This is a genomic window from Streptomyces sp. NPDC020875 (assembly GCF_040641415.1).
Classification (GTDB): Bacteria; Actinomycetota; Actinomycetes; order Streptomycetales; family Streptomycetaceae; genus Streptomyces.
This window is the reverse complement of the sequence record NZ_JBFADP010000005.1, coordinates 1-55,870: the sequence shown is the minus strand read 5'-3', so window position 1 is coordinate 55,870 and position 55,870 is coordinate 1. Positions and strand designations below refer to the sequence as shown.

General features: G+C 72.2%; 54 protein-coding genes and 1 riboswitch (1 of these 55 cut by a window edge). Of the genes, 25 read left to right on the top strand and 29 right to left on the bottom strand.

The features are described 5' to 3' along the window. On the bottom strand, window positions 1-1,306 hold the 5' portion of the coding sequence (locus AB0G74_RS04420) for a transcriptional regulator (protein ID WP_361140596.1). The gene continues 59 nt to the left of window position 1, outside the view; the window shows 1,306 of its 1,365 coding nt (coding positions 1-1,306); its start codon is at window positions 1,304-1,306; its stop codon lies beyond the left edge, outside the window. 211 nt (window positions 1,307-1,517) lie between these two features. On the opposite strand from AB0G74_RS04420, the gene AB0G74_RS04415 reads away from it, so the two are divergent. The 4 genes from AB0G74_RS04415 (at window position 1,518) to AB0G74_RS04400 (ending at window position 3,671) form a co-directional block, all read left to right on the top strand. Next, on the top strand, window positions 1,518-1,733 hold the full coding sequence (locus AB0G74_RS04415; protein WP_361140593.1) for a hypothetical protein: 216 nt from the start codon (window positions 1,518-1,520) through the stop codon (window positions 1,731-1,733). A 109-nt stretch (window positions 1,734-1,842) separates the two neighbouring features. After that, a complete protein-coding gene (locus AB0G74_RS04410; protein ID WP_361140590.1) occupies window positions 1,843-2,292 on the top strand; it encodes an NUDIX hydrolase in 450 nt (149 codons plus the stop codon). Window positions 2,293-2,398: 106 nt separating this feature from the next. Continuing rightward, entirely contained in the window at window positions 2,399-3,307 is a 909-nt protein-coding gene (locus AB0G74_RS04405) for a radical SAM protein (RefSeq protein WP_361140587.1), read from the top strand. A 22-nt stretch (window positions 3,308-3,329) separates the two neighbouring features. Further along, window positions 3,330-3,671 carry a hypothetical protein gene (locus AB0G74_RS04400; RefSeq protein ID WP_361140584.1) on the top strand — a complete coding sequence of 114 codons (342 nt, stop codon included), beginning with the start codon at window positions 3,330-3,332 and terminating at the stop codon, window positions 3,669-3,671. Window positions 3,672-3,732: 61 nt separating this feature from the next. Here AB0G74_RS04400 and AB0G74_RS04395 read toward each other — a convergent pair whose 3' ends face one another. From AB0G74_RS04395 to AB0G74_RS04335, 13 genes are all read right to left on the bottom strand, one after another. Continuing rightward, window positions 3,733-4,677, bottom strand: a complete 945-nt coding sequence (locus AB0G74_RS04395; protein WP_361140581.1) for a Ppx/GppA phosphatase family protein — start codon at window positions 4,675-4,677, stop codon at window positions 3,733-3,735. Continuing rightward, window positions 4,674-5,222 (bottom strand): DUF501 domain-containing protein, encoded by a 549-nt coding sequence (locus AB0G74_RS04390; RefSeq protein WP_361140578.1) that lies wholly within the window; start codon window positions 5,220-5,222, stop codon window positions 4,674-4,676. The genes AB0G74_RS04395 and AB0G74_RS04390 overlap by 4 nt, the downstream gene beginning before the upstream one ends. Window positions 5,223-5,284: 62 nt before the next feature. Then, on the bottom strand, window positions 5,285-5,767 hold the full coding sequence (locus AB0G74_RS04385; protein WP_361140575.1) for a septum formation initiator family protein: 483 nt from the start codon (window positions 5,765-5,767) through the stop codon (window positions 5,285-5,287). Between the two features lie 156 nt (window positions 5,768-5,923). Continuing rightward, the gene (eno, locus tag AB0G74_RS04380) at window positions 5,924-7,204 is read right to left on the bottom strand and encodes a phosphopyruvate hydratase (RefSeq protein ID WP_358825841.1); all 1,281 of its coding nucleotides are present in this window, start codon (window positions 7,202-7,204) and stop codon (window positions 5,924-5,926) included. Window positions 7,205-7,650: 446 nt separating this feature from the next. Beyond that, window positions 7,651-8,379 carry a transglycosylase family protein gene (locus tag AB0G74_RS04375; protein ID WP_361140572.1) on the bottom strand — a complete coding sequence of 243 codons (729 nt, stop codon included), beginning with the start codon at window positions 8,377-8,379 and terminating at the stop codon, window positions 7,651-7,653. Between the two features lie 3 nt (window positions 8,380-8,382). After that, window positions 8,383-8,562: riboswitch (cyclic di-AMP (ydaO/yuaA leader) on the bottom strand. 288 nt (window positions 8,563-8,850) lie between these two features. Further along, window positions 8,851-9,846 (bottom strand): transglycosylase family protein, encoded by a 996-nt coding sequence (locus AB0G74_RS04370; RefSeq protein WP_361140570.1) that lies wholly within the window; start codon window positions 9,844-9,846, stop codon window positions 8,851-8,853. Between the two features lie 160 nt (window positions 9,847-10,006). Beyond that, window positions 10,007-11,281 (bottom strand): cytochrome P450, encoded by a 1,275-nt coding sequence (locus tag AB0G74_RS04365; protein WP_361140566.1) that lies wholly within the window; start codon window positions 11,279-11,281, stop codon window positions 10,007-10,009. A 495-nt stretch (window positions 11,282-11,776) separates the two neighbouring features. Further along, window positions 11,777-12,757, bottom strand: a complete 981-nt coding sequence (locus AB0G74_RS04360) for a nucleoside triphosphate pyrophosphohydrolase (protein WP_361140563.1) — start codon at window positions 12,755-12,757, stop codon at window positions 11,777-11,779. 456 nt (window positions 12,758-13,213) lie between these two features. Beyond that, window positions 13,214-13,861: a SurA N-terminal domain-containing protein gene (locus AB0G74_RS04355; protein WP_361140560.1), complete on the bottom strand. Its 648-nt coding sequence runs from the start codon at window positions 13,859-13,861 to the stop codon at window positions 13,214-13,216. Window positions 13,862-14,027: 166 nt separating this feature from the next. Beyond that, a complete protein-coding gene (locus AB0G74_RS04350; protein ID WP_361140846.1) occupies window positions 14,028-14,486 on the bottom strand; it encodes a GtrA family protein in 459 nt (152 codons plus the stop codon). A 170-nt stretch (window positions 14,487-14,656) separates the two neighbouring features. After that, window positions 14,657-16,168: a serine/threonine-protein kinase gene (locus tag AB0G74_RS04345; RefSeq protein ID WP_361140557.1), complete on the bottom strand. Its 1,512-nt coding sequence runs from the start codon at window positions 16,166-16,168 to the stop codon at window positions 14,657-14,659. Beyond that, window positions 16,165-16,965, bottom strand: coding sequence for a hypothetical protein (locus AB0G74_RS04340; protein ID WP_361140554.1), 801 nt, complete (start codon window positions 16,963-16,965; stop codon window positions 16,165-16,167). The genes AB0G74_RS04345 and AB0G74_RS04340 overlap by 4 nt, the downstream gene beginning before the upstream one ends. Before the next feature lie 241 nt (window positions 16,966-17,206). Then, the gene (locus tag AB0G74_RS04335) at window positions 17,207-19,363 is read right to left on the bottom strand and encodes an N-6 DNA methylase (protein ID WP_361140552.1); all 2,157 of its coding nucleotides are present in this window, start codon (window positions 19,361-19,363) and stop codon (window positions 17,207-17,209) included. Window positions 19,364-19,664: 301 nt separating this feature from the next. On the opposite strand from AB0G74_RS04335, the gene AB0G74_RS04330 reads away from it, so the two are divergent. Together AB0G74_RS04330 and AB0G74_RS04325 are read left to right on the top strand one after the other, a co-directional pair. Further along, complete coding sequence (locus AB0G74_RS04330; RefSeq protein ID WP_361140549.1) at window positions 19,665-20,843, top strand: DUF4352 domain-containing protein; 1,179 nt, start codon at window positions 19,665-19,667, stop codon at window positions 20,841-20,843. Window positions 20,844-20,930: 87 nt separating this feature from the next. Then, complete coding sequence (locus AB0G74_RS04325) at window positions 20,931-21,761, top strand: hypothetical protein (RefSeq protein ID WP_361140546.1); 831 nt, start codon at window positions 20,931-20,933, stop codon at window positions 21,759-21,761. A 119-nt stretch (window positions 21,762-21,880) separates the two neighbouring features. Here AB0G74_RS04325 and AB0G74_RS04320 read toward each other — a convergent pair whose 3' ends face one another. Continuing rightward, window positions 21,881-22,585, bottom strand: a complete 705-nt coding sequence (locus tag AB0G74_RS04320; protein WP_361140844.1) for an HNH endonuclease family protein — start codon at window positions 22,583-22,585, stop codon at window positions 21,881-21,883. Between the two features lie 203 nt (window positions 22,586-22,788). Here AB0G74_RS04320 and AB0G74_RS04315 point away from each other — a divergent pair, with 203 nt between their 5' ends. The 8 genes from AB0G74_RS04315 to AB0G74_RS04280 all read left to right on the top strand — a co-directional run bounded on the left by AB0G74_RS04315 (window position 22,789) and on the right by AB0G74_RS04280 (window position 29,281). After that, a complete protein-coding gene (locus tag AB0G74_RS04315; protein ID WP_361140544.1) occupies window positions 22,789-23,208 on the top strand; it encodes a DUF4259 domain-containing protein in 420 nt (139 codons plus the stop codon). A 123-nt stretch (window positions 23,209-23,331) separates the two neighbouring features. Next, the gene (gene tgmC, locus AB0G74_RS04310) at window positions 23,332-24,531 is read left to right on the top strand and encodes an ATP-grasp peptide maturase system methyltransferase (RefSeq protein ID WP_361140542.1); all 1,200 of its coding nucleotides are present in this window, start codon (window positions 23,332-23,334) and stop codon (window positions 24,529-24,531) included. Between the two features lie 201 nt (window positions 24,532-24,732). Continuing rightward, the gene (locus AB0G74_RS04305; RefSeq protein ID WP_361140539.1) at window positions 24,733-25,107 is read left to right on the top strand and encodes a PadR family transcriptional regulator; all 375 of its coding nucleotides are present in this window, start codon (window positions 24,733-24,735) and stop codon (window positions 25,105-25,107) included. Next, the gene (locus tag AB0G74_RS04300) at window positions 25,104-25,712 is read left to right on the top strand and encodes a hypothetical protein (RefSeq protein ID WP_361140536.1); all 609 of its coding nucleotides are present in this window, start codon (window positions 25,104-25,106) and stop codon (window positions 25,710-25,712) included. Before AB0G74_RS04305 ends, AB0G74_RS04300 begins: the two co-directional genes overlap by 4 nt. A gap of 112 nt (window positions 25,713-25,824) precedes the next feature. After that, complete coding sequence (locus AB0G74_RS04295) at window positions 25,825-26,520, top strand: HEAT repeat domain-containing protein (protein ID WP_361140533.1); 696 nt, start codon at window positions 25,825-25,827, stop codon at window positions 26,518-26,520. A gap of 5 nt (window positions 26,521-26,525) precedes the next feature. Continuing rightward, window positions 26,526-27,539, top strand: a complete 1,014-nt coding sequence (locus tag AB0G74_RS04290) for a HEAT repeat domain-containing protein (RefSeq protein WP_361140843.1) — start codon at window positions 26,526-26,528, stop codon at window positions 27,537-27,539. A 46-nt stretch (window positions 27,540-27,585) separates the two neighbouring features. Continuing rightward, a complete protein-coding gene (locus AB0G74_RS04285; protein ID WP_361140530.1) occupies window positions 27,586-28,032 on the top strand; it encodes a GNAT family N-acetyltransferase in 447 nt (148 codons plus the stop codon). 163 nt (window positions 28,033-28,195) lie between these two features. Beyond that, window positions 28,196-29,281, top strand: a complete 1,086-nt coding sequence (locus AB0G74_RS04280; protein WP_361140528.1) for an NAD(P)-dependent alcohol dehydrogenase — start codon at window positions 28,196-28,198, stop codon at window positions 29,279-29,281. Here AB0G74_RS04280 and AB0G74_RS04275 read toward each other — a convergent pair. From AB0G74_RS04275 to AB0G74_RS04260, 4 genes are all read right to left on the bottom strand, one after another. After that, window positions 29,239-29,439, bottom strand: a complete 201-nt coding sequence (locus tag AB0G74_RS04275) for a hypothetical protein (protein WP_361140525.1) — start codon at window positions 29,437-29,439, stop codon at window positions 29,239-29,241. The two genes, AB0G74_RS04280 and AB0G74_RS04275, sit on opposite strands and share 43 nt — an antisense overlap. 72 nt (window positions 29,440-29,511) lie before the next feature. Continuing rightward, window positions 29,512-29,700 carry a hypothetical protein gene (locus AB0G74_RS04270; RefSeq protein WP_361140522.1) on the bottom strand — a complete coding sequence of 63 codons (189 nt, stop codon included), beginning with the start codon at window positions 29,698-29,700 and terminating at the stop codon, window positions 29,512-29,514. Next, the gene (locus AB0G74_RS04265; RefSeq protein WP_361140519.1) at window positions 29,697-29,942 is read right to left on the bottom strand and encodes a hypothetical protein; all 246 of its coding nucleotides are present in this window, start codon (window positions 29,940-29,942) and stop codon (window positions 29,697-29,699) included. The genes AB0G74_RS04270 and AB0G74_RS04265 overlap by 4 nt, the downstream gene beginning before the upstream one ends. Beyond that, window positions 29,932-30,138, bottom strand: a complete 207-nt coding sequence (locus tag AB0G74_RS04260) for a hypothetical protein (RefSeq protein WP_361140516.1) — start codon at window positions 30,136-30,138, stop codon at window positions 29,932-29,934. Before AB0G74_RS04260 ends, AB0G74_RS04265 begins: the two co-directional genes overlap by 11 nt. A gap of 58 nt (window positions 30,139-30,196) precedes the next feature. Here AB0G74_RS04260 and AB0G74_RS04255 point away from each other — a divergent pair, with 58 nt between their 5' ends. The 4 genes from AB0G74_RS04255 to AB0G74_RS04240 all read left to right on the top strand — a co-directional run bounded on the left by AB0G74_RS04255 (window position 30,197) and on the right by AB0G74_RS04240 (window position 32,904). Then, window positions 30,197-31,069, top strand: coding sequence for a helix-turn-helix transcriptional regulator (locus AB0G74_RS04255; protein ID WP_361140513.1), 873 nt, complete (start codon window positions 30,197-30,199; stop codon window positions 31,067-31,069). Then, entirely contained in the window at window positions 31,066-31,269 is a 204-nt protein-coding gene (locus AB0G74_RS04250; RefSeq protein WP_361140510.1) for a DUF397 domain-containing protein, read from the top strand. The genes AB0G74_RS04255 and AB0G74_RS04250 overlap by 4 nt, the downstream gene beginning before the upstream one ends. Before the next feature lie 53 nt (window positions 31,270-31,322). Continuing rightward, complete coding sequence (locus tag AB0G74_RS04245; protein WP_361140507.1) at window positions 31,323-31,526, top strand: DUF397 domain-containing protein; 204 nt, start codon at window positions 31,323-31,325, stop codon at window positions 31,524-31,526. 82 nt (window positions 31,527-31,608) lie between these two features. After that, on the top strand, window positions 31,609-32,904 hold the full coding sequence (locus AB0G74_RS04240) for a hypothetical protein (protein WP_361140504.1): 1,296 nt from the start codon (window positions 31,609-31,611) through the stop codon (window positions 32,902-32,904). Window positions 32,905-32,980: 76 nt separating this feature from the next. Here AB0G74_RS04240 and AB0G74_RS04235 read toward each other — a convergent pair whose 3' ends face one another. Beyond that, entirely contained in the window at window positions 32,981-35,644 is a 2,664-nt protein-coding gene (locus tag AB0G74_RS04235; RefSeq protein ID WP_361140501.1) for an ATP/GTP-binding protein, read from the bottom strand. A gap of 206 nt (window positions 35,645-35,850) precedes the next feature. Between AB0G74_RS04235 and AB0G74_RS04230 the strand changes: the two genes are divergently transcribed. Beyond that, a complete protein-coding gene (locus AB0G74_RS04230) occupies window positions 35,851-36,618 on the top strand; it encodes a phytanoyl-CoA dioxygenase (RefSeq protein WP_361140498.1) in 768 nt (255 codons plus the stop codon). Between the two features lie 13 nt (window positions 36,619-36,631). Beyond that, on the top strand, window positions 36,632-37,528 hold the full coding sequence (locus AB0G74_RS04225) for an AraC family transcriptional regulator (protein ID WP_361140495.1): 897 nt from the start codon (window positions 36,632-36,634) through the stop codon (window positions 37,526-37,528). On the opposite strand, the gene AB0G74_RS04220 is transcribed toward AB0G74_RS04225, so the two are convergent. The 4 genes from AB0G74_RS04220 to mfd form a co-directional block, all read right to left on the bottom strand. Further along, window positions 37,525-38,004, bottom strand: coding sequence for a hypothetical protein (locus AB0G74_RS04220; protein WP_361140492.1), 480 nt, complete (start codon window positions 38,002-38,004; stop codon window positions 37,525-37,527). The two genes, AB0G74_RS04225 and AB0G74_RS04220, sit on opposite strands and share 4 nt — an antisense overlap. Before the next feature lie 111 nt (window positions 38,005-38,115). Then, on the bottom strand, window positions 38,116-38,622 hold the full coding sequence (locus AB0G74_RS04215) for a VapC toxin family PIN domain ribonuclease (protein WP_361140489.1): 507 nt from the start codon (window positions 38,620-38,622) through the stop codon (window positions 38,116-38,118). Continuing rightward, the gene (locus AB0G74_RS04210; protein WP_361140486.1) at window positions 38,619-38,804 is read right to left on the bottom strand and encodes a hypothetical protein; all 186 of its coding nucleotides are present in this window, start codon (window positions 38,802-38,804) and stop codon (window positions 38,619-38,621) included. The genes AB0G74_RS04215 and AB0G74_RS04210 overlap by 4 nt, the downstream gene beginning before the upstream one ends. A gap of 150 nt (window positions 38,805-38,954) precedes the next feature. Next, window positions 38,955-42,485, bottom strand: coding sequence for a transcription-repair coupling factor (gene mfd / locus AB0G74_RS04205; RefSeq protein ID WP_361140484.1), 3,531 nt, complete (start codon window positions 42,483-42,485; stop codon window positions 38,955-38,957). A 367-nt stretch (window positions 42,486-42,852) separates the two neighbouring features. On the opposite strand from mfd, the gene AB0G74_RS04200 reads away from it, so the two are divergent. The 3 genes from AB0G74_RS04200 (at window position 42,853) to AB0G74_RS04190 (ending at window position 44,780) form a co-directional block, all read left to right on the top strand. After that, the gene (locus AB0G74_RS04200; RefSeq protein WP_361140482.1) at window positions 42,853-43,629 is read left to right on the top strand and encodes a DUF6232 family protein; all 777 of its coding nucleotides are present in this window, start codon (window positions 42,853-42,855) and stop codon (window positions 43,627-43,629) included. 233 nt (window positions 43,630-43,862) lie between these two features. Beyond that, a complete protein-coding gene (locus tag AB0G74_RS04195) occupies window positions 43,863-44,438 on the top strand; it encodes a DUF6232 family protein (RefSeq protein ID WP_361140480.1) in 576 nt (191 codons plus the stop codon). Continuing rightward, window positions 44,439-44,780: a hypothetical protein gene (locus AB0G74_RS04190; RefSeq protein WP_361140479.1), complete on the top strand. Its 342-nt coding sequence runs from the start codon at window positions 44,439-44,441 to the stop codon at window positions 44,778-44,780. Between the two features lie 135 nt (window positions 44,781-44,915). Here AB0G74_RS04190 and AB0G74_RS04185 read toward each other — a convergent pair whose 3' ends face one another. From AB0G74_RS04185 to AB0G74_RS04165, 5 genes are all read right to left on the bottom strand, one after another. Next, window positions 44,916-47,489, bottom strand: a complete 2,574-nt coding sequence (locus AB0G74_RS04185) for an FtsX-like permease family protein (protein WP_361140477.1) — start codon at window positions 47,487-47,489, stop codon at window positions 44,916-44,918. Then, window positions 47,486-48,271: an ABC transporter ATP-binding protein gene (locus AB0G74_RS04180; RefSeq protein WP_358825887.1), complete on the bottom strand. Its 786-nt coding sequence runs from the start codon at window positions 48,269-48,271 to the stop codon at window positions 47,486-47,488. The genes AB0G74_RS04185 and AB0G74_RS04180 overlap by 4 nt, the downstream gene beginning before the upstream one ends. Before the next feature lie 869 nt (window positions 48,272-49,140). After that, window positions 49,141-50,142, bottom strand: coding sequence for a cellulose-binding protein (locus tag AB0G74_RS04175; RefSeq protein WP_361140474.1), 1,002 nt, complete (start codon window positions 50,140-50,142; stop codon window positions 49,141-49,143). Between the two features lie 149 nt (window positions 50,143-50,291). Further along, window positions 50,292-52,706 (bottom strand): SUKH-4 family immunity protein, encoded by a 2,415-nt coding sequence (locus AB0G74_RS04170; protein ID WP_361140472.1) that lies wholly within the window; start codon window positions 52,704-52,706, stop codon window positions 50,292-50,294. A 7-nt stretch (window positions 52,707-52,713) separates the two neighbouring features. After that, complete coding sequence (locus tag AB0G74_RS04165; RefSeq protein WP_361140469.1) at window positions 52,714-53,739, bottom strand: SMI1/KNR4 family protein; 1,026 nt, start codon at window positions 53,737-53,739, stop codon at window positions 52,714-52,716. 316 nt (window positions 53,740-54,055) lie between these two features. On the opposite strand from AB0G74_RS04165, the gene AB0G74_RS04160 reads away from it, so the two are divergent. Together AB0G74_RS04160 and AB0G74_RS04155 are read left to right on the top strand one after the other, a co-directional pair. Further along, window positions 54,056-54,571, top strand: a complete 516-nt coding sequence (locus AB0G74_RS04160; RefSeq protein ID WP_361140466.1) for a YwqJ-related putative deaminase — start codon at window positions 54,056-54,058, stop codon at window positions 54,569-54,571. Window positions 54,572-54,581: 10 nt separating this feature from the next. Beyond that, window positions 54,582-55,094 (top strand): SUKH-3 domain-containing protein, encoded by a 513-nt coding sequence (locus AB0G74_RS04155; RefSeq protein ID WP_361140463.1) that lies wholly within the window; start codon window positions 54,582-54,584, stop codon window positions 55,092-55,094. Window positions 55,095-55,870 lie beyond the last annotated feature (776 nt).

The window sequence follows — 55,870 nt, the reverse complement described above, 5'->3', positions numbered from 1 at the left end:
TGGCCCGGAGGTCGCCGAGGCTGCTGGTCCACCGTGCCGAGGGCAGCCCGCCGAGACGGCCCACGGCCCGGCGCGCGCTCTCCACCGCGCCATCCAGGTCGCCGAGCGCCATCCTTGCTTCGGCCTCCCGGGCAAGGAAGATGGCTGTGGAGCGGGGGAACTCGTCTTCCCGGTACGCGTCATCGCGTGCGGCGGCGGCAGACGTGAAGCGATCCAGCGCTCTGTCGGGTCGCCCAAGGTCGAGGTCGCACGATCCCGCCTGCATGTACAGCTCGCCCAAGTTGAACCAGTAGACGCAGTCCGGGGTCTCCTCGGGCGTCCGGTCGCGGGCGCGGTCGTACGCGTCGAACGCGGCGGACAAGGCGCGTGCGGCGGACCGGTGTTCGCGTACGCGGGCGTGTGCTCGGGCCAGCCGGGCGTAGAGCATGGCGTCCATCGCGGGCGCACCGATCTGGGGTGACCGGCTCAGGGCGTCGGTGACCAGGGTCGCGGCGTTGGCCGGGTCGCCTTCCGCCAGGCGGAGGGCCGCCCAGTACGACAGGATGTTGGCGGTGGCCGCAGGATCGGCGGCCGAGGTGGCAGCCCGTAGGGCGGCAACGTAGTACTCCTCTGCCAGCGCCTGGCGACCGGAGTCGTACGCGGTCCATCCGCAGATCCGGGCGGCCTCGGCGGCGGCGGCGTACAGACGGCGTCCGGTCTGCTCCGAATACGAGGCAGTCTTCAACGTTCCGACGACGAGCCGCAACTGCGCGCGAGCTGAGGCGTGGACCTGTCCGGCGCCCAGGTAGTCGTCCTGACGGCGCAAGGTGGCCAAGGCGTGGTCGAAGAGGTCGGCCAAGCCCGGGGATACGCGCCCCCCGTGGGTCTGGCCTGGCGCCGGTTGGGCCCCGGCGGCACCAGCCAGCACCGGCGATATCCCCGTGACGACCAAGAACCCCCGGCGCTCCATCATGTCGTCTCCTCCGGTCGCGACGCGGCCGAGTAGATCGACCGTCGTTGTGGGGGTCCACGCCGCCGTGACGACGTCTCGGTCGCTGATGCACGCGAGACGTAACCACTCGGGCCACGGCCGCACCGACACCTCTTCGTGTGGTACCCCGTGGAGTTGGGCCATAGCCCTCTGCGTGCGCATGTCGGGGGTCACGCCTTTCGTCCAGCGCGTCACCTTCTTCCTGTCTCGCGCGATAGCCCCGTAGCCGAGGCGGCGGTGTACCACGTCGAGCCGGGCGAGGTAGCTGTCCGCTGTCCATCCTTCGCGCCCTAACAGGTAACTGAGCGGATGCAAGTGGTGACCGTCGATGCTCACCCGGTCATGATGCCCACCCTGCCCGAGGCCGCGCCACGCGTTCGGGGTCGGTATGGGAACAGGTGGTAACAGGTGGTCCCCCATGGGCACAGGCCCCGCCCGCGTTTCTCTCCCGGCCCGTCCGGCGCGGCGGAAGGGTGTCCCTGCGCCGCCGCTCCCCGCCACGGGTTGAGCCTCGGCGCGATCGCACCCCGCCGACGAGAGGACCCTCATGGTCAGTCCCTCCGACCCGTCCGACCTGTCCCGCCCGTACTCCCTCACCCTGGCCGGGACGGCGATCCGCCGCCCCGTCGACGGCGCGGTCTGGGTCCCGCTGTGGCTCCGGCGTGACGGCCGGATCGTCGAGGCGACCGGCGCCGCCATCCCGCCGGAGCGGGCCATCCCGCTCGCCCACCAGATCCTGAAGCTGACCGGGGGCGACCGATGACCTGGACCGAGCGGGCCGTCATCGCGGTGGGAGTCCTCGCCGTAACGGGCCTCTACGTCGGCCTGATGCTGTGGCTGGAGTACCGGCAGGCCGCGGCCGGGTGGATGACGTGACGCCGTCGCCGCCCCCGGGCTCCGCCCTCCCGCGCGCCGACGGCGACAGTCCCGTCGCCCTGGCCGTCATCACCAACGGCGACGGCGCGGTTCTCTTCGTGGAACGCCGCGCCCCGGCCGGGGACGACGCCCCTCCGTGGGTGTTTCCGGGCGGCAAGGTCCGACCGTCGGAGACCCCCGCCCGAGCCGCCGCCCGCGAGGCCGAGGAGGAAACCGGGCTGACGGTGAAGCCGATCGCGCTCATCGGCACTCGGCCCCATCCCCTGACGGGCCGGTCCCTCGTCTACATCGCCTGCGAGATCGTCTCGGGTACCGCGTCGCCCGCCTCGCCCCGTGAGGTCGCCGACGTGGCTTGGGTCCCCACCCAATTCATCGACCGCGTCGTGCCCGACATCTACGAGCCGGTCCGGCGACACCTCGGCCTCAAGCCCCGGACGGCGCTCTGATCCCCGCCCCCGCCGGTGGACGCGTGTCCCGGCGGGGGCGGGCCCACCCGGCCCGGCCGCCTCGACGGCCCGGCCGTTCCACTCCAGCACCAGCAAGGAGACTCGGATGACTGCTGCAACGAAGTTACGGTTCGCGTGGCTGGAGGTCACCGGCCTGTGCAACGAGTTCTGTGACCACTGCTACGCGGACTCGTCCCCGCAGGGGACGCACGGCACGATGACCGTGGCGGACTGGACACGCGTCATCGACCAGCTCCCCGCCCTCGGATGCGCCGACGTCCAGTTCATCGGCGGAGAGCCGACGCTGTACCCGCACCTCCCCGAGCTGATCCGGCACGCGCACGCGGCGGGCCTCGGCATCGAGGTGTTCTCGAACCTCACCCACATCCGCGACCAGCTGTGGGAGACCTTCACGAAGTACGGCGTCACGCTCGCTACGTCGTACTACTCCGACACCGCCGAGGACCACGACGCAGTGACTCGGCTCCGGGGATCCCATCGCCGCACCCGCGCGAACATCACCCGCGCGCTCGACCTCGGCATCCCGGTCCGGGGCGGAGTCGTCACCGTCCGGGACGGCCAGCGCGCCGCCGAGGCCGTCGAGGACCTGGCCGCCCTCGGCGTGGAGGAGGTGGGCGCCGACCGGACCCGCGCGTTCGGCCGGGGCAGCCGCGGCGCTGCGCCCACCGTCGCCGATCTGTGCGGGCACTGCGCCCACGAGAAGTGCGCCATCGGGCCGGACGGGACCGTATGGCCCTGCGTCCTCGGCCGGTTCCTCACCCTCGGCAACGTCCGCGAGCAGCGTCTCGCGGACATCTGGGGCGGCGAGCGGATGGCCCGGGTGACGGCCGACATCGCGGCCGTCCACGGCGAAGGCGCCCAGTCGTGCACGCCCCCGCAGTTCCTCCCGATGTGCGGCCCGTGCCAGCCATGCGTCCCCTCGGTCGCGCACTGCGATCCTGCGGTGGCCGACGGCGCCGCAACGGGGCCCGCTACCATCGCCGCACCCGCGTAACCACAACCGCAGGAGCACGCGTATGGACGACCACGGCGACGACTTCGGACCGTGGGAGACCCACGGCAGCGAGCACGCCGTCCAGCGGACCGACGCCGAGTGGGCTCTCATCGCCGGGTACATCCGGCACGCCGCCCACAAGATCACCGGCGGGTCGCTGCCGCTCTGCCTCCCCGGCGAGCCCGACGAGTGCGGCCGTACGGCACAACAGCACGTCCTCGCCTGGGCGGCACACCTGAAGGCCGCCGCGCACCACCAGATCGAGCAGGCGGCACCCACCCAGGCCCGTGCCGCCCACGTCGCCGGGCCGCTCTATCAGCGCTACCTCACCGACGTCAGATCCGGCACCCCGGCCGCACCCTGACGGAGCACGAATAATGCCCCCGCCGAGACCATCGGCGGGGGCATCGTGGCGTTATCGCAGGTCAGCCCCTCGACCGCTCCGCCTCAATCTCTTCTGCCACTTTGTAGGCGATCCCGTCCAGGATGTCGTGCTCGCTCACCACGACCTCCCGCGCCCCCGCGCGGTTCATGATCGCGAGAAGGACGAGGGCGCCCGCGACGATCACGTCGACCCGGCCGGGGTGCATGACCGGGATCGCGGCGCGTTCGTCGTGGGTGGCCCCGGCCAGGCGGTGGGTGATCGATTCGACCGTGGCGTACGGGATCCGGGCGTGGTGGATCGCCGACCAGTCGTAGCGGTCCAGGCCGAGGGCGATCGCCGCGACCGTGGTCACCGAGCCCGCCAGGCCCACCAGGGTCTCGGCCCGGCGGAGGGGGACGGTCTTCTCGGCGAGGTCGAGGGCCGATTCGATATCGGCACGGACGGCGGCCAGTTCGGGTTCGGCGGGCGGGTCGGTGCGGATGTGGCGCTCGGTGAGCCGGACGCAGCCGATGTCGACGGAGCGGGCGGCCTCCACATGGGCGCGGCCGACGACGAACTCGGTGGAGCCGCCGCCGATGTCGACGACCAGCCGCTCCTCGTGGCCCGGCAGTTCGCGGGTGGCGCCGGTGAAGGAGAACTCGGCCTCCTGGTCGCCGGTGACGACCTCGGGTTCGACTCCGAGGATGCCGAGGACGCCCGCGACGAAGTCGGCCCGGTTCTCGGCGTCGCGGGAGGCGGAGGTGGCGACGAAGCGGACCCGTTCCGCGCCGTGCTCCGCGATCACGGCGGCGTACTCGCGGCAGGCGGCGAAGGTGCGCTCCAGCGCCTCGGGGGCGAGCCTGCCGGTCTTGTCCACGCCCTGGCCGAGCCGGACGATGGTCATCCGCCGGTCCAGTTCCGTCATCGCGCCGGTCGCCGGGTCCAGGTCGGCGACGAGGAGGCGGATGGAGTTCGTACCGCAGTCGACGGCGGCGACCCGGGTCACGCCCCGGCCTCCGCGGGCTCGGCCGGGCCGCCGCACGGCGTCACGCACGGGCCCTTGCGCCACCACTCGGGCAGCATCGCGATCGTCTCGTCGCCGAGCGGGTTGACCCCGGGCCCGGCGGCCAGCGAGTGGCCGACCAGGACGTGCAGGCACTTCACCCGGTCCGGCATGCCACCGGCGCTGGGGAAGTTCTTCAGCTCCTCGATGGCGTCGCGGCGGGCGATGTAGTCCTCGTGCGCGGCCCGGTAGGCGGCGGCCAGCTCGGGGTCGGCCGCCAGCCGCTCCGACATCTCCTTCATCACGCCGTTCGCCTCCAGCGTGCCGATCGCGGAGGCGGCGCGCGGGCAGGTCAGGTAGTAGAGCGTGGGGAAGGGGGTGCCGTCGGGCAGCCGGGGCGCGGTCTCGACCACGTCCGGCAGTCCGCAGGGACAGCGGTGGGCGATCGCGCGCAGCCCGCGCGGCGGCCGTCCGAGCTGCTCCTCGAAGGCCGCGATGTCCGCGTCCGTGGGGGCGGTGTGCTCGGTGGTGGGAGGAGGGGTTTCCATGCCTGCCTTGGGTCCGGATGGTGCGTACGGGTACTGCGCGGGGAGGGGTCGTACGGGGCGTGTCACTCGCGGTCCGCGGTGTCGACGCCCTCCCAGACGTTGGAGTACCAGGGCCGGTCGCCCGAGCCCTGGTCGGTGCGGCGCCGCTCGGCCGCCTCGGGGTCGATCATGGTGTAGCCGGTCTCGCCGGGCTCCACGTAGTGCAGGTGCTCCCGGGCCAGCCGGCGGATGTACATATCGTCCCGCAGCCGGGCCTTCTCGTCGCGCAGCCGTTCGACCTGCTGTTCGGCCTCGGCGCGCCGGTCCCGCTGTTCGGAGATCTCGCCGCGCTGGGAGACGTACTGCCGCATCGGGTAGGCGAGGGCGACCACGAGGGAGCAGACGATCAGGGCGAGGAAGGCGGCCCGGCCGGTGAGCCGGGAGCGGCGGGCCTGCCGCTTGTGCTGGGAGCGGTAGACCCGGGCGGCGGTCTGCTCCCCGAGCAGCCGCAGCCTGGTCGCGGTGGAGAACCGGTCACCGCCGGTCCGGGCGCTCTTCCGGGCCATTCCGTCCGCCTCCCCTGCTCGGTGCCGACACGCGTACGTCCCCGGACACGGTACGGGACCGCGGCCGGGGACGTGGCGCACGACGGGGCTTGCCGGGGTGCCGGTCAGCCCTCGGGAGGCGTCGGCCGTCGACTGTCGGCATCGGCCTCCCGGGTGTCAGCCCTTGAAGCGGGGGAACGCGCTGCGGCCCGCGTAGACGGCCGCGTCGTCCAGGATCTCCTCGATCCGGAGGAGCTGGTTGTACTTGGCGACGCGCTCGGAGCGGGCCGGGGCGCCGGTCTTGATCTGGCCGCAGTTGGTGGCGACGGCCAGGTCGGCGATGGTGACGTCCTCGGTCTCGCCGGAGCGGTGCGACATCATGCACTTGAAGCCGTTGCGCTGGGCCAGCTCGACCGCGTCCAGGGTCTCGGTGAGGGACCCGATCTGGTTGACCTTGACCAGCAGGGCGTTGGCCGAGTTCTCCTCGATGCCGCGGGCCAGCCGCTCGGGGTTGGTGACGAACAGGTCGTCGCCGACGAGCTGCACCTTGGTGCCGAGCTTCGCGGTGATGGTGTTCCAGCCGTCCCAGTCGTCCTCGAACAGCGGGTCCTCGATGGAGACCAGCGGGTACGCCTCGACCAGCTCGGCGTAGTACTCGGTCATCTCGGCGGCGGTCCGGGACTTGCCCTCGAACTCGTAGACGCCGTCCTTGTAGAACTCGGAGGCGGCGACGTCCAGGGCCAGCGCGATGTCGCGGCCGGGGGTGTAACCGGCCTCCTTGATGGCTTCCAGGATGAGGTCGAGCGCCTCGCGGTTGGAGCCGAGGTTCGGCGCGAAGCCGCCCTCGTCGCCGAGGCCGGTGGAGAGGCCGCGGCCCTTCAGCACCTTCTTGAGGGTGTGGTAGACCTCGGTGCCCCAGCGCAGGGCCTCGGAGAAGGACTCGGCGCCGATCGGCGCGATCATGAACTCCTGGATGTCGACATTGGAGTCCGCGTGGGATCCGCCGTTGAGGATGTTCATCATCGGGACGGGCAGCAGGTGCGCGTTCGGGCCGCCGAGGTAGCGGAAGAGCGGCAGGTCCGACGCCTCGGAGGCGGCGTGCGCCACGGCGAGGGAGACACCGAGGATGGCGTTGGCGCCGAGGGAGCCCTTGTTGTCGGTGGCGTCCAGGTCGAACATGGCCTGGTCGATCAGGCGCTGCTCGGTGGCGTCGTAGCCGACCAGCTCGGGGCCGATCTGCTCGATGACGGCCAGAACGGCCTTCTCGACACCCTTGCCCAGGTAGCGGTTGGGGTCCCCGTCGCGGAGCTCAATGGCCTCGAAGGCGCCCGTGGAGGCACCGGAGGGCACGGCAGCACGGCCGGTGCTGCCGTCGTCGAGGCCCACCTCGACCTCGACCGTGGGGTTGCCCCGGGAGTCGAGGATTTCCCGGGCTACGACGACGTCGATGGACGGCACGAGCATCTCCTTCTGGGATGTGACGCGTGGGATGCGGGTTTGTTTCGGCCCTTGCGGTCACGAGCCTAACCGGACGGGGGGCGCCGTCCCGCCGGTGCCCGCCCCCTGGGACGAAAAAGAGTACGAAGAATCGCGGTGACCGGCGAAGGCCGCGCCACTACCCGCCGGTAACGGCTCTCACCTGCGCTCTCGCCCGCTCAGACGGGTGTACGGAGGCATCGGCGGCGGGGCCGTACGGGGCCGTGGGGCGGGTTCGGCGCGGGGGTGATCCGGGGGCGATACGGGGAACCCCGGACCGGCGCGTACGGGGGAGTCGCGCCGGCCCGGGGCGGTGGCCGTCTCCGGGCCGGGGCCGTGATAGGACCCGGCGCGAGGACGGCCGGGGGGACGGACCCGTGGGGGGTGGGCCGCCGCGGGGACGGCGGCGGCCCGGGGCCCGTCGGGGGTCAGCTCAGGTGGAGCAGCTGGCCCGGGAAGATCACGTCGGCGTCGTCGACGATGTCCTCGTTCAGCTCGAAGAGCTTCTGCCAGCCGCCCGTGACCTGCTCGGCCTCGGCGATCTTGCTCAGCGTGTCGCCGGCCTTGACCTCGTAGGTGCCGTCGCCCTTCAGGAAGCCCTTGGCGGGACCCTGGGACTTCTTCGGCGCCTGCTTCTGGGCCGGGGCCTCGGCGCGCTCGGAGCGGGTGGTCGGGGCCTCGGCCCGCTTCTGCTCCTTCGGCGCGGCCTTGGGCGCGGCCTGCTTCTTGGGCTGCTCCTGCTTCGGCTGGGCGGGGGCCTGCTCGGCCGCGCCGCCGCCGTACGGGGCGTTGGAGAGGCCGACACCACAGCTCGGCCAGGCGCCCTTGCCCTGGCCCGCGAGGACCTTCTCGGCGATCTCGATCTGCTGGGCCTTGGAGGCCAGGTGCGCGTTGGACGCGTACTTGGTGCCACCGAAGGCGGCCCACGTCGACGGGGAGAACTGGAGTCCGCCGTAGTAGCCGTTGCCGGTGTTGATGGACCAGTTGCCGCCGGACTCGCACTGGGCGACCTTGTCCCACTCGGCGGCGGTGGCGGCGGAGGCGGAGGTGGCGCCCATCAGCGGGGCGGCGATGGCGGCACCGGTGATCCCGGCGAAGGCGGCGAACTTGGCGGCCTTGGACGGACGGCGGTGCTTGCCCTTGGTGGCGAACAGCATGGCGGATCTCCTCACCGACGCCTACGAGGTGAGCTGTCGGGTTCGAGCGCAGTGAGTTGCCCGGCCGGACGACCCTCGGGTCGTACGGCTTCACCCCTAGCCGGGGTCCGCCGTCCTCGCGGACGGCGGACGGGACCGGCACAAACCTGGGTCCCCCGCTCCTGCCTTCGGCGCTGTCGCGACGACTGTTCCCCCCGACCGACGGCAGGATTCGGCGTGACGGTCAGTGGTGCCCGCTTTGGCGAGCGGTCCAGACCGTAGCCACAGCCGTCCCGGTTCTTCAAAGACGGAACATCATGGGCAAATCACCCATCCCGCCCCTCCGGTAACTTGCGTTTCCGCAGGTGACGCGCGGAATCGGCAATTCCGGAAGGGCCGGGACGACGACCTGGGCAAAGAGACTCATGTCTCACTTACGCGAAACCGGACATTTAATGACGAATCACTACGTCAATTTCGCCGGGGCGCACGCTACTTCGGCTGAAGATCAAGGCTCTGGCCAGGCAGGATGAGGTCGGGATCAGCACCGACCACCTTCTGGTTGGCCTCGTAGAGCGCCGGCCAGCCGCCGGGGACGTCCTTCGCCTCCGCGATGGCCCAGAGATTGTCGCCGGTGCGCACCGTGTAAGTACCGGACGCCGGGGCGGTTTCGCCCGCGGTGTCCTTACTGTCCTTCGCGGTGGTCCCGTTCGCGGGGTCCGTGGCACCGGATCCGCCCGCGCTTCCCGGGTCGCCCTGGTTCCGGGCGTCGGCCCGGCCCGGGGTGTCGCCGCGGGACGTCCGGTCGGGGCCGGACATCCGGGACGGGTCGATGGCGTCCACGGCGGCGTCCGGGGCGGTCGCGTCGGTACGGGCTCCCGCACCGGCGTCCGTACCCGCGTCGGCACCTCCGGCACCGGCCTTCGGGGCGCCGCCGCCCGCCGTGCCCGGCTCCGTCGCGGGCGTACCGCGGTGCTTGCCGGTCCCGGGCGCCTCGGCGGACTTGCCGGGCGTCTCCTTCTTCTGGCCCGCGTCCGCCCCGGGCGTCGCCGCACCGGTGTCCCGGCCGCCCGCGTCACGCGGCTCGGCCGGGGCGGTCTCCTTGGCCGCGTCCGCGGCGCGCTTCGCCGCCGGGCCGCTCGGCACCGGATCGGCGCCCGGGTCGACGCCGGTCGAGGCACCCGCCCCGAGCCCGGCGTTGGACCCGCACGACGGCCACGCCTTGACGCCCTGGGCCGCGAGCACCTTCTCGGCCACGGCTATCTGCTGGGAGCGGCTCGCCAGATCGGGCCGGTCGGCGAACTGCGCACCGCCGAAGGCGTCCCAGGTCTCCTGGGAGAACTGAAGACCGCCGTAGTAGCCGTTGCCCGTATTGGCGCTCCACTGCCCGGCGCTCTCGCACTCCGCGACCCTGTCCCAGACCGCGGAGTCCGCGGCGGACGCCGAGGTCGCGCCGAGGAGCGGGATCGCGATCGCGGACCCCGTCACCCCCGCTGCGACGACCAGGGCCGGGGCCTGTCGAGGACGGCGATGTCGACCATTCCCGGAGAGCATGCGCTGAGCCTTTCCGCTGAGGGCTGGAACGGGGGTGAACGTAGCCGCACTCGAACGTCTGTCACAAGTCGATGCAGCGGAGATCACGCGAACATCACATTCTTGATGGTCCGTCAGTAACAACCGGATCGAACTCCACCGGAAGGGTGCGCAGTCCACGCATGATCAGGCCGCCGCGCCACCGCAAATCGCCATGATCCACCGCCAGTCGCAGGTCGGGAAGGCGCGTCAGAAGCGTCGCGATCGCGGTCCTGCCCTCCAGCCGGGCGAGCGGCGCGCCGAGACAGTAATGGATGCCGTGCCCGTATCCGAGGTGCTGATTGTCACGCCGCGCCAGATCCAGAACATCCGGCCCGTCGAACCGCTCCGGGTCCCGGTCCGCCGCCGCCAGCACCACCAGAACCGGGTCGCCCTCGGCCACCCGTACGCCCCCGATCGTCAGCTCCTCGGTGGCGTACCGCCAGGTCGCCATCTCCACCGGGCCGTCGTACCGCAGCAGCTCCTCGATCCCCGTCTCCAGCAGCGCCGTCTCACCCGCCGCCAGCGACTCCTGGAGCCGGGCCCGCTGCTCCGGATGGCACATCAGGGCGTAAAGGCCGTTGCCCACCAGATTGATGGTCGTCTCGAACCCCGCGAAGAGAAGTACGAAACACATCGCGACGACCTCGTTCTCGGTGAGGTGCTCACCGTGGTCGCTGGCCCGGATCAGCCCCGAGATCAGATCGTCCGCGTCCTCCGCGCCCAGATTCTCCCGCTTGCGGTGGATCAGCTCCGCCAGATAGCCCCGGATCCGCTTCACCGCCCGCGCCACCCCGCCGCGCGGCCCGCCGCCGTGACGGATCATCATCCCCGCCCAGTCCCGCAGATCGTCCTGATCCTCGGCGGGCACCCCCAGCAGATCGCAGATCGCGTAAATAGGGAGCGGAAAGGCGAACTCATGGATCAGATCGGCGCTCCCCCGCTCCGCGAACCCGTCGATCAGCCGGTCGGTCAGCTCCCGCACCCGGGGCTCGAAGGCCGCGACCCGGCGCGGCGTGAACGCCTTCGCCACCAGCCGGCGCAGCCGGGTGTGGTCCGGCGGATCGATATTCAGCAGATGCGTCATCAGACCGGCGCTCCGCTCACCCGGGATCCCGGTCTTCCCCCGGGCGTGGGCGGGCTCGTCGTGATGCGCCGGATTCTTCGACAGCCGCGGATCGGCGAGCGCGAGCCGGGCATCCGCGTACCGGGTCACGAGCCAGGCCTCGACCCCGCTCGGGAGCGTCGTCCGCCGGACGGGCGCGTGCTCCCGGAGCCAGGCGTAGGCGGGGTACGGATCGGTGGCGAACTCCCAGCTGAACAGCTCGGGCGGGTCGGAAGGCGTGCGCATACCGGGACGGTATCCCCCACGGGGTCGCCTCCCGCTCGGGGCTCTGGGGTTTGCCGCGGGAGCGGCGGCCTGATGCTGTCGGGCGACCGCGGCCCGCCTGTGGCTTGTCGCGCAGTTCCGCCCCCTACGCCTTCGGCAATGGGGGGACCCCCAGCGCCTCGGCTCTCCTCAGCACCGCCGAAACTCCCGGGCCGCGCCCGGCAGCCTGATGCAGTTCGCGGCCTGCGGACCGTGACTGGTTTGTCGCGCAGTTCCCCGCGCCCCTAAATGCTCTCCAGCTCCCCGCTCCCGAAAAGGGAGGCACCCGTCTCGCTGCGAGGACGGTGAGAGAGGCAACCCAGGGGCGCGGGGAACTGCGCGACAAGCCACGACGGTGGGGCGGACCGTCGACAACATCAGGACGCCGGGCGCGGCCCGGGTAGTAGGCGGCAACCCGGAGAGTCAAGGCTCTGGGGGCAGAGCTGCGCGGCACCCCCGGGCAAGGCTCCCGGGGCGTCAGGCGCTCGGGGTGGGGGGCTCCGAGGCGCGGATCGTGTCGTAGTAGGCGCGCGCCGCGGACCGGAGGGCCGCCTCCGGGTCGATCCCCTCCGCGTCCGCCGCGACCGCGAGCGCCAGCAGTTCGTACCCCACACCCCGGCCCGTCGGCAGTGCCACGTCGAGCCCGCCGCTGCGGACCCGGGACGCCAGCTTGGCCGCGAGCGCGAGACCCGGCTGTCCGAGCGGTACGCCGTCGGTCACCGAGCCGCGCCGCTTCTCCTCCGCCTTGGTCCGGAGCCAGATCTTCCGGACGTCCTCCGGGGTCTCCGCCCGCTCGTCCCCGAAGACGTGCGGATGCCGGTGGATCAGCTTCTCCACGATGGTCGCGGCGACGTCGTCGACGGAGAACGGCTCCTCGGGGTCCTCCTCGGCGATCCGGGCGTGGAAGACGACCTGGAGGAGTACGTCGCCCAGTTCCTCCCGCAGTTCCTCGCGGTCGCCCCGCTCGATCGCCTCGACCAGTTCGTACGCCTCCTCGATGGCGTACTTGGCGAGGTCCTTGTGCGTCGGCACCGACGACCAGGGGCACTCCTCGCGGATCCGGTCCATGATCTGGACGAGATCGAGCATCCGGGCGCCGGGGAGGTCGTACGAGCCGGGCAGCAGCTCCAGGTCCGGTACGGAGGTCCGGCCGGACCCGGCGAGCCGGGCGAGCCCGTCGGTCAGCGCCCGGTCGCCCTCGCCGCCGACGAGCACGGCGACGGTCACGCCCTTCGCGCCTTCGGCGCCCTCGGCGCAGGCGGCCACGAGGGCGTGCGCGTCGGGCACGGCGATCTCCACCTCGATCCCGGCCTCGCGCAGATACGGCAGCTGAGGGTGCGCGGGGTCCCCGCACCACACCCGGTCGGCACCCCGGAGCACACTCCAGGCCCCCCAGGAGAGCAGCCCGGGGGCGACGCGGTGGCTGGTGGTGACGAGCACGATACGACTGTTGTCCACCACGGGAACGCTACCCGCTGTGGGCTGTCGCCGACGTATCGCCCGACGCGCCTCGGCCCTCGGGTGAGGCCCACAACCCGGGTCCGGCCCGGCGTCCTGATGTTGTCGGCGGCCTGCGGAGCGCCTGTGGCTTGTCTCACAGTTCCCCGAGCCCCTAAATGCTCTCCCTGGCAGCGGCCCTGAAAAGTGGGGACCCGCCTCTCGACGAGGGCGGTCAGCAGGGCAACCAGGGGCGCGGGGAACTGCGCGACCAGCCACGACGGTGGCGCGGACCGCGAACAGCATCAGGCCCCCGGGCGAGACCCGGGTTGTGGACCTCACCCGGAGGGCCAAGGCGCTGGGGGTCCCCCCATTGCCGAAGGCATAGGGGGCGGAACTGCGCGAACAGCCACGGACCGGCCGCGGTCGCCCGACGACATCAGGCCGCTGCTCCCGCGGCGCACCCCGGGGGGACTCCTACGCGCCGGTCTCCTCAGCGGAAGGCGACTTCGTGAGTTGGGAGATCCACGGCGCCCGGTACTCGCCCAGTTCCAGTTTCTGGTTGTCCCAGGTGCCGTATCGCGGGTTGACGTCGATGTCGAGGGACTTCGCCGCCGCGGTGAAGGTCTGGTTGAGGCGCTGCTGGCCGTCGGGGGTGTTGGCCGCGCCGATGGACTCGGCGAGCTTGCCGATGAGGATCTCGCGTTCGACGACGGAGTCGAGGCCGTCGGGGGCGACGCCCCGCTGCTGGAGGAAGGTCGCGGCGAGGGCCTGTTCGCCGCCGGCCTGTTCGACGTAGGCGGCGCGGCGCTCCTGGAGTTCCTTGCGGGTGACGGTGACGCCCGCGTCGTCCGCGGCCTTCTCGACCACCTTGTCGACGATCATGTCGAAGAGCTTGGCCCGGCCGAGCTGGCCGGTCTCCTTGATCATCTGCTCGCCCTGCGGCGCCTTCGCCTGGGCGTCGCGGACGTCGGCGACCTCGGCCTGGAGGGTGGACACCTCGATCCGTTCACCGCCGACGACGGCGGCGGCGCCGGGGTGGGCGTCGTTGCCGCACGCGGCGAGCAGCGGTACGGCGGCGATGGCGGCGGAGACGAGGATCGCGGTGCGACGGCGGCGGTGCAAGGGAGCCTCCTGACGAGGTTTGTGCGACGAGTCACAAAGTCCTGCGGGGACTGATGGTAGGCAGTCGACGGGGCGGGGGCCACCACTTCACCGCGACTGTTTTGGACCAACGAGGCGCCTGGTGCCGTAGATACGTATGAGACGTACGGGAACGGCGGCCGTCGCCTCAGCGGCGCACCGGCTCCCGGGCCGCCGCGTCCCGCCCCCGGCCCTCGCCCCGGCCCGGGCCCTTCGTGCCGCCGTCCCGCTCCCCCGGCTCGGGCCTGAGCATGATCGTCCGGGAGACCACGAACGTCACCGGGATCGCCGCGCCCGCCGAGATCAGCGGCGCGTACCGGTCGTCCACTCCGGCCACCCCGACCAGCAGATAGACCCCGGCCGTGGTGATCACGAAGTTGGCGGCGTTGGTCAGCGGGAAGAGCAGGAACTTCCGCCAGGTGGGCCGGGTGCGGTAGGTGAAGTAGGAGGTGAGGAAGAAGGAGCCGATCATGCTGAGGACGAAGGCCAGCACATGCGCGGCGACGTACGGCAGCCGGTTCAGCAGCAGCAGATAGAGGGCGTAGTAGGTGCCGGTGTTGACCCCGCCCACGAGGACGAATCGGATGAGCTGGCCGCGGATGCTCATGGTCTCGCCGGTCCTCGGGTCCTCGGTCGCTCGGTCGTACACCGCTCGGTCGTACGGCGCCTCTTCGGGGCCCGCCACCCGCCGCCCGCGGCCCGAAAGGCGCCGTTCCGTCCGGAAGCGTACGGCATGGCGGGCCGCCGCCCCGGCGTAACCCGGCGCCGTTCCCCTCGTCAGGGGTGGAACCTGCGCTGCCGTTCGAGTGCGCGCCGCAGGTCGGCGGGGAGCTGGTGGTACGGCCCGTAGGCGCGCTCCGCGTCGTAGAGCAGGGCCTGGAGCTGGTGCCGGGCGCCGGTGTGGTCGCCGACCGCCAGCATCAGGTTCCCGATCCGGTGGCGGACGTCGAAGGCGCGGCCGGTGTCCCCGGCGCGTTCGTAGTACGGCAGTACGGCGCGGTATCCGGCGATCGCGGCGGCGGCCTCGCCGAGCTGTTCGAGGCAGTACGCGGCGTCGTGCCGGAACTGGAGCGTCCCGGGGTCGGCGGGTCCGGCCTCGGCCGCCCGGTCGTCGGCGAGTCTGCGCAGCTCGGGCAGGGCGCGGCGGTACTGGCCGTCGTCCATGAGGGTGGCGGCGTACTGCTTGCGGAGGATCCGGACGACGGGTGAGTGCTCGCCGTGTTCGGCGGCGGCGGCCGGGAGGATGCCGCCGAGTATGTCCACGGCCTGGGTGATGCCGCCCTCGGCGAGGAGTCGTTTCACCTCGTCGACGGCGGCGGCCACATCGGGCTCGGGCGGGGTGGGGACGACGGCGGCCGGGGGTGGCGGCGCGACCGCCCCGTGCCGGTCCGGCCAGGGGGCGTGCGGGCGCAGGAAGGGGCGCGTGGGGTCGAGGGGTCCGCCGGGGTTGCCGTGCCGGGGCAGCAGCGGGGCCAGGGTCTCGTAGACCTCCTGCGCCCCGCTCGGCCGGTGCTGCGGGTCCTTGGCGAGCAGCCGCAGGACGAGCGCCTCCAGCGGTTCGGGGACGTCGGGGCGGATCCGGCGGACGGGGACCGGGGCCTCGTAAAGATGGCGGTGGAGTACGCCGAGGGCGGTGGAGCCCGCGAAGGGGACGTTGCCGCTGAGGAGTTCATGGGTCAGCACACCGAGCGCGTAGAGATCGGTGTACGGGCCGACCGCGCCGCCCATGGCCTGTTCGGGCGCCATATAGGCGGGGCTTCCGATGGGCGATCCGGTATGGGTGAGGCGGGTGGTGTCGGTGTCGATGACGGAGGCGACACCGAGGTCGAGGACGGTGACCGTTCCGTCCGGTTTGACCATCACGTTCCGGGGCTTGAGGTCGCGGTGGACGATCGGTACGGCGTGTACGGCGGCGAGTACGGCGCAGAGCTGGGCGGCGACGGAGACCGTCCACTGCCAGGGGTAGGGCTCGTGTTCGGCGAAGTGGTCGGCGAGGTCGGCGCCCTCGACGTACTGCATCACCAGATAGAGGTCGTCGCCGTCGCCGCCCGCGTCGTGGACGGTGACGAGCCCGGGGTGGGTGACCCGGGCGGTGACCCGGCACTCGCGGACGAAGCGGCGGCGCATCTCCTCGGCGTCGCCGCCGTGGGTCATGTGGTCGGGGCGAAGGAGCTTGACCGCGACCCGGCGGTCGAGCCGCCCGTCGTAGGCGGTCCAGACCTGGCCCATGCCGCCCTGGCCGATGAGGGTCGAGAGTTCGTACCGGTCCGCGATGACGCGTCCGTTCACCGGCCCTGCTCCCCGTGGTCCCGGTCTTCGCGGCGGTCGCGGCGGAGGTAGTCGCTCAGCTCGTCCAGTTCGGCGCGTACCTGGTCGATCCGGGGCGCGGGCGCGCCGGGCCGGGCCGGCGAGGGGGGCTGGGGCGGCGGTGACTGCGCATGCTGCGGGTGCTGCGGCTGAACCGGGCCGGGAGCCGGAGCGGGAGGAGGCGTCGGCGCGGGCGGCGGGGTCGGTACGGGCGCGGCCCGGTGCGCGTTCCCGGCGGGATATCCGTAGCCGGGGGGTGTCGTGCGCGGGGGCGGATACCCGTACCCGGGCGCGGTGGGTCCGGACGGCCCGGCCGGTCCGGACGGCGCGCCCGGCGGCGGGCCGAAGCCCCCCATCGGGGGCGTCACGGGCCCGGCGGTCGGACCGGCCGGGGCGAGGAAGGACCCGGCCCGCTCCTGGTCCAGCCGCAGCCGGTCCAGTCGGCGCAGATCGAAGACGAGGAAGTGCACGGCGACCGCGACCGCCATCCCGAAGAGCCCGAGGAAGACGACCGCGTCGACGTTGTTGCCCTCCTTCGCGTCCGCGTCGGAGCCCCAGACGGCGATGGCGAAGATCAGGAACGCGGTGACGACGACGGTGGCCGCGAAGAGCAGCCAGTCCGCGGCCCGCTTCCGCAGGACGGCGATCCGGAGCATGGTGGCCCAGGCGAGCATCCCGCAGGAGAGCAGCGCGAGCGCCAGGAACAGCGCGCGCAGCGCGACGACCCCCGCGCTCGACGGCGGACCTTCGCGCGGTGGGGCATAGCCGGGGCCGTGCATCGCTGCTCCTGGTGACGAGGGCCTTGGACAGGAGACGAGGGTATACACCGACGGGCCGCGCGTCCTCGGGGATCCGGCGACCGGCGGGGCGGTGCCGCGCGCGGTGCGGCGGGCCGTACGGCCGCCTGCCCGGTTCCGGCCGGTACGTACCCCCGTTCCCTGCGGTACGGACCCCCGTTCCCGTCGGTACGTGCCCTGGTTCAGGCCGGTGGGGCTCCTCGGGCCGGGCCGGGGCCGGGGGTCACCGGGGTTCCCGTCCCGGTTCCACGGTGCCGTCGGTGAGGCCGTCGTAGAGGCCCTGTACGAGCTGTTCGCCGAGGCGTCCGGCCAGCCGCAGCGCGTCCTCGAAGGCGGCGAGGGCGCGGAAGCGCTCCCCGTACCGGCGCTGGTCTTCGAGCGGGACGCGGGGCAGTTGCAGCCGCCGGACGTCGAGCCTGCTGGCGGTGGAGGCGTAGCTGCTGGCCTGCCGGGTGTTGGCGGTGCCGCGCAGGAATCCGGCGAGGAACCAGGGGTCGAGCGCCTCGGGCAGGGGGCGCAGCAGCTGGAGGTTGCGGCCGAGTACGGCGCCCTCGGTGGCGTCGTCCACGACCCGGACTACGGAGCCGCCGCCGAGTACGGGGACGATCACGTCCCCGGTCAGGACGCGGACGGGTTCGTCGTCGGGGGTGTCGGGGAGCACTCCGGTCGGCCGGGTGCCGTGCAGGACGTCGTGGTCGGTGAGTACGGCGCCCCGGGTGGCGCCGGAGCCGGGGCCGGGGGCGGCGGAGGTGGCTCCGGCCCGGATGGTGAGGGCGCCCGCGCGGGCGAGTTCGCCGACGGTGGTGGAGGGCCAGGGCGCGGGTCTTCCGTCGGCGGCCGGGGCGGGGGTGAGTTCGCCGGTGAGGCGGAGGGTGTCGGTGAGCCGGGTCCTGATCCGTGCCAGGTCTTCGGCGTCGCCGCCGGTGGCGGCGGGCGGTACGTGCCGGGCGGGGGCCAGGTCGACGTCGTCGTCGAGGAGTTCGATGACGGGGACGGCGCGGCTGGTGCCGGGCCGGTCGACGGACGTACGGCTCCCCGCGCCGGAGCCGCCCGGGCCGGGGGCTTCGGCCGTACCGGCCGTGCCTTCGAAGGATCGCCAGACGTCGAGGACGGTGGTGTGGACGGTCTGCCAGTCGATCCGGTCGCGGCCGCCGCCGGAACCGGGGCCGCCGCCCAGGTCGGCGGTGTCCACCAGCAGCAGTTCGGAGGCGGGCGGGCGGCCCTGTTCGGGTCGGCGCAGCACCCAGAGGTGGAGGGGGATGCCGTACGGGGGCGCGGCCCCGGCGGGCAGGGCGACGACGGCCCGCAGGGCGCCCCGGCGCAGCAGTCCGGCCCTGATCCGGCGGCCGGAGCGGCGGGACGCGGCGGCGGGCGGCATCAGGAGGACGGCGGTGCCGCCGGGGCGCAGCCTGGCGAGGGCGTGCTGGACCCAGGCCAGTTCGGACTCGGTACGGGCCGGGAAGCCGTACTCCCACCGGGGGTCGTAGGCGAGTTCGTCGTGGCCCCAGTTGCGTTCGTTGAACGGCGGGTGGCAGAGCACGGCGTCGGCCCGGACGTCGGGGTAGGCGTCGGCGCGCAGGGCGTCGCCGGTACGGGCGGAGACGGAGACGGCCGGGTCGTGGCGGAGGGCGAGCCGGAGGGCGGTGAGGACGGTGAGTCCGGGGTCGGAGTCCTGGGCGCGCAGGGCGGCGGGGTGTTCGACGGCGGTCAGCAGTCCGCCGGTCCCGGCGGCCGGGTCGAGGACGGTGGCGTTCCGGGCGGTCTCCGGGGGCAGGGCGACGGCGGCCATCAGGGCGGCCGGGCCCGGCGGGGTGGCCGTGTGGTGGCGGACATTGGTGTCGAGATAGCGGCCGAGCAGGAACTCGTAGGCGTCGCGGGGGCCCAGTTCGGCGGCGAGTTCGCCGACGGAGCGCAGGAAGGGCAGGGCGTCGGGGCCGAGGGCCCGGCCGGCGCGCAGGGCCGGGAGGAAGGGTTCGAGCCGGTCGTCGGCGAAGCGCCGGCCCAGGACCTGTTCGACGGCGGTCGGCAGGAGTTCGGCCGCCCGTTCGTCGTCCCGGAAGGCCAGTTCCCGCCAGGTCACGGGGCTGTCGTGGACGACGAGGAGGACCAGTCCGGCGCCGACGAGGGTGTCGGCGGCGGTCGCGGGCCGGTCGGCGATCCGCTGCCAGACGCGTTCCCGGAGCGGGACCTCGGCCAGCTTGCCCTGGGCGCGCAGCCATCGCTCGACGTCGGCGAGGGCGAAGGAGGGGCTGGTCTCGGTGCCGCCGACCGGTTTGGGGAAGTCGGCGTGGCGGCGGCGCCAGTTGCTGACGGCGGCCCGTCCCACACCCGCGAGCCGGGCGATCCCGGCGGCGGTGACTTCGCTCGCGCTCTCCGGCACCTGGCGCCTCCGTGATCCGTCGCCGACTGTCCTCGGACTTCTCTTGTGTGTCGCCGATCATAGCCGCCCCGACCCGAGAGCCCACTTCACAGCCTTGCATGACCTGTACACAAGATTCCGTGTTGACTCGGTTCACAGGCTCTGCTCTTATTGACCCGCCACCACACGGACCGGCCAGACCGGTCCGGTAACGGCGTGAACCGTCCTGCCCGCTGTCCGGCTTCGGTCCGGGGGCGGCGGTTCACACCACGGCCGCTCGCCGTGGTCCTTCTGCCACCGTCCTGTCCGGGAGGGCACGACCATGTCCCACTCCATGCAGCAGCCGCCGTACGGCGGAGGTACGGGCGACACACCCCACGGCCGGTCTCCGGACGGGCCGGGGGGATACGAGTACGGAACCCCCGCGCAGGGGAGCCCCGCCCAGGGGAACCCCGCGCACTCCGGTCCCGACTGGGAACCGGGCGTCACGCGGCCGGCCGGCGGGTACGGGGGTCCCGCCGACCACGGCCACGGAAACGACTACGGAAGCGGCTACGGCAACGACAACGGCTTCGGTACGGGTCACGGGGGCGGCGGCGCGGGAGGCGGCTTCGGCGCCGAGGGGCCCGGCGGCGCGGGAGGCCCGGCCGGGCCGGGCGGCGGCGGGCGCGGCCCGCTCCGTAACGGTCTCGGTACGGCCGCCCTGGTCCTCGGTCTGATCGGCGCGGCCGTCGCCTGGATCCCCTTCGTCTTCTTCGTGGGCGGGGCCCTCGGCCTGACCGCCTTGATCATGGGGCTCAAGGGCCGCGGCCGGGCCCGCCGGGGCGAGGCGTCCAACGGCCGGGCCGCCGCCGCGGGGGCGGCGATCGGCGCGGGCGCGATGGTCCTGGCAACCGTCGGCACCTATCTGACCGTCCAGATCACCAGTGACGCCGTCGACGAGGTGACGAAGGACATCGCCTCTTCGGGCGCCCCGAGCACGGACCAGGGCGACGGGGGCGAGGGCGACGGCTCCGGCCTCGGCGGCGACAAGAAGAGCAAGGACAAGAAGGGGAAGAAGGGCAAGGGGAAGGGCCTCGGCGGGGGCGGCGACACGGGCGGCCAGGAGGGCCCGCTCGCGGCGGGCGGCAGCGCCACGTATCCCGACGGGATCAAGGTCACCGTCACCAAGGCCCCCCAGAGCTTCCGGCCCGGTGATTACGCGGCGGGCCACGAGGCGGGCAATAAGGCATATAAGGTGACGGTGGTTATCGAGAACATGGGGGACAAGCGCTTTGACTCCACCCTCACGACGACGGAGGCCCGGGCCGGGACCGAAGGCGTGACGGCGGAGCAGATCTTCGACGACACCGTCGACACCGGCTTTGAAGGAACGATCCTTCCCGGCCGGAAGGCCACCACCGTCTACGGCTTCTCGACCCCGGCCACCGCCAAGGAACTCACCCTGGAGATCAGCCCCGGAATGAGCCACGACCCGGCCCAGTGGGAACTGGCCCTCTGACGTCCCTACCGGACCCGCCCGCTCCCGCTACCCCCCTCCGCCGGTCATCACCACCAGCACCACCAGCACCACGACTCGGAGAACAAGATGTCTCGTACCACCCGTCCCCGCCGTAACGCCGTAGCGGCGGCCGCCCTGGTGTCGGTCCTCGCCCTCACGGCGACCGCCTGCGGCGACGAAGGCAAGGACGACACCGGCAAGGGCAAGGAAGACAAGGGCTCGACGGTCACCACACCGGAGAAGCCGAAGGACCCCTTCGCGGGCAAGACCGACACCCAGATCATGGAGTCGGCGATAGCCGCCACCAAGGCCGCCAAGTCGCTGACGATCAAGGGCGAGGGCCCGATGGACGCGGAGCCGGGCCAGCCCACACAGCGCACCAACATCAACCTCTCGATCCACAACGACGGCCGGTGCGCGGGCACCTTGGGCGTCAAGGGCCAGGGCGAGGTCGAGATCGCCCTCGTCGGCTCCACCACCTACATGCGCCCTGACGACACCTTCCTGCAGACCCAGTTCAAGGACCCCGGCATGTCCGCGGGTGAGCAGGAGCAGGTCGTCAAGATGATGAAGGGCAAGTGGCTGACCGACAGCAAGGACAAGGACTTCGCCGGGTTCGCCGAGATCTGCGACCTCAAGAAGTTCATGGACGACGGCACGGGCAGCGCGGACAACGTCAAGCCCACCGACGCCCGCCGGGCCGGTGAGACCACGGTGAACGGCCAGAAGGCGCTCAAGTTCACCGGCAAGAACGGCACCGAGGCGTATGTCGCCGCCGAGGGCGAGCCGTTCCTCCTCAAGCTGGTCGGCAAGGACGAGGGCGAGCCGTTCACCCTCGACCTGACCGAGTTCAACAAGGCGCCGCTGCCGAAGATCCCGACCCCGGCCGAGGTCCTGGACATGGGCCAGATGAGCTGATCGCCCGGCATCACGATGTGATGCGAGGGGGAGGGACCGCACCGGCGGCCCTCCCCCTCGCGCCGTTTCCGGGCCCGTACGTCACCCGGCACCGGTCCGGACAGCCGGTCGGGCCCGGCTCAGCCGCCGCACTGCCGGAGCATCGCAGTCTTGTCGGGTCCGGTCACCGCCAGGTCGTACTCCGTCGCCACCTGGGCGAAGCGGACGGCGTAGGCGCAGCGGACGGGCTTGTTCGGCGGCAGCCAAGAGGCGGGGCCCGAGTCGCGTTTGGCCTGGTTCGCGGAGCCGTCGACGGGGAGCAGGTTGAGGGTGTCATTGGCGAATCGTTCCCGCTTGTCGGCGGGCCAGCGGGCGGCGCCCATCCGCCAGGCGTAGGCGAGCGGCACGACATGGTCGATCTGGATCTCGGCGGCGCGCTGCTTCCGCCACTCCACGGTCTTGCCGGTGTACGGGTCGGCGAGGGTCATGGCGACCACGACGCAGTCGGAGCCGTCGCGGAACTGGACGCTCCGCCCGTGCAGTCTCAGCAGGTCGTTCCGGGTGTCGCAGCCGTTGCGGGCCAGCGGCACCCCGTCGGCCGTGTCGGTCCAGGCCCGGCCGAACCGGTCGCGCTCGTAACCGGTGCCGGGGCCGCGCCCCTTGGTGGTCAGCGCCCCGATGATCTGCCGGGCCCTTGACCGGTCCGCTTCGGCGACGGCGGCGAGCCCCGGCTTCGTACCGCCGGGATTGGCCAGCGGGCTGACCGCGCCCGCCGCGCCGGGCGCGGGACCGGAGGTCTCCGGGGGCGCGTCGCTCTCGCAGCCGGTGAGGCCGGTGAGCAGCAGGGCCGTACCGGTCAGGGCGATCACATACGATATGGGGGCCTTGTGACTGTTCTTCACGTACGCAGACTACTGACGGGAACGGCCGGAGTACGCCCCTGGCGGGGGCGTTGTCGGTGGGCCGTGTCACGATCTCCGGAGAGCAGACATCAGGGTGTGCGGGGCGGGCGCGGTGAGCGCCCGGCGCCTGCGGGAGGGACAGCACGATGGGCGCCTGGGACATTGGACCTTTCGACAACGACACGGCGGCGGACTTCTCCGGCCATCTGGACGACGCGGAGCCGGAGGCCCGTGAGGCGTTGATCCGCCGTACGCTCGCGGAGGCGGCGGACACCCCCGGCGACGCCTACCTCGACAGCTATGAGGGATATCGCGCGGTGGCCGCCGCCGCGCTGGTGGCGGCGCAGTGCCCGGACGGCGAGACGGTCAATCCGAACTACGGCCCGAAGAAGCCGGTACCGGTACTCGCCCCGGATCTCCGCCCCCTGGCGATCGCCGCCCTCGACCGCATCACGGCCCCCGATTCGGAGGCGGCCGACCTGTGGGAGGGCGAGGACGCGGTGGAGTGGCGGAAGCTGGCCGCCGGGATACGCGGCGTGCTCGCGGCGAACGTCGTCGCGCCGTAGCGGACGGCGGGACCGCCGCCCCTCGCCGTCCTCGGTGACCCGGCCGCGCTTCTGGCCGGGGAGCCGTCCGGCCGGGCTGCCCCTGGTCGGGTCCATGGCCGATCTCCTGGAGCGTTCCCCCCGATGACCGAGACCACCGGATCCACCGAGCCGACCGAGCCGACCGACGACGGACACGGCGACGGATACGACGACTGCGGCGACGGATCCGGCGACAGACGGGTGGAGCTGGCCGCCGCCCTCACGGCCGGTGGTGATCTGCGCTCCCCGGAGTGGCGGGACGCCGTACTGGCCACCCCCCGGCACGAGTTTCTGCGCGGCGGGTTCTTCCGGCGTGTGGACGACGGGACGCGGACCGGCTGGGAGCCCGTACGCCCCGGGGACGCGGACTGGCTTCCGGCCTGCTACCGGGACGAGTCCCTGGTGACACAGATCGCCGGGACGATCGTGCCGGGCGATCTCGACGGCCGGATCCACCGGCTGCCGACGAGTTCGAGCACGCTCCCCGGTCTGGTGGTCCGGATGCTGGAGGAGCTGGCGGTCGGGAACGGTTCGCGGGTGCTGGAGATCGGTACCGGCTCCGGCTATTCCACTGCGCTGCTCTGCCACCGCCTGGGCGCGGCCCTGGTGACCTCGGTCGAGGTCGACCCGGAGGTGTCCGGCCGCGCCCGGGTCGCCCTCGGCGCGGTCGGCCACCATCCCGAACTGGTCGTCGGCGACGGCCTGGCGGGCCATGCCCCGAACGCGCCGTACGACCGGCTGATCGCGACCTGCGGGGTGCTGGACGTGCCCGCCGCCTGGCTCGCGCAGGTCAGGCCCGGCGGGCGGATCGTGGTGACCGTCGGCGGCTGGCTGCACTCCTCCGAGCTGGCGTGCCTGACGGTGCGCGAGGACGGTACGGCGGCCGGGCGGCTCCTCGGCGGCCAGGTCTCCTTCATGCTGGCCCGCCCGCAGACGCCGCCGCCGCTGGGGATACTGCCGGATCTCGGGGCGGGCACCGAGCGGGAGAGCACGGTGGGGTGGGAGGCGCTGGACGACTGGACGGCCCGGTTCGTCGCCCAGCTCGCGGCCCCGAGGGCGCAGCGCTTCGGGCTGGCGCTCCCGGAGGGCGAGCTGAAGGTGCTGCTGGACGTGGAGGCCGGGTCCTGGGCGGCGCTCCGCCGGGACGGTGGCCGCTGGATCGTCCGGGAGGGCGGCCCGGATCCGCTGTGGCGCCGGGTCGAGGACCGGATCACGTCCTGGCGCCGGGCGGGCTCGCCCGGCCTCGACCGTTTTCTGATCACGGTGGGCCCCGGGGGCCGGACGATCACCTGGGACGCCTGAGCGACGACGACGGCGGTACGAGTACGGGGGCGTTACGGCTCCGGAGCCGTAACGCCCCCGTACGCCCCACGCACATACGGGCCCCGGCATCCCACCAGCGTCTGCACCCGCGCGCCCGTACGAACCCCGCGAAACCGCCCCTCGTCGGCCGGCGGATGGCCGATTTCCCATCCACTTGCCCGACCAGGTATCTTGCATCGCATGGAACCAGGTGATTCGACCAAGCAGGCCCGGGCAGCCGCCCAACTGCGCAAGGGCGTCCTGGAGTACTGCGTACTCGCCCTGATGCGGGACCGCCCCCGCTACGGCGTGGAGCTGCTGCACGCCCTGGAGGAGTCCGGCGCGCTGGCCACCAGCCAGGGCACGGTCTATCCGCTGCTGTCCCGGCTCCGCCGGGACGACCTCGTCACCACCACCTGGCAGGAGTCCGCCGCCGGACCTCCCCGCCGCTATTACGCCCTCACGGACAGCGGCCGGGCCGCGCTCGACGAGTTCACCCGGGTCTGGCCCGGTTTCCGCGACGCCGTCGACTCCTTCCTGACCGCCCCCCACGTCACCACCGGAGACCTCGTATGAAGACCTCAGCCGACCCCGTGCACGACTACCTCGCCGCCGTCGAGCGGGAGGGCTCCGCGCTCCCCGCCGACCGCCGTCAGGAACTGGTCGCCGACCTCGCCGAGCACATCGAGATCACCCGGGCCGAGCGCCCCGGCACCCCGGTCGGCGAGATCCTGGCGGAGCTGGGCGACCCCCGGACGATCGCGGCGACGGCCCTGGCCGAGGCGGGCGGCACGGCCACGGCCGGACCCGGGAGCGGCACCCCGTCCTGGAGCACCCCGGAGACCCCGGCCCGGCGCGGCAAGGTGCATCCGCTGGTTCCGCTGATCATGCTGACCTTCTCGCTGCCCTTCATCATGATCTTCCCCGACCCGGCCGGATCCCTGTTCGGCGTGCTGTTCCGGGTACTCGGCGCGGTCCTGCTCTGCACCTCGGTGCACTGGACCGCCGTCCAGAAGACCAGCGGTGTCCTGCTGGCCGCCGTCCTCCCGACCGCCGTGATCACCAGCTGGAATCTCGCGGACGTCCCGATGAGCGACGCCGCCGCCATCATCGCCAACCTGGTGACGTTCGCCCTGCTGGCCGGTGTGGCCACCTGGCTGTGGCGGGTCCGCCGCGCCTGACCGGCGGCGCCCCGGCGCCCCGCCGCCCCGCCGCGACCGGTCCGCCGCGCCCCGACCGCCCCGCGACCGGTCCGCTTGACCTTGGCACTGTGACAGGGTCTTTCCTGGCGGTATGCCGAACGAGGACATCACGCACCAGGACCTCAGCACCGACCACGACCTCTCCACGACCCCGGCGTTCCGGGCCCTGGAGAGCCCCGACACCTCGATCCGTCTGCGGGCGGCGCTCGCCATCGGGACGAGCCCGGACCCCGGATACGTCGAGCGGCTCGTCGCCCGGTGCGCGGTCGAGCCGGAGTTCTCCGTACGGGAGAATCTGACCTGGGCCCTGACCCGCCACTCCGCCGCGCGGACGGTCCCCCTCCTCGTCGCCGAACTGGACTCGGATCTCGCACAGGCCCGCAGTCAGGCCCTGCACACCCTCTCCAAGATCGGCGACCGGTCGGCCTGGCCCGCGATCACCCGGGCGCTGCTGACCGACGCCGACGACGAGGTCGCCATGTGCGCCTGGCGGGCGGCGGTCGTCCTCGTACCCGAGGATGGGCGGCAGGAGCTGGCGGAAGTGCTGGCGACCCAGTTCGGCCGGGGCGAGCTGCGGACGCGGCGCGGACTCAGCCGGGCCGTGATCGCGCTCGGCGAGGCCGCCGTACCGTCCCTGCGGGCGGCGACGGCCGCCGCCGATCCGGGCGTACGGGAACACGCGCTGGCCACCGAGCGGCTGGCGCGCGACCCGGACGCCGATTTCGGGTACGCGGTGGAGGAGGCGAAGCGCGTCGTGGCCCTCGGCCCGGGCGCCCGGGAGGAATGACGGACATGCTGATCGGCGAGGTGGCACGGCGGTCGGGGGTGAGTGCCCGGATGCTCCGGCACTACGACCGGATCGGCCTGGTACGTCCCACGGGCCGCAGCGGCACCGGCTACCGGAAGTACTCCCCCGACGACGTCCGGCGGCTCTTCCACGTCGAGTGTCTGCGGTCCCTCGGGCTGTCCCTGCGCGATGTCGGACGCGTCCTGGACGACCCCGGCTTCCGCTCGCCCGATCTCGTCGACGACCTCGTCCGGGAGACCCGGGACCGGATCGTCCGCGAAACAGAACTCCTCACCCGGCTCCGCCTGATCAGCGCCGCCGGGCCCGCCGAATGGGACGACGTCTTCCAGGTCGTCGCCCTGCTCCAGGACCTGGGCTCGGAGAGCCCCCGGCGCCGCCAGCGCGCGGCACTGGCGTCCGGCACCGGCGACGGGGAGCCCGTACCGGTGGAGGCGCTGGCCGAAGCCGCCCTCGCCGAGTCGGACCCCAATGTCGCGGGGGCGATCCGCTGGGCCCTGGCGCAGTCCGGCGACGCCGGTACGGCCCTGCTGGCGGCCGGTCTGGACGCCGCCGACCCCGGGGTCCGGGAACGCGCGGTCCGGACCATCGCCGAGATCCCGGGCGACACGGCCGACGCCGAACTGCGGACGGCCCTCGCCCACGACGATCCGGCGGTACGCGGCTACGCGGCGCTGGCGCTCGGCGAACGGGGCTCGGCCGACGCGGTCCCGGTCCTCGTCGACATGGTGGTGACCGGCAGGAACGACGCGGACGCGGCCGACGCGCTCGCGGGCCTCTCCGGCGACCCGGCGTCGGCGGCCCGGATCGCGACGGCCCTCACCGACCGCCTCCCCCTCCCGACCACGGACCTTCCGGCCCGCCGCCGCCTCGCCCAGGCCCTCACCGACGTCCCGGGCCCGGTCTCCACCCGCGCCCTGGTCGCCCTGTCGTCCGACGAGGACCGCGCGGTGGCGGTGACGGCGACGTACGCGCTCGGTATGCGCGGCACCGAGGGCTGACCCGGCGCCCGGCCCCGGCCGGGCGCGCCGTGCGACGATGCGGCATATGGAGATCCGTCTGGCACCGGCCCGAGTCGCCGACTTCCATCAGGTCCTGGCCGACCACCCGCGCTACTGGGGCGATCGTGACCTCCGCCCGATGCATCTGATCACGCTGGTCCAGGAGTTCGGCCCGACGTGCCTGGTCGCGCGGGCCGGGGACGGGATCCGGGGCTATGTCTTCGGTTTCGTCACCCCGGACGGCACCGGCTACGTCCATCTCATCGCGACGAGGGACGACTCCCGGGGCACGGGTCTGGGACGCCGGTTGTACGCGGCCTTCGCCGAGGCGGCGGCGGGCCAGGGGGCGCGCCGCCTGAAGGCGATCACGGCGGTGGAGAACACCCGCTCCATCGCCTTCCATCGCGGTCTCGGCTTCGCGGCGGAGTTCGTCGACGACTACGACGGGAACGGCCGGACGATGGCCGTCTTCCACCGGGATCTTCCTCTGTAGGAGCCGGGACGCCAGGGGCCGAGCACCAGCAGCCGGACCCCAGGATTCGGCCACCGTGTCCGACGGCGGCCGGGGGCGCGCCGGTGGCCGTCAGGCGGCTGGGCCTCGGCGGGTTACCGGCACTAGCCTGAAACAGACCGCACAGTCTGTTTTAGGGGTGAGCATGCGAGTTACCACCGGATGGCGGGCCGTCGGCCCGACGGAGCTGCGGCGCGTACCGCTGAACCGCCGCGACCTGCGCCCGGACGACATCGCGCTCCGGATCGACTATTGCGGCGTCTGCCACAGCGACCTGCACGCCTTAGCCGCCCACGACCCGGACAAGGAACCGCTCCTGGTGCCCGGTCATGAATTCACCGGCGTGGTGACGGAGATCGGACCGGAGGTGACCGGCTTCTCCGTCGGCGACCCCGTCGCGGTGGGCAGCATCGTCGATTCCTGCGGCGTCTGCGCCATGTGCGAAGCCGGTCAGGAGAACTTCTGCCGCTTCTTCCCCACCCTGACCTACGGTGGCGCCGACCGGCACGACAAGGCGACCACCCTCGGCGGCTTCTCCCGCGAGTACGTCGTCAGGGACGCCTTCGCCCACCCCCTCCCCGCCGGCCTCGACCCGGCCGCGGCCGCCCCGCTGATGTGCGCCGGGGTCACCGTCTGGGAACCCCTGCGCCAACTCGGCGTGGGCCCCGGCAGCCGAGTCGCCGTCGTGGGCCTCGGCGGTCTCGGCCATCTCGCGGTCAAGCTGGCCGTGGCGCTCGGCGCCACCACGACCGTCATCAGCCGCACCCGGGCCAAGCACGACGACGCCCGCAAACTCGGCGCGCACGACTTCATCGCCGCCACCGACACCCGGCGGACGGCGGCGGCGCACAACGCATTCGACGTCGTACTCGACACGGTCTCGGTACCGCACGACCCCGCCCCTTATCTGAGGCTGGTGGCCCTGGACGGCACCCTCAGCATCCTCGGATATCTGGGCCCGGTGAGCGTCGACGTCACGGATCTCCTCATCGGCCGCAAGAAGCTCAGCTCGGCGGGGAGCGGAGGCCGCCCGGCGACGGCCGAGATGCTCCGGTTCTGCGCCGAGCACGGCATCGCCGCCGATATCGAGGTACTCCCGTCGTCCCGGGTGAACACGGCACTCGACCGCCTCCACCGCAACGACGTCCGCTACCGCTTCGTACTCGACCTGTCCGACCTGGACCGGCCTCAGGCCATGACGTCTTCGTCGGGGGTGGGTCCGGCGGTGTGACGGAGTACGCAGCGGGGGCAGGCGTGCAGCACGGCGGGCGGGCCGCTGGTGCGGTCTATGACGCCGACTTCGACGGGTGCGCAGGTTCGTTGCCCGCATTGGACGCAGGTGGCGTCGACGGGCTCGGGCGCCTGGGATAGCAGGGCGTCGCGGGTCATGGCGGGTGTCTCCATGGTTCCCCCGGCGGAGGGTCGGCGGGTCCGCCGGGGGAGTCCTTCGTGCGGGGTGATTCAGTCCTCGGCCGGCCGGGGCCGGTGGTGTTCGACGTCCCGGTGCCGTTGCAGCAGTACGCGGCAGTCGACGGCCAGCGACTGATCACCGGCAGCCTTCGCCGCCCGCTCGCCCTCGATCAACTCACGGCAGTGCGTGCACCCGGAGGTGGTGCTGGTGCTGGTGTTGGTGGTGGGCTGGTCGGTCATCCCAGATCCCCCTTTCCCGACCGCTTGTTCGCCTCGGCGACGGCATCGGCGAGAAGTTCGGCGGTGGTCACGGGCCGCAAGTCGGTGACGGGCACGTCCCACTCGATCCCACCCCCGAGGGGGCGGAGCCAGTACCGGCCACGCGTACGGTCCATCACCCGCCCCACCTTGTTCCGCGCCGTGTCCCGCGCGTTCCCACCGATCTCCGGCCGCCAGTCGGGGGCATGCTCGTCAGTACGCACAGGTCCGCCTCCTCCGCAGCCGCGCCGTCTCGTTCTGCACCAGCCGCCGCAGGGCGGCCAGGGCCCTGATGAGGGTGTCCCGGTCCCGGACGTACCCGGCACGCGGCACCCAGTCCGGCGCGAGCCCCCAGTAACCACCGGCGACGAGAAGGGAGTTGAGTTGCGACTGAAGGGCCGAGCCACGAACAGCGGGCATGACCACTCCTTTCTGTAGCGTTCCCACTACGCGGAGCATCAGAGTCGCCTAGGGTTGGATGCCCATCAACGTGGCATGGGCGGAGAGAACGTTGGTAAACCGCAAGGAGTTGAACCCCGACGGCAGCCCGGAAGAGGCGTTCGGAGCGCGTTTACGCAGCACACGCGAGGCGCGCGGCTGGACGCAGGACGAGCTGGCCGACCGGATGGGCTACACGGGGCGGCACGTGTCAGGGGTCGAAACTGGTCGTAAGCCCCCGACCCGTCGGTTCGCGATGAGTGCGGATGCCGCATTAGGGCTCGAAGGTACGAGCGATACATTCGAACGTGCGTGGGGAGAAATCCGCCACGGGGCCTTACTGGAAGGATTCCCGGAATATCTGGGCCATGAGTCCCGGGCCGTCGAGATCAGACTGTTCCAGCTCGGAGTCATGCCCGGACTGCTCCAGACCCCCGACTACGCCCGCGCCATCGCGAACGGCGATGTCCGCCGGGGCACCATCGAGCCGGAGAAAGCCGAAGAACGGGTGGCCGTACTGGCGGACCGGCAGGCGGCACTCGTCCGCACCCGACCCCCCACCATGCTCGTGGTGATGGACGAAAGCTGTCTCCGCCATAGCATCGGCGGCCCCAAGGTCATGCAGGCGCAGTTGGACCGTCTGCTCGACTTCGCCGAGCAGCCGAACACCGTCCTCCAGATAGCTCCCTACGCCCTGGGCGAGCGTCGCCCATTCGTCCTGCCGGTCAATCTGCTCACCATGGCCGATCGGACGATGATGGCCTACGCGGAGTCCCAGCTGCAGGGCCACTTCGAGCGTCAACCCACGGTGGTACTGCCCCTGTTGGCGGCATACCATCAGCTCCAAGCCGAAGCCCTCCCTCAAGCGGCTTCGATCGACATGATCCATCAGGTACGAAGGGGCTCCCCGTGACCGAACCGCAGTTCTTCAAGTCCTCGTACAGCGCTAATGGCGGCGACTGCGTCGAGGTCGCCGTCAACCTGGCCGACACACACGACACGGTCCCGGTCCGCGACTCCAAGAACCCGACGGGCCCGTCGCTCACCGTCCCCGCGCAGGCGTTTTCGGCCTTCCTCACGGGCATCAAGGCGGACGACTTCAAGGCCGTCTGACCCCGCCGTACGCTGAGCCGGGTAGCTCCACGACCGCTGCGAAAGGGGTCACAGTGACCGCACCCGAGTTCTTCACGTCCTCGTACAGCAGCAACGGCGGCAACTGCGTCCAAGTCGCCGCCAACCTGGCCGACACGTACGGCATCGTGCCCGTCCGGGACTCCAAACTCCCGGACGGGCCCACCCTCACCATCCCCGCACCCGCCTTCACCGCCTTCGTCCTCGGCATCAAGGGCGACGACCTGCCGACCGCCTGACCGCGTTCGGGATACAACCATTCAGCCGACCCGGCAGTCGGAAGGGTGACTCAAAAGCACTCCTCCAGGAACCGGGGAACTCGTGACACGCACACCTCCACCCGCGCACAGACGCGCCCGTACGGCCCTCGTACTGGCGACGGCCCTGCTCGCCGGTATCGCACCCGTGGCGCTGGGAGGGTCGGCGGCCGTCGCCGCGCCGCCCCTGACCGCCGGACCGGCGGCACCGGCGGCACCGGCCGGGACGGTCGTACAGCAGGGCGGCCCGCTGATAGTGCCCTCCGGGACGGAGGGACCGGTGACGACGCGGGTCACCGTCACGCAGGAAACGGCGACGACGGGGCAGCTCAAGGCGCGACTGATCGTGCCGTGGTTCGAGTGGAACCTGCCCGGTGAGAGCCGGTTCGACCTGCACGTCACCCCGTCCTGCGCGGTCAACGGGGGCGCCTTCCAGAGCTGCTCGTGGGACACGGTGGGCGGTGCGCGGCTCCCCGCAACGGCTGCCGCGAAAACGGTCACGTACGACATCCGTATCGACGCCGGCTTCTACGCGTCCCATCTGGACGAGTTCCCGGTCACGCTCGAAGTCACCGCCGAGGACGGAACCGTCGTCGCGAGTGGACCGGTGACCTTCCAGTTCCACCCCGGAACCCCGGAACCGGAGATACGCACCACGATCCTCGCCCGGGACAAGTCCGGGGACCTGTGGCAGTACGAGAACACGGGGCGGGGGGACAAGCCGCTCAGCGCGCGCAAGCGTGTCGGCTGGGGCTGGGACGTCTACACCTCCATCACCAGCCTGAACTACCGGACCGCGACCGGCCGGGGCGACGTCGTGGCCCGCGACAAGCAGGGAGTGCTCTGGATCCACCGGGGCTCCGGTGACCCCAAGTCCCCGTTCAAGCCGCGCGAGCGGGTCGGCGGTGGCTGGAACCAGTACGACGCGATCTTCGCCGTGGCGGGCAACCTCGACGCCCGGGACAAGGATGGAAACCTCTGGCGCTACTACACCCATCGCTCCGACCCGGAGACCGGCGCCACCCCCGCCAAGCCGTTCTCCGACCGGCGCAAGGTCGGCTTCAGCTGGCACATCTACAACCTGATCGCGGGCGACCACAGCGGCTACAGCACCGTGGCCCGGGACAAGTCCGGGGTCCTCTGGTCGTACAACTACGACACATACGGCTACAACCCGCGCGTACGTAAGGGCGGCGGCTGGAACGCCTACGACTCCATACTCTGGGCGCGGGACTTCCACGGCGCCGACAGGAGCAATCTCGTCGCCCGGGACAAGCAGGGCCGGCTCTGGATCAAGCACCCCGGCGGCGGATCCCAGCAGCTCGGCTGGGGCTGGGACATCTACAACGCCATCTTCTGACCCGCCCGCTCCCGGCCCCGGCATCACCGCCGGGACCGGGACCGGCGGGGCCGCTCTCCTCGGCGCACGCCACCGTTCATTCCCCGCTGATCGCGGCGGCTTCCCGACGCCGATCATCGACAAGAGCCGTCCAGCGTGCCCGGACCTGGGCCTGCCCGTCCAGCCATTGTGCGAGCGGGAGGTCTTCGGGGGGTGTCTCCCCCGCCATGAGGTGGGCGAGTTCGAGGAGGTAGGCGAACTCCTCGCCACGGACGCAGGCGCGCAGCCTGCCCCGGGCCTCAGCCCGCAGGGGCGCCGAGTCGAGGGCCGTCGCGTGCAGGCATTCGGCGAAGCGGACGTACGCCACCGAGGACGTCAGGCCCGCCTCGTGGGCCTGGCGGGCGACGTCGTCGGCGCGCTCCGGCAGGTCCGGCGCGATGCCCGCGTCGCGGACGAGGGCGGCGATCCGGGTCTGGACCTCCGCCCAGCGGATCGAGACCTGTCCCAGCATCTCCTCCGCGCGGGCGATCTGTTCCGCCGCGCGCGGCCGGTCCTGGAAGGCGGCGGCGAAGGCGAGGCATGCCTGGGAGAGCGCCGCTTCGCCGGGCTGGCCGGCCGTCAGGGCCTCGTCGCGGCTGGTGGCGTAGGAGGAGCAGGCCAGGGCCGCGTTGCCCTGGCTCCACCACAGGTCGCCCAGGACCCGGTCGCGGCGGCCCTCGGTGCCCAGATTCTCCGCCGCCGTACGGACCTGCGGGAAGCGGCCCACCCGGCGGGCGAGATGGGCGAGCCCCCGGGCGGCCGTGGGGGCGAGTCGTCCGCCCAGGTCGACCACCCGGCGCATACCGGTCAGGGAGCCGTCGAAGCGGCCGAGGTCGCGCTCGCACTCGGCGAGGAAGTACAGCGGGAGTTCGACGAGCGCGTCCGGGAGCAGTCCGGAGTCCAGTACCGCGCGCAGTTGCTCCGCCGTCCGGCCCCGGTGCTGCCGCTGCCGCGTCGCGATCGCGTTCAGCGCGGCGGCCAGGGCTTCGACGGGGCTTTCCGCCCCGGGCCCGTCGTTCCCCGTCTCCGCCGGGGAGGCCGGGATCTCCAGCGGCTCCCACACGAAGTCCTCGACGTACCGGAATGCCGCGTCCGCGAGCCAGCCGAGGTCGAGGGAGTAGTCCCGGGCGAGCCGCATGCCCTGGCGGAGCGCCGCCACCAGACGCGTACGGTCCCCGGTCGCCTCGTGCTCCAGGGCGTCGAAGGCGCGCTGTGCGGCCCGGCGCCAGTCGGCGTCGCTCCAGCGGTCCTCTCCCGTGGAGTCGGCCTCCCGGACCGCGTCGCGGACGAGTTCGTGTACCCGGTGGGGCCAGGGCGCGCCGGGGTCCGTGTCCACGAAGGGCCGCTCGACCAGTTGCAGGGCCGGGGCGTCGTGGTCGAGTCCGGCGGCGGCGGTGGCCAGCCGGAGCGAGAAGGCGTCGAAGAGGCTCACCGCCCGCAGGACCTGCCGTACGTCCGGGGTGAGATCGCGGAAGGTGCGGGTGACCAGGGCCGGGAAGTCGAGATTGAACTCGTCGGGTTCCGGCGCGCGCCCGTGGTGCCGGTACAGGTCGAGGAAGCGCATCACCGCCAGGTCCAGATAGAGCGGCAGCCCGTGGGAGTTCGCGGTGACCAGATGCCGGGTCCGCGAGTCCATCAGCGGCTGCCCGGCGACGGTGAGCCGTTCGCAGAGATAGGTCTCGCAGTCCTCGGCCGAGAGATAGCCGACGGTGTGCTGCCGGGGTTCGCCGGTCGCCCCGCCGACGAGCAGGGGCCAGTAGCGTTGACCGGCCCAGTCCAGCTGGCCCTCCAGCTTCGCGTCGTCCCACTGGAGCCGGTTGCGGCCGGTCACCACGAACAGCGCGTTGGGCATCAGCCAGACCATCCGCTGGATCAGGCGTTCCAGATCGCGATGGGTACGGCCGCCGACGTCCTCGAAGGTGTCCAGTAACACCACGAGCGTGCCCCGCCGCTTGGCCGGGACCCGGCTGAGGTCCCAGGCGAGCAGATGGGCGTAGTAGCTCAACGCCTCCAGATCGGGCTCGGCCTCCAGGAGATCGGCCAGGCGGCGGCACTCCGCCAGGCCCCGGACCTGGTGCCGGTGCTCCCGCAGCGCCTGGACGAGGACGCCGAACCCCTGGCCCAGGATCGAGCCGACCGTGCCCGGCATCGCCACGGCCTGGGCGACGTCGGCGAGTGCGGACTGCATCTGCCCGGAGAGCGACTGGGAGCCGGGGAAGCGGCTGAACCAGGTGCGGCGCCGCAGATACTCGTCGATCGGCTCGCCGGGATGGTTCCGCTCCCAGTACCGCTGGAAGGCGAGATCGAACGTCGGCATGGGGTGCCCCAGCTCGGCCGCGCCGAGCCGTACCGCGAGCATCACGGACTCGAAGTCCCCGCCGGAGTCCCGGGACAGATCGACCCGGACCGGGACCACCCGGCCGAGGTCTGGATCGAGGTCGGGCCAGTCGCCCCGGTGTCCCTCACCGCCCACCAGATGTTCGGCGATCCCGCGCGACAAGGTGGACTTGCCGATGCCGCCGACTCCGTAGAAGACGAGCACATTGCGCCGCGCGGCCTCCAGATCCTCCACGTCGAAGCCGGGGTCGTCGACCCGTTCCCGGTGGCCCGCCAGAGCCGCCGCGACCGTCAGCCATTCGTCCCGCCGGTCGGCGAAGTAGTCGACCGCGTTCACCTCACGGTCGTTGGACCGGAAGAGTGCCCGTAAATCCGACCGCGTCACACGGCCCCCTGACTCGGTTGATGTGATGACCCCGGCTCGGTGGCGCCGGGAGGACCAAGTCAAGCAGGAGTCGGCGCTACGGGACACATGCCGGGGGGCGCACGCACCCCCGTGGGCCGCGCACTGCGGAACTCCTCGGGGCGCCCGACAAAAGCGGTACGGGGATTGTCGGGTGCCGGGACCGGGTGGCGGCGGAGCATGGCCGTATGGACGACACGATCTTGGTCTCCCGGTTTCTCCGCGACGGCTTCGTGAAGCTCGCCGGGGCCGTCGCGCCACGGGTGGCCGCCGACTGCGCGCGGCTGCTGTGGCGGGAGACGGGGTGCGAACCGGACGAGCCCGCGACCTGGACGCGGCCCGTGCACTGGATACCCGGGATGGCTCAGGGGCCGTTCGCCGCCGCCCCCAACTCACCCGGGCTTCATCACGCGTACGACCTGCTCGTCGGCGCGGGGCGCTGGGAGCCGCGCTATTCGCTGGGGACGTTTCCGCTGCGCTTTCCGCACGAGGAGGAGCCGGACGACGCGGGGTGGCACATCGAGGGGAGCTATCTGCCGGAGGGCGAGAGCTGGTACTTCACCGATCTCCGCTCCCGGGACCGGGCGCTGCTGATGCTCTTCCTCTTCTCGGAGGTCGGGGAGGCGGACGCGCCCACCCGGATCCGGGTCGGCTCGCATCTCGATGTGCCGAAGGTGCTGGAGAAGTACGGGGAGTACGGGGCGAGCGGCCTCGTACTCGGGCCCGAGGTGGCGGCGGCGTCCGCGCACCGGCCGGTCGCGCTCGCCACCGGGGCGCCGGGCGATGTGTATCTGTGCCATCCGTTTCTGGTGCACGCGGCGCAGGCGCATCACGGCGTACGGCCCCGTTTTCTGGCGCAGCCGCCGCTGCTGCCCGCCGTACCGTACGAGCTGGAACGGGCCGACGGCGCGTACTCGCCGGTGGAAATCGCGATCCGGCGCGGTCTGGGGCGGTAGGAGGGAGACCGGGGTGCTGGAGCGGCTGAACCGGGCCATGGAACATATCGAGGACCGTCTCGACTCGCCCCTCGACGTGGCGGAGCTGGCCCGGATCGCCGCCACATCGGAACATCATCTGCGGCGGATGTTCTCCGCCCTCGCGGGCATGCCGCTGTCGGAGTACGTACGGCGGCGCAGGCTGACCGTCGCGGGGGCCGAGGTGCTGGCGGGGCGGGCGACGCTGCTGGAGATCGCGGTCCGCTACGGGTACGGCTCCGGCGAGGCGTTCGCGCGGGCGTTCCGGGCGATGCACGGCGTCGGACCGGGCGAAGCCCGCCGTACCGGCGCCGCCCTCGCGTCGCAGTCCCGGATGGCCTTCCGGCTCACCGTCGAGGGGCGGAGCAGTATGCGGTACCGCGTCGTGGAGAAGGCGGACTTCCGCGTCGTCGGGTTCAGGGCCCGGGTTCCGCTGGTCCACAGCGGGCCCAATCAGGCGATCATCGACTTCGTACGCGGTATCGACACGGATGTCCTGGCGGAGCTGAAGGCACTGTCGGACCAGGAGCCGTACGGGATCGTCGCGGTCTGCGACGGGCTGGATCCCGGCCGCGCGGAAGGTACCGAACTCGATTACCACCACGGCGTGATCACCTCGGCCCCCGCGCCGGAGGGGCTGACCGTACTCGCCGTCCCGGCCGGTGCCTGGGCCGTCTTCACGACCACGGGCCCGGCGCCGGGGGCCGTCCAGGAGCTGTGGCGGGACGTCTTCACGGAGTGGTTCCCGTCGACTCCGTACCGCAGCCGGATCGGCCCCGAGATCCTGCGCGTCCGGCTGTCGCCGGACGGGACCGGGGCGGCGTCGGCCGGGACCGCCGGAACGGTGCTGGCCGACGCCGAGTTGTGGCTGCCGGTGGAGCCGGACCGTTAGCCGCTCAGAACTTCCCACAACTGGCGGTCGATGTCGTGGCAGTGCCAGGACAGGACCTCCTCGTTGACGTCCAGGCAGTGCTTGACCCCGTCGTACAGGAAGTAGATCTTGACGACCTGGCCCGGGGTGAGCGACCCGTCGACCCTGAGCCGAGAGGTGAAGTTGCCGCAGCTTCCGGCCTCCACCTCCGCCCCTTCGAGGGAGTAGATGTTCAGACACGCCTGATGGTCCACATTCTTGAACTGGACCTGGTTGTCCCCGGGCCACAGCAGCTCGAACCGCTGGTCCGAGTAGCCCACGCACTGGTAGACCCCGACGTGTTTGCCGTAGTTCGAGTGGAAGTACAGGCACTTGTCCTGGGAGACGCTTCTCAGTCTGATGATCTGGCCCTGGGCCTGGGCGGTACCGGGTGTTGTGACCAGTGCCAGGCCGAATGAGATCAGGGTGGCCGCCACGACGCGCAGTCTGGCTCGCATGAACAACGTCCTTCGGTGAGCTGGGAGCCCCCCTCGCGTCGACGGTGTCACCGTGCCGGACGGGCCGCGATACGGCCTGGCCCGTTGGAGCGATCCGGCCGCCCGCCCGGGTCAGTCGTCCAGGAGTCGGCGCAGCAGGCCGCGCCTGCGGTTGGTGTTCGGGTCGGGGGCCGGGCGCGGTGGGCGGGGCGCCTCGATCCTGATCATGGGGATGCCGGGGCACACCTGGTCGATGACCTCGAAGCGGGCGTCGGTGTGGAGGACGGTCAGACCGTGGTCCCGGGCGGTGAGCACGGTGACGACCTCCATCAGGGAAGGCGCCTGCCGTACGCCGAGCGCGCCCAGTCGCTTCAGTACGTCGGTGGCCTCGGGCTGGCGGTCGAAGTGCTTCATCGGGACCGATCCGAAGGCCCGGTCGAGCGCCAGGTGGAGCGGTGTCGGGTCCACTCCGGGGCGTCGGCCGTGCCGGAGTTCGGCGTGGGCGACGGGGCAGATGGTGACGAGCCCTTCGGCGACCCGGGCGGGCCAGGGGTCGGGGACCGTACCGAACAGCAGGCGCCACAGCACCGACGTGTGGGCGAGATAGCGGGGCGCGGCGGCCCGCTCGACGGGTGTCATCGGCGCAGGTCCTCACGGTCGGCGAGGGCCCCGGAGTCGAGGTAGTGGCCCGCGTGTTCCTGAAGCCAGCGCAGCGCTTCGGCCCGGTCGGCCGGGTCGGCGGACGGCAGGACGTGCTCCATGCCGCCGCCCCTGGCGCGCTCGCCGGGCGGCTCGTTCCGCCGCTGCCCGAATCCGAACATCGCTCGTCCACCCCCGTCGCACGCCCCGCGGCGGACCGCTGTCCGCGCGGCCGCCCTGCCCTGGCCCCGCCAGTAGATCACGGACGGGGGCGGGACCGGTGGGGCGGGACCGGGGCGGCCGAGCGGGCCCATCGCCCCGGGCGGTCGCCGCTACCCGCCGAGGATCGTCGTCAGGAACTCGCCCGTCCACGACAGGAGTTCCCGGCCCACGACCGGCTTGCCGCCGATCTTGCCCGTGGTGGGGCGGGGCACCAGGATCTGGTTGGTCGCCGGCTTGATCACCGTACGGGGGTAGAGCCGGTTGAGCCGGAGCTGCTGCGACTCCCGCAACTCCACCGGCGCGAACCGGATGTTGTTGCCCTGGAGGACGATCTCCGCGACCCCGGACGCCCGGGCCAGCATCCGCAGCCCGGCGACCAGCAGCAGGTTCTCCACCGGCTCGGGCAGTTTGCCGTAGCGGTCGGTCAGCTCCTCGCGGACCGCCTTGATGTCGTCCTCCGAGTTGGCGGACGCGATCGAGCGGTACGCCTGGAGCCGCAGCCGCTCGCCGGGCGCGTAGTCGTGCGGGACGTGCGCGTCGACCGGGAGTTCGATCTTGACCTCCAGCGGGGGCTCCTCCTCCGGGCCGCCCTCGACGGAGGCGCGGTAGTCCGCGACCGCCTCGCCGACCATCCGGACGTAGAGGTCGAAGCCGACGCCCGCGATATGGCCGGACTGCTCGCCGCCGAGGAGATTGCCCGCGCCCCGGATCTCCAGGTCCTTCATGGCGACGTACATGCCCGCGCCCATCTCGGTGTGCTGGGCGATGGTCGCGAGGCGTTCGTGCGCGGTCTCGGTGAGCGGCTTCTCGGGCGGGTAGAGGAAGTACGCGTACCCCCGCTCCCGGCCCCGGCCGACCCGGCCGCGGAGCTGGTGGAGCTGGGAGAGGCCGAAGTTGTCGCCGCGCTCCACGATCAGGGTGTTGGCGTTGGAGATGTCGATCCCGGACTCCACGATCGTGGTGGAGACCAGGACGTCGAACTTCTTCTCCCAGAAGTCGACCACGACCTGTTCCAGGACGCTCTCCGACATCTGGCCGTGGGCGGTGGCGATCCGCGCCTCGGGGACGATCTCCCGCAGCCGGGCCGCCGCCCGGTCGATCGATTCGACCCGGTTGTGGATGTAGAAGACCTGGCCCTCGCGGAGGAGTTCGCGGCGGATCGCGGCGCCGATCTGCTTCTCCTCGTACGGTCCGACGAAGGTGAGGACGGGGTGCCGTTCCTCCGGCGGGGTGGTGATCGTGGACATCTCGCGGATGCCGGTGACCGCCATCTCCAGGGTCCGGGGGATCGGCGTCGCCGACATCGTCAGTACGTCGACATTGGCCCGCAGCTTCTTCAGCTGCTCCTTGTGCTCGACGCCGAACCGCTGCTCCTCGTCGACGATGACCAGGCCGAGGTCCTTGAACTTGGTCTCGGACGAGAACAGCCGGTGGGTGCCGATGACGACGTCGACCGCGCCGTCCCGCAGTCCTTCGAGGGTCGCCTTGGCGTCCGTGTCGGACTGGAAGCGGGAGAGCGCCCGGACGTTGACGGGGAACTGCGAGTACCGCTCCGAGAACGTGCCGAAGTGCTGCTGCACCAGCAGGGTCGTGGGGACGAGGACCGCGACCTGCTTGCCGTCCTGGACCGCCTTGAACGCCGCCCGTACCGCGATCTCCGTCTTGCCGTAGCCGACGTCGCCGCAGATCAGCCGGTCCATCGGGACCGACTTCTCCATGTCCTCCTTCACCTCGGCGATGGTGGAGAGCTGGTCGGGCGTCTCGGCGTACGGGAAGGCGTCCTCCAGCTCCCGCTGCCACGGGGTGTCCGGGCCGAAGGTGTGGCCGGGGGCCGCCATCCGGGCCGAGTAGAGCCGGATCAGGTCGGCCGCGATCTCCTTGACCGCCTTCTTGGCCCGCGCCTTGGTCTTGGTCCAGTCGGCGCCGCCGAGCCGGTGCAGGGTGGGGGCCTCGCCGCCGACGTACTTGGTGATCTGCTCCAGCTGGTCGGTCGGGATGTAGAGCCGGTCGCCGGGCTGGCCGCGCTTGGCGGGGGCGTACTCGACCACCAGGTACTCACGGGTCGCGCCCTGCACCGTCCGCTGCACCATTTCGATGTAGCGGCCCACGCCGTGCTGCTCGTGGACGATGTAGTCCCCGGTCTCCAGCGTCAGCGGATCGATCGTCTTACGGCGCCGGGTCGGCATCCGGCGGCCGTCCTTGCCCGCCGCCTTCTGGCCGGTCAGGTCGGTCTCGGTGAGGACGGCGAGCTTCAGACCGGGGTCGGTGAAGCCGAAGTCGATCGCGCCCGTCGCCACATGGACCACGGACGGGGAGATCTCGCCCAGCTCGGCTTCGAGCCGCGCCGGTACGCCCTCGCCGCCCAGCACCTCGACGGTCCTGGCCGCCGGGCCGTGCGCCTCGGTGACGAAGACCGTACGCCAGCCGTCCGCCAGCCAGCCCTTGGTGTCGGCCAGCGCGCGGGCGGTGTCGCCCCGGTACGACTCCGGGGCGTGCATCCCCAGCTTGAGGGTGTCGGCGGACAGCTCCTCGTCGGCCGCGAACGGCGCCACCGACCACCACATCATGCCCAGCTCACGGGCCCGGTCGCGGACGTCCGCGATGCCCCACAGGGACGCGGCGCCGACATCGATGGGGGCCTCGCCGCCGCCCGCGGTCGCCGCCCACGAAGCCTGGAGGAACTCCTGCGAGGTGGCCACCAGATCCGCCGCGCGGGTACGGACCCGTTCCGGGTCGCAGACCACGGCCATCGAACCGGCCGGGAGCACGTCCAGCAGCAGCTCCATATCGTCGACCAGGACGGGCGCCAGGGACTCCATGCCCTCCACCGCGATCCCCTCGGCGATCTTGCCGAGGAGTTCGCCCAGCTCGGGATGGGCCTCGGCGAGGGACGCCGCCCGCTCCCGCACCTGGGGCGTCAGCAGCAGCTCACGGCAGGGCGGCGCCCACAGACCGTGCTCGGCGACCTCCAGCGACCGCTGGTCGGCGATCTTGAAGTAGCGGATCTCCTCCACGTCGTCGCCCCAGAACTCCACCCGCAAGGGGTGCTCCTCGGTGGGCGGGAAGACATCGAGGATGCCGCCGCGGACCGCGAACTCGCCCCGCTTCTCGACCAGCTCCACCCGGGCGTATGCGGCGGCGGCCAGCGCGTCCACGATCTCGTTCAGGTCGGCCTGCTGCCCGGTCCGCAGCGCCACGGGAACCAGCTCGCCCAGGCCCTTGACCTGCGGCTGGAGTACGGACCTGATGGGCGCGACGACCACCGACACGGGACCGGCCGCCGGGTCGTCGGCCGACGGGTGGGCCAGCCTGCGCAGGATCGCGAGCCGACGGCCCACGGTGTCGGACCGGGGCGAAAGACGCTCGTGGGGCAGGGTCTCCCAGGCCGGGTACTCGGCGACCGTGTCCTCCGGCAGCAGCGACCGCAGCGCCGCCGCCAGATCCTCCGCCTCCCGGCCCGTCGCGGTCACCGCGAGCACGGTCCGCCCGGCGTCCCTGGCCAGCGCCGCCACGGCGAAGGGCCGCGCCGCGGGCGGACCCACCAGATCCACATGCATCCGTCCCGCGGACCGGGCGGCCTCGACGGCCTCGGCGAGTGCGGGATCACGTACGACTGCGTCCAGCAGACCGTGCAGGCTCATGAAAGACGTTCCATCCCGGTGATGCGATCCGACGGGTACGGGCAGCGCCGCGGCCACAACGGGCAACGCGAACGACCCGGCACGTGCGACGGGCCGGGGTGTCCCCAGCCTACGCCCGCCCGGAGGGCGCCGCTCGCCCGGCGAGAGGGCGGGGGAAGGGCCGCGCCGCCGGGTGACCGGGCCCCCTTCGGCCCCGTAGGCCCCTTGGGTCCCGGGCGCCCCACATCCCGGCGGGCACCCCGGCGGGGGCCTCGCCGACCCGCCGGACACGGCTCCGTCAAAGACCGGAACGCCTCATTGCGCGCCCCGGACGGCGGCGGGTTAATGGACTCTCCGCGGCCGTGCCGCCGTTCGCATGGGGGAGCAGATGCCGACACCCGATCCGCCCGGGCAGCCCCCCGGGATCCCGTCCGAGATCCCGCCCGAACCCGCCTTCCCGCCGACGGTGAGGGACGAGCGCGTGGTGTCCGAAGCCGTACCGCCCGCCACCGCCGCCCCGGGCCCGTCGGCCCCGGCCCCGGCGGCGGAACCGGCCCCGGCCCCGGCCCCGGCCCCGGATGATTCCCAGCAGTGGCCCGACGGCTTCGACCGCGTCCCCGCCCGGCGGCGGAACCGCAAGCACGGCGGGGTCGCCGTACAGGTCACCAGAAGGCTCCTCTTCCTCGGCGACTCCACCTATCCGCTGCAACACGTCTCCCGGGTCCGGACCGTCGTCGTGGAACCCGACCGCTGGGTACCGGCCGGGCGGTTTCTGACCTGGCTCGGGCTCTGCGTGGCGGCGGTACTGCTGATCTTCCGGGACGGCAGGGCCACCGGAGGTGAGGAGCTGCTGCTCCTGGCCGCGCTCGTGACCGCCTGCGTCGCGGTCCACCACGGCGTCCGGACGGTCGTCGCCCTCTTCGCCAAGGCGCGCTATCTGCTGATCGTCGAGACGACCGGGGCACCGAAGGCGGTGATCCCCGGCCGGAAGCCGGAGCAGATGCGCGATATCCGGCTGCGGATCCTGCACGCCATCGACGAGCCGGACACCGAATTCCGGATGACGGTGGAGACGCTGGTGATCGGCGATCCGAAGATGTACCACATCAGCAACGAGGTCAACATGCTCGACGGTACGGGAAACAAGGGCGTCGTCATCTCCTGACCGCCCGGTCCGGCTCCGGGCGCTCCCAAACCGAATTCCGAGTACGGGCCACGCCCCGGACTGGTACCGTCCAGCCTCTCCTCACCCTCGGGGGAACCATGTCATTACCCGATCCACCCCAGGATCCACCGGCCCAACAACCCTGGCGGATCCCCCCGCGGCAACCCGCGGGAGACCCGACGGGCGGACAGCCCGCTCCGCTCAAGGCTCCGCCCGAGCCCAGCGCCCCGCCCGTGCCGACCAGACCGGCCCACGCGCCGCCGGGCGGCAACACTGTGAACATCCGGGTCACCAGGCGACTGCTCTGGGTCGACCAAGCCGTCTACCCGCTGGCGAACATCACCCGGGTCCATACCTCGACCTTCCACCCCAACCGCTGGCGGGCGTTCGTCAGCTGCGTGAAGGTCGTGGGAGCGACCGTCGCGGTGACCTTGGTCCTCGCCCTGCTCAGCGCCGTCGCCTCGGGCGTCGACTCCGACAGCGGCTCCTCGGACTTCTTCGGACTGGTCGGAGCTGTGACCTCCGTCATCGCGATCTTCGCGATCATCAAGATGCTGATCGTGATGTTCTCCCCCAGCTACCCGATCCTGGTGATCGAGACCAGCGGCCCGCCGGCCGTGCTGATTCCCGGCACCGACCGCGCCGCCCTCCAGGAGATCACCCTCCAGATCTCCCGGTCCCTGGAGAATCCCGATATCGAACTCACCCTGAAAGTCCAGAGCCTGACCATCGGCAATACCAGCAACTACCACTACGGCGACACGGTCAATATGTTCGGCGGCGAGCGGAATACGGGAGTGAGCAGATAAATGACCGGCAACAACCATCACAACACCGTCAATATGCACGGCGGTACGGGAAATACCGGAATCAGCTACACGTCCCGGGAGGCCGCCCCGGCGTCCGCCGCCGGGCTGGAGGAGGCCGTACGGGAGCTGACCCGGCTCCTCCTGGAGCTGCGGGACGGGGTGCCCGACGCCGCCGCGCGGACCATCGACGACGCGCTGCCCGCCGTCGCCGCCCCCGAGGCCGATCCACAGACCCGGCGGAACGCGGTGGCGGCGATCGCCGGAGTGGCCGCGATCGCCGGGGATCTCGGCGCCCCGGTATTCGCCCTGGCCCAGCAGATCCTTCAGATGCTCGGCGGCTGATCCACCCCGCCGCACGGAAGACCCCGCCGCACGGAAAACCCGAGGGCCCGGCCCGAGCGAAATCCGCTCGGACCGGGCCCGTACGGCTCCGGAGTCGTACCCCCGGAACCCTGACCGGGGCCGTGACCGTGCCCGTCAGTCGGACGCGATCGCGTTGAGGACGTTCATCCGGCCCGCGCGGAACGCGGGGACCAGCGCCGCGAAGAGACCGACGAAGGCCGAACCGATGAAGACCGTGATGATCGTCGGCCAGGGGATCTCCAGCACCCGCAGCCCCTCCAGGGCCAGCAGCTTCTGCGCCGCCGTACCCCAGCCCATGCCAAGGCCGAGGCCGAGCAGGGCGCCGAAGAGGGCGATGACCACGGACTCCAGCCGGATCATCCGGCGGAGCTGGCGCCGGGAGAGACCGATGGCCCGCATCAGACCGATCTCCCGGGTCCGCTCCACCACCGACAGCGCCAGGGTGTTCACCACACCGAGGATCGCCACGATGATCGCCAGGCCCAGCAGACCGTAGACGATGTTCAGCAGCTGGCCGATCTGGTCCTTCAGATCCTTCTTGAAGTCGGTCTGGTTCGACGCCTTGTACTGCGGATACGGCTCCAGCGTCGTCTTCAGCGCCTCGTACGCGGCCTTCTCCTGGCCGTCCTTCGCGGAGGCGAAGACCATCAGGTTCTGCGGGATCTTGTCGGCGGGCAGATACTTCTGCGCGGTGGCCGTGCTGGTGATCATCACGCCCTGTTCCATGGCGCTGTCGTCCGAGGTGATCGCCTTGACCTCGAGCTTCGCCGTCTGCCCGCCCGTGAACTCGACCGTCAGCTCGGAGCCCAGCTTCACCCCGTGCTTCTCCGCGTACTCCTCGCCGACCGAGATGGAGTCGGCGGCGTAGACGTCCGCCTGCTCGCCGCGGACCGTCTCCTTGCGGAAGTCCTTCGCGTACGACGGGTCGGTGGCGACGATCGTCACCTTGGCCGAGCTGCCGTCCGGGGCGGTGATCTTGGTGCGGATGTCGCGGTACTGGGTGATGTAGTCGATGCCCTCGGTCTCCCGGATCGCCTCCAGCGCCTTCGGCACGACCAGCTGGCCCGACCTCGACTGGATGACGTAGTCCGCGCCCACCGTCTTGTCCAGCTCCTCCGACGCCGAGGCGACCATCGAGGAGCCGACCACCGACAGACACGCCACCAGGGCCAGACCGATCATCAGCGCGGCGCCGGTGGCGCCCGTACGGCGCGGATTGCGCAGCGCGTTCCGCTCCGCCATCCGGCCGACCGGCCCGAACGCCCGCAGCACCACGACACTGAGGAGCCGTACCACCACATTCGCCAGCAGCGGGCCGATCACGATGAAGCCGAGCAGGGAGAGCAGCACCCCGACACCCAGCAGCATCGAACCCTCGGTCGCCTTCTCCGCCTCGGTCGTGGCGACCAGGGCGACGGCGCCGCCCGCCGTGAGCAGCAGGCCCACCACGGCCCGGATCCAGCCCGACTTGGCGTCGGTGGGCGCGCCGACCTCGCGGAGCGCCGCCATCGGGGAGATCTTGCTGGCGCGGCGGGCCGGGATGTACGCGGCCAGCACCGTCACCACGACACCCAGGACCACGCCCACGACCGGGGTCGTCCACTTCACCGTCAGATCTCCGGTGGAGAGCTTCATGCCCATGGTGCCCATGAGTTCCATCAGCCCGACGGCCAGACCCACACCCGCCGCGACGCCGAGGGCGGAGCCGACCACACCGAGGATGATGGCCTCGATCAGCACCGAACGGTTGACCTGCTTGCGGCTGGAGCCGATGGCCCGCATCAGACCGATCTCGCGGGTCCGCTGGGCGACCAGCATCGAGAAGGTGTTGACGATCAGGAAGATCCCGACGAGCAGGGCGATCCCGGCGAAGCCGAGCATCGCGTACTTCATCACGTCCAGGAACGAGCCGACTTCCTCCCGGCCCGCGTCGGCCGACTCGGCGGCCGTCTTCATGTCGTACCCGGCGCCGCCGATCACGGCCGCGATGTTCTTCTCCAGCTGGGCGTCCGGGACACCCGGCTTCCCCGTCACCGCGATCTGGGTGAACCGGTCCGGGCCGCCGAGCAGCTTGGTCTGAGCCGTCTTCGTCTCGAAGACGACGACGGCGGCGCCCGGGTTCGTGACCCGGAAGGCGATGATCCCGGAGATGGTGGTGGTGAAGTCGCCGTCCACGGTGATCGTGCGCAGCCGGTCGCCGATCTTCAGCTTCTTCTTCTCGGCGGTGTCCGCGTCGACCATCGACTCCGACGGGCCGCGCGGCGCCCGGCCCGAGCTGATGTCGAAGGTCTTGAGGTCCATCTCGGTCCAGTTGCCCGCGATGGTGGGGGCGCCGGTCGAGGCCCCGATGTTCTTGTTGTCCTTGTCGACGATGGTGACCGAAGCGCTGGTCACCGTACCGATGGCGGACTTGACGCCCTCGACGCCCGCGGTCTTCGTCACCAGCGACGCGGGCAGCGTCTCCGGGCGGCCGGTGGCGGGCCGGTCCTCGTCCTCGATCTCCTTCGGGGAGACGGTGACATCCGGCGACGTGACGGCGAACAGCTTCTCGAAGGTGGTGTTCATGGTGTCGGTGAACACCAGCGTGCCGCAGACGAACGCCACGGACAGCAGGACGGCGATCGCGGAGAGCGCCATCCGGCCCTTGTGGGCGAAGAAGTTGCGGAACGAGGTCTTGAAGGTCGTCACGACGTACGCCCCCGGGCGTCGAAGTCCTTCATCCGGTCCAGCACGGCCTCGGCGGTGGGCCGGAACATCTGGTCCACGATCCGGCCGTCCGCGAGATACAGCACCCGGTCCGAGTACGACGCCGCGACCGGGTCATGCGTGACGATCACGATCGTCTGCCCCAGCTCGTCCACCGAACGGCGCAGGAAGCTCAGGACCTCCGCGCCCGCGCGGGAATCGAGATTGCCCGTCGGCTCGTCCCCGAAGATGATCTCCGGCCGCGCGGCGAGCGCCCTGGCCACCGCGACCCGCTGCTGCTGACCGCCGGAGAGCTGCGTCGGCCGGTGCTTCAGCCGCCCCGCGAGCCCCACCGTCTCCACCACCCGGTTCAGCCAGGCCCCGTCCGGCTTACGGCCCGCGATATCCATCGGGAGCGTGATGTTCTCCAGCGCGTTGAGCGTCGGCAGCAGATTGAACGCCTGGAAGATAAAGCCGATCCGGTCCCGGCGGAGCTGCGTCAGCTTCTTGTCCTTCAGCCGGGTGATCTCCGTATCGTCCAGATAGATCTCACCCGACGTGACGGTGTCCAGACCGGCCAGGCAGTGCATCAGAGTCGACTTGCCGGACCCCGACGGGCCCATGATCGCGGTGAACTGCCCCCGGGCGATGTCCACATCGACCTGGTCGAGCGCGACGACCCGGGTCTCCCCCGAGCCGTACGCCTTCACGATCTGCCGTCCGCGAGCGGCGACGGCTGTGCGTCCTCCGGTGGACCCGGGCGGAATGGTCGTAGCCGTTGTCACGGGGTCTCCTCAGTGCCTTGGTGAGCGGTCTGCGGTGTCTGCGGCTTCGCTCTGCGCAGGTGCCTACAGCCGAAAATTCTGTCCGCCGGGAGGCGTCGGCGCGCTGGGGCGGGTCACCGTCTTGGTGCGGGGGTTTACCCCACCCCCGAGGGGGTGGGCGTCCCCGGCCTCCCAGGAACACGCTAGGAAAAGGAGGGGGTGGGCCGCCTCGTCCGCGCGAACGAGTGGGGGTCTGCCTGATCTAAGGAGATGCCCTGAGGGGCCCTCCACCCGTGGGTGGAGACGTTCTCTCATACTCCCTAGTGGGCGAGGAGGCGGCAGCCACGTGACGGGCTCCGCCGGGCGGCCGGGTGTTGTACCCGGGCCGCGCCCGGCAGCCTGATGTTGTCAGCGGTCCGCACCACCGTCGTGGCTGTTCGCGCAGTTCCGCCCCCTATGCCTTCGGCAATGGGGGGACCCCCAGCGCCTTGGCCCTCCGGGTGAGGCCCACAAACCCGGGCCGCGCCCGGCGACCTGATCTTGTTCGCGGCCTGCGGACCGTGGCTGGCTGGTCGCGCAGTTCCCCGCGCCCCTGGTTGCCCTCCTGAACGCCCTCCGAAAGAGGCAGGCCCCTCTCACCGGAGGCGAGGCCCTTTTCAGGAGCGGCGCTGGGGAGAGCATTTAGGGGCGCGGGGAACTGCGCGAACGGCCACGGCTGGGCCGCAGGCCGCCGACAACATCAGGCGGCCGGGCGCGGCCCGGGTCTTTCGGCGACCCGTGGAGGACCAAGGCGCTGGGGGTCCCCCCATCACCTATGGCATAGGGGGCGGAACTGCGCCACCAGCCGCAGGCGGGGCGCAGGGCGCGGACCCGTAGCGGGAGGCGGGGGGTCAGGGGGTTTCTTCGGCGGCGAGGGAGTCGTGGAGGAGTTGGAGCGGCGCCATCGTTTCCGCGCGGGCCGCCGCATGGGTCTCCAGGACGCGGTCCGTTTCGCGCGCCACCGCCTCCGCCTCTTCGCGCGCGGCCGCGAGGACCGTCTCGGCGCGGGCCGCCGCCGCCTCGTCGACGCGGCGGGTGTGTTCCTCCGCCGCCGCCATTTCGCGTTCGGCTTCGCGCAGCAGCGCCGCCGCGCGCCCTTCCGCGCCCGCCCGGAGTTCGTCCGCCGCCCCGGTCCGGCGTTCCGCGTCGCGTTCGACTTCGGCCCAGCGGGCGGCTTGTTCGGATTCCAGGGCGGCGAGCATGTCCTCGGCGCGGCGGCGCATGCCGTCCCAGACGACGGTGGCCTCGGCGCGGTAGGCGCCCGCGTCGCGGCGGGCGTCCATGAGGAGGCGGCCGCCCGCGACCCGGGCGGAGGTGACGAGGCGCCGGGTGTGTTCCTCGGCGTCGGCGAGGGCGGCGCCCGCCGCCGCGCCCGACTCCTCGGTGAGCCGCCGGGCCTCGGTGTCCGCGTGGGCGGCGTCGTCGCGGGCGGCGTCGCGGGCGCTGGTGCGGATGTGGTCGGCGGTCTCCCAGGCGGTGGCGAGGAGCTGGCGGGCCGGGGCGCCGAGGGATTCGTACGTCTGGGGTCCGAGTCCTTCGACCGCTTCCTTCAGCCGGGCGGCCTCCGCCGTCATCTCCTTGGCGAGGACGGTGAGTCTGGCGGCCCGCTCCCATGCCTGGTCGCGTTCGCGGGAGAGTGCGGCGAGCCGGTCGTGGACCTGGTCGGCGCGGTAGCCGCGGCGTACGACGATGAAGCCGGACTCGGGCCCGGACATCCCGTCGTGCGGTCCGTCGTGCGGTCCGTCGGGGCCGTGATCGGGAAGCGCCGTGGACGACGGTACGGGCCCGGGGTCGGCGGCGGTCGGTTCGGGTGCTGCGGCGACGGTCATCTCGCGGGCCCCTTCGTCTTCCATGACCGGATGACATGACGAACAGTGCTCATATCATCCGTGATGCGGAGGAAGCGGCCGGTGGGCGACACACCCGGTAGGCGCCTGAAAAGCAGACGAACGGGGCGCCGGTTCTTCCGAACCGACGCCCCGGACGATGTTCTGAGCCGCTGTTACAACAATCCGTCCCACATCTGTTCGAGGAGTACGGACCACCAGCTCTCCGGCGAGGCCAGCGCCGCCGGGTCGAGGGCGGCGAGATAGCCCTGGAAGTCGACGGTCCAGCGGCCCGCCTGTTCGGGTGTGAGCCCGTACCGCAGTCGCCACATCTGGCCGAGCAGGGCCAGGCAGCGCAGGAACTCGGGCAGCCCGGTATTGACGAACTGCGGGGTCGTGGGCGCCCCGCCGGGACCGGCCTCGATGGGGACGGCGACGATGTTGGCGGTGCCGTACTGCACACAGATCGCCCGGCCGAAGTCACTGCCGACGACCAGGTACGAGGAGGCGTCGGCGGCGGCCTGGACCTGCCGCTGGGCGGCGAGTTCGGCCAGCGTCGGAATCACGGGCTGGGCGGGCTGGGCCCAGAAGAACGGGTTGAAGTCCCCGGGCAGACCCGCGTAGACGAGGGTCGCGGCGACCACGTCGGGGACGCCCTGCCGGGAGACGGCCCGCTGGTCGAAGCGGAGGATGCCCTGCGGCCCGAAGGCGTTGAGGAGTTCCTGCGCGACGCCCTGCGGCGGTACCGGCGGCGCGGGCTGGACCTGCGGCAGCGGTACCCGGACCGGGGCGGGCCTGGCGGGGCCGTCGGCGACCTGGTGCAGCTCGCCCTGGTGGGTGATGAGCTGCCGCATGCCGTCCTGGCGTCCGGCGTGGTCGCGGCCGTACGGCGCGATGCTGGTGATCCGCGCCTGCGGCCACTGCTCGCGGATCATCCGGGCGCAGTAGCCGCCGGGCAGCTCGCACGACTCCAGTTCGGTGTGGAGGCCCAGCACCTGGTCGGAGGGGATGTTCATGGCCCGCAGCTCGTGGAAGATCTGCCACTCGGGGTGGGGCGTACCGGGTGCGCTGCGGCGGATGATCTGCGCCTCGGAGCCGTCGGGCGCGCGGTAGCGCAGTACGGCCTGGTAGCCGGGGCCGACGGTGGGCACGCCCGACTGCTGGGGGTAGCCGTACGCGGCCGGCGCCCCGGGCCCGCCGACCGGCGGCGGGGGGCCGGGCGGGGCGGGCGGACCGGAGTGGGGGCGCGGTGCGCCACCGGACGAGGGTACGCCGGGGGGTCCCGGCGGCGGGGGCGTGGCACCGGGCGGCGGGGGCGCGCCGGGGCCGAGCGGGTTGGGCCCGGCGAGCATGGTCGCCGCGTGGTGCACCTGGTTCGGCGGGCTCGGGGGTCCGGGCGGGCCGGGGGGCGCGGGCGGGCCGGGTGCCGGGGTGGGCTCGGGGCCGACCTGGGAGACGAGTTGCGTCGGTACGTAGCCGATTCCGCCGGTCCCACCGGTCCCGCCGGGTACGCCGGGGGGTGCGGGCGGGCCGGGCGGTGGCGGGGTCGGCGGAGTCGTTGACGGGTTGGGCCTGCGCGGCGGCGGGGCCTTCGCGGTGGCCGCGTCGGCGATATCGGCGGCCCCGGACGGCGGGCCGGCCGCCACCGGCGGCAGCGGGCCCGGCCCCGGCGGGGGCGAGGCGGGCGGGGGCGTCGCGCCGACGGGCGGCGGGGGCGTCGGCGCGGGCGGGGCGAACGGCGGCGGGGTCGCGCCCTGCGGGGGCGCCACGGGTGCCGGTGCCCGCGGCGGCGCGGGTACGGGCGCCGCGGGCGCGGGGCGCAGCGCGCCCTCCACGGCCGTCGGCGGCAGCCGGCTGCCGCCGTCCATCAACGCGGTCGGCAGATCGGCGTCCGCCGCGACGGGTTCCCTGGCGGCGGGTGCTTCGAGCACGGTCAGGGGCAGCGGTACGGAGCCGTCGTCGGCTCCGGCGGCCGTACCGTGGCTGGGTGTGGGCCAGGCGCCGTCGGCGGGCTCGGCATCGGCCGGAGGCGCGTCCTCCGGTTCGGCGTCACGGGGCGGTACGGCATCCCGCGGTTCGGCGTCACGCGGCGGTACGGCGTCCTCGGGGACGGCATCGGCCGGAACCGCGTCCCGCGGCCCGGCCTCACCCGTATCGACAGCGCCGGTATCGGTATCGGTACCGGTGTCGGTACCGGTGTCGGTACCGGTGTCGTCCCCCCGCCGGTTCGCCGCCTCCTGCAACCACTCCGGCGGAGTGATCAGGAACGACGTCTGATGGAGGTCGATCCGCTTCGGCTTCTCGGGCGCGGCGGGCGCCGGGGCACCGGCGGAGCCGCCGTACTCCTCCTCGTACCGCCGGATGACCTCGCCCACGGGCAGCCCCGGCCAGAGCGTGGCCTCGCCGCCCTCGCGGGCGATCACCAGCCGCTGCGTACCACCGCCGGAACGGACACCGCCCTCGCGGTCCTCCGCCCAGACCACGAACCCCAGGCCGAACTCCCGGACCCGCACCTCACGATGCTGGTACGCGGGCAGCTCGCCGTTGATCCACTCCTCGGCGCGCTCCTGCGCCTGCGCGAAAGTCACCATCGCCGTGTCACTCCCCATCCGGCGCGTCGGTCACGGGTACGGGACGGGCGAAGCCGCCCTCGACCATCAGCCCCGCGACGGTGTCCAGCTCCGGCGGATTGCCCGCCAGCCGCCCGAGGAAACCGTCGAAGTCGTCGCCGCAGGGCAGCAGCAGGGCCTCCGCCCGCTCCTGGGCGGACCAGCCATCCCGGTCCCGGACGTCGTCATAGGAACAGAACCAGACGGAACCGGTCGAATCACCCCGGACCTTCACCGCCAGCAGGCCGCCCTGGACATAGCCGACGCCCAGGTAGTCCTTGGTGAGATGGTCCCGCAGACACTTGTTGGCATAGACCAGATCGTCCACGGCGGCCTCGTCCCGGACCGTGAAGAACGGCTGGTCCACCAGCAGCCCCAGCCGGGGATCGAGCGCGGCGCCGACCGGCGCGCAGCCGCCCGCGGCCTTCAGGAAGTCGCGGTAGGCACCGGGCAGCCGGTAGCCGAGGTCCTCCTCCACACCGAGAAGTTGCGGCTCGGTGACGGCCAGCCCCCGCCGGGGCAGCCCGATATGGGCGGGCCAGGCCTCCTGGAGCGGACGGGTACCGCGTTTGCCCTGGTCGGCCGCCGCGGTGGCGAGACCGCCGTGATGCCGCAGCAGGGCCTTCACCTCCACCGGGACCAGCTCCACCCGGCGGGTGCCCCGGACGTGATGCCAGGTCCAGCCGTGCGGAGTGGCGACCTGGGGCAGGGACTCCCACAGCTCATGGCCGTCGGCGTGCAGGGCCGCGTTGGCCGAGACGTAGTCCGTGAGGCGCAGTTCGTCGATGCCGAAGCCCTCGGGCGGCTCGGCGATCTCGGCGGCGGCACGGGCGTACGGCGAGAAGTCCGGGTAGCCGTCGGCGTCCACCCGCACCCCACGGGGGTGGCGGGCGGCCCGGACCGGATCCGGGAAGTGCACGACCTGACCGGCGTAGGCCGCGTTCGGCGGCCCGGCGGGCGGCTGGACACCGGCACCGGGAGGCGGGGCTCCCAGCCCCTGCCGACCTGTCGTCATGGGTTCTGCCCCCTGCTGGCTACTGACTGTTCGGGACAGCCTATGCGGTGGGGTGAGCGCCGTCGCCCGGGCACTTCCCCGCCCGAACCGGGGCCGGGCGCCGCCGGAGCGCCCCGTGTCCGCGCCGCCGCGCGCCGTATTCGTACGCCCCTTCCCGGCATCCCCCGAAGGGCCCCCGATGCTCACCAAGTGTCACGACCGAGTGACCGAACGCCGACGGGAAGACACGTTTTTTCGCCCCAGCTTCCCCAGAAAGCACAGCGTTTGGCAGGCTGTTCCCGCCCGGGGGGAGTGCAGGGGAGGGGACAACAGCACCATGCACACAGCGCAACCACGTACACAGAGCGACACGGGTGATCCCCGTCTCAGCTGGAGCAGCGACGAGGCGACCCGCCCGCCGACGCTCGGCCACCGCCGCGACGGCATCCTGCCCACGGTCGCGGCGGCGCTCTCCGTACGCGGAACCGTCCACACCTCCACCGCCGCCAAAGCCGACCGGCCACCGGCCCTCCACCCCCTCGTCCAGGACTTCCTCGCCACCCTCACCAGCGGCGACCGCGAACGGTTCACCGGCCGCTGCGCGGAAGCCCTCGTCCTCTCCCGGCACCTCACCACCGCCGACGGCAACCGCTCCAAACGGGCCCAACGCAGACCCATGACCTACGGCGAAGCCAAACGCGCCCTCAAAGGCGCCAAACTGACGGCCCGCCGGATCCGGGAGGACGGCGACCCGCTGCACGGCGGCTACGCGCCGCCCTGCCGCTCCTGCACCGCCATGCTCGACCACTTCGGCGTCCGCGCCGTCGACCCCGGCGCACCCGAGAACGGCTGACCGCATCCCCATGTCCTCCACACCCGCCACCCCCGAAAACCTCAGCACCACCCGCTTCCCCGTCGGCGTCGACGCCGCCCTCCGCGAAGCGGGCTGGCGGCCCGGCCGCTGGGACATCAAACTCGCCGAACACTGGGCCGACATACTCCGCGCCCACACCTCCCCCGGCGGACACCGGCACGCCGTCTTCCCCGCGGCCGTCGAGAGCTGGGCGGAATTCGGCGGACTCCGCGTCACGGCACTCGAAACCGGACGCCAGATCGCACCACCCGAACTGCGAATAGACCCGCTGTACGGACTCCACCTCGCCCGCACCCTCGCGGACCTCGGCCGCGCCCTCGACACGGAACTCGCCCCCCTCGGCGTCGAAGGCGACGACCAGGCGGTCCTCGCGATCGACACGACGGGCCGGGTGTTCAGCGTCGACCACACCGGCGACTGGTACGTCGGCGCGACCCTCGACGCGGCCCTCACCCACCTCCTCCTCGGCCGCACCCCCCACCGCCTCACCGCCTCCCGCTAGGGGCCCGCCACTCACCGGGCCGCGCCCCCTGGTGTTGTCCGCGGCCCGCCGGTGCCTTCGGGTGCGGGGCCCCCAGCGCCTCGGCCCTCCGGGTGAGGCCCACAACCCGGGTCTCGCCCGGCGCCCTGCTGTTGTTCGCGGCCTGCGGACCGCCTGTGGCTGTTCGCGCAGTTCCCCGCGCCCCTGGTTGCCCTCCTCATCGCCCTTGGGAAGGGGGGCGCCCTCCGGGCGGGATGGAGAGTGCTTCCTCCGGAGGAGTTCCGGCCGCACCACCGTCGTGGCTGGTCGCGCAGTTCCGCCCCCTATGCCTTCGGCAATGGGGGGACCCCCAGCGCCTTGGCTCTCCAGGTGAGGTCTACAGCCCCGGGCCGCGCCCGGTGGCCTGGTGTTGTTCGCGGCCTGCGGACCGCCTGTGGCTGGTCGCGCAGTTCCCCGCGCCCCTAAATGCTCTCCCTCGCACCGGCCCTGAAATGGGTCCGGCCCCGGGAGAAAGGGCTGGGCCCTTTCCGAGGGGTCCCGGCCCCGGGATGAAGGGCGGGGCCCTTTCGGAGGGCGGCAACGGAGGTAACCAGGGGCGCGGGGAACTGCGCGAGCAACCAGCCACCGGGCAGCGGGTGGACCAACCACATCAGGTGGCAATCACCCCTCCCCGGGACGGGCTCCGGCACCAGGGGACAAGTTCAGTCGGCGTGGTCGGGGGGTGCAGGGTCGCCCCCTGGGGGTCCCCCCAAAGGCAGCTTTGGGGGAGGATGGCGGAAAAGACCGGGTCTGCCTCC

Coding starts and splice junctions, on each gene's coding strand:
- AB0G74_RS04175 (WP_361140474.1), bottom strand. CDS start 50,142: ATGGAAGACGAAGGGGCCCGCGAGATGACCGTCGCCGCAGCACCCGAA.
- AB0G74_RS04300 (WP_361140536.1), top strand. CDS start 25,104: ATGAAGACCTCAGCCGACCCCGTGCACGACTACCTCGCCGCCGTCGAG.
- AB0G74_RS04350 (WP_361140846.1), bottom strand. CDS start 14,486: ATGAGCATCCGCGGCCAGCTCATCCGATTCGTCCTCGTGGGCGGGGTC.
- AB0G74_RS04215 (WP_361140489.1), bottom strand. CDS start 38,622: ATGACACCCGTCGAGCGGGCCGCCGCGCCCCGCTATCTCGCCCACACG.
- AB0G74_RS04260 (WP_361140516.1), bottom strand. CDS start 30,138: ATGCCCGCTGTTCGTGGCTCGGCCCTTCAGTCGCAACTCAACTCCCTT.
- AB0G74_RS04315 (WP_361140544.1), top strand. CDS start 22,789: ATGGGCGCCTGGGACATTGGACCTTTCGACAACGACACGGCGGCGGAC.
- AB0G74_RS04365 (WP_361140566.1), bottom strand. CDS start 11,281: ATGCGCACGCCTTCCGACCCGCCCGAGCTGTTCAGCTGGGAGTTCGCC.
- AB0G74_RS04295 (WP_361140533.1), top strand. CDS start 25,825: ATGCCGAACGAGGACATCACGCACCAGGACCTCAGCACCGACCACGAC.
- AB0G74_RS04210 (WP_361140486.1), bottom strand. CDS start 38,804: ATGTTCGGATTCGGGCAGCGGCGGAACGAGCCGCCCGGCGAGCGCGCC.
- AB0G74_RS04330 (WP_361140549.1), top strand. CDS start 19,665: ATGTCCCACTCCATGCAGCAGCCGCCGTACGGCGGAGGTACGGGCGAC.
- AB0G74_RS04155 (WP_361140463.1), top strand. CDS start 54,582: ATGTCCTCCACACCCGCCACCCCCGAAAACCTCAGCACCACCCGCTTC.
- tgmC (WP_361140542.1), top strand. CDS start 23,332: ATGACCGAGACCACCGGATCCACCGAGCCGACCGAGCCGACCGACGAC.
- AB0G74_RS04165 (WP_361140469.1), bottom strand. CDS start 53,739: ATGACGACAGGTCGGCAGGGGCTGGGAGCCCCGCCTCCCGGTGCCGGT.
- AB0G74_RS04340 (WP_361140554.1), bottom strand. CDS start 16,965: ATGCACGGCCCCGGCTATGCCCCACCGCGCGAAGGTCCGCCGTCGAGC.
- AB0G74_RS04325 (WP_361140546.1), top strand. CDS start 20,931: ATGTCTCGTACCACCCGTCCCCGCCGTAACGCCGTAGCGGCGGCCGCC.
- AB0G74_RS04390 (WP_361140578.1), bottom strand. CDS start 5,222: ATGGAAACCCCTCCTCCCACCACCGAGCACACCGCCCCCACGGACGCG.
- AB0G74_RS04270 (WP_361140522.1), bottom strand. CDS start 29,700: ATGACCGACCAGCCCACCACCAACACCAGCACCAGCACCACCTCCGGG.
- AB0G74_RS04170 (WP_361140472.1), bottom strand. CDS start 52,706: ATGGTGACTTTCGCGCAGGCGCAGGAGCGCGCCGAGGAGTGGATCAAC.
- AB0G74_RS04255 (WP_361140513.1), top strand. CDS start 30,197: ATGCCCATCAACGTGGCATGGGCGGAGAGAACGTTGGTAAACCGCAAG.
- AB0G74_RS04415 (WP_361140593.1), top strand. CDS start 1,518: ATGGTCAGTCCCTCCGACCCGTCCGACCTGTCCCGCCCGTACTCCCTC.
- AB0G74_RS04375 (WP_361140572.1), bottom strand. CDS start 8,379: ATGCTGTTCGCCACCAAGGGCAAGCACCGCCGTCCGTCCAAGGCCGCC.
- AB0G74_RS04280 (WP_361140528.1), top strand. CDS start 28,196: ATGCGAGTTACCACCGGATGGCGGGCCGTCGGCCCGACGGAGCTGCGG.
- AB0G74_RS04200 (WP_361140482.1), top strand. CDS start 42,853: ATGCCGACACCCGATCCGCCCGGGCAGCCCCCCGGGATCCCGTCCGAG.
- AB0G74_RS04285 (WP_361140530.1), top strand. CDS start 27,586: ATGGAGATCCGTCTGGCACCGGCCCGAGTCGCCGACTTCCATCAGGTC.
- AB0G74_RS04405 (WP_361140587.1), top strand. CDS start 2,399: ATGACTGCTGCAACGAAGTTACGGTTCGCGTGGCTGGAGGTCACCGGC.
- AB0G74_RS04400 (WP_361140584.1), top strand. CDS start 3,330: ATGGACGACCACGGCGACGACTTCGGACCGTGGGAGACCCACGGCAGC.
- AB0G74_RS04190 (WP_361140479.1), top strand. CDS start 44,439: ATGACCGGCAACAACCATCACAACACCGTCAATATGCACGGCGGTACG.
- AB0G74_RS04290 (WP_361140843.1), top strand. CDS start 26,526: ATGCTGATCGGCGAGGTGGCACGGCGGTCGGGGGTGAGTGCCCGGATG.
- AB0G74_RS04385 (WP_361140575.1), bottom strand. CDS start 5,767: ATGGCCCGGAAGAGCGCCCGGACCGGCGGTGACCGGTTCTCCACCGCG.
- mfd (WP_361140484.1), bottom strand. CDS start 42,485: ATGAGCCTGCACGGTCTGCTGGACGCAGTCGTACGTGATCCCGCACTC.
- AB0G74_RS04275 (WP_361140525.1), bottom strand. CDS start 29,439: ATGACCCGCGACGCCCTGCTATCCCAGGCGCCCGAGCCCGTCGACGCC.
- AB0G74_RS04220 (WP_361140492.1), bottom strand. CDS start 38,004: ATGCGAGCCAGACTGCGCGTCGTGGCGGCCACCCTGATCTCATTCGGC.
- AB0G74_RS04230 (WP_361140498.1), top strand. CDS start 35,851: ATGGACGACACGATCTTGGTCTCCCGGTTTCTCCGCGACGGCTTCGTG.
- AB0G74_RS04305 (WP_361140539.1), top strand. CDS start 24,733: ATGGAACCAGGTGATTCGACCAAGCAGGCCCGGGCAGCCGCCCAACTG.
- AB0G74_RS04160 (WP_361140466.1), top strand. CDS start 54,056: ATGCACACAGCGCAACCACGTACACAGAGCGACACGGGTGATCCCCGT.